Here is a 56,504-nt window from a genome sequence, read left to right as displayed (position 1 = left end):
TCGCGCAGCCACTCGTACTCGTTGTCGTTGTAGCGCTGAGCTTCGTCACAGAAGAGCAGCACCGTGCCGCTTCCCGCTCGAGCCGCCGCCTCGCGAATCCGCAGGGCTAGGCGCATGCGCTTGGACGGATTGGAACCTGCGTTCGGGTCCGGGTCGCCAACAGCCTCGAGCAAGTTCGAAAAGAACGGGCCTTCGGCATGCCGCGGCTTGTGTTCACATTGTGCGTGGTAGCTCGTCATCTTCGGATGGTTGCGCGCCAGCAGTAATCGCACGTACTCGATGGCCCGTGTCTTGCCGATGCGGGAAGGCCCATAGATCAGTGCTCCGATGACCCGGTAGCGTAGACATCGAGCAACCAGTTCATAGAAGGCTTCGATCGCAGGCGTGGCGATACGATAGTTGCCGGTAACCAGCGGGTGAAGTGACGGATCGACCGGACGCGGCATCTGAGGTGCCATGGCATACCTCGCAATGTGAACGACAGGGTTAGAAAACTTGGCCGGTCCCGATCGTGAGTTGGCGCGGCTGCGCCGGCGCGTGAGGCGCGATCGGGACACCGTCAGCCGCCGCCGCGGCCGGTGCAGATACCGTAGACGAGAAGGCGCTTCGCGTGGATGGAGCCGCCTCGGCCGGCGTACGCGTTGTCGGTGCACTAACAAGCAGCCGCACGGTCCGCGCGTATTCCGTCGCTGCTTTCCGACTCGTCTTTGCCTGCGCGAGCTTGGTCTGCACATAAGCTTCTATCGGATTCGAGTCGCCCGGTTGGCTTCGACGCCGATCCCGCAGCTTTCTGACCTCCTGGCGCAGCTTCAGGTTGTGCGGAACCACCCCCCAGGCGCCTTGCGCGTCCAGGACGCCGAGTTCCGTGCCATCCGTGAGAAAAGCTCGCACGCATCGCAGATCGTCAGCATTCAGGTAGACGAGTATCTGCTTGCCGACCAGCCGCGTGCTGCTTGCCAGCACACGGCTCGTGTAGCGCACACCGTACAGGTTAATATGCGGACGTACGCCTTGCTCAAGATAAGCGCGGACACGACAACGGCGGGCCACTTTGCGGCGCGCTTCGGCAATCCACCGCCGACGCCACACCGGCCTTTTCGGCAAATTCTTAGCCCGGTGTCACTTGCGCTCACACAAGTCAGCTGCAATCAGGGGTTCCGCCCACGCGCAAATCGCCCATACTGTGAGTGGGCCGCCAACCCTCGGCGGCCGCGTGCGCGGCCAGGCCATGACCCCGACGACGCGAAGGAGCACAGATCGGCATGCCTACCTATGAAGAAGGACGCCTGGCGGCCATCGCAGTCAGGCTGGCGCTGTCCTCGGGACTTCCCCCTGCGAACGCGAAAGCCGCACTGGATCTGGCGAGCAGAATGATCGGCGACCAGTTGACAGCGGCGCCTGCTCAAAACAAGGAGCCTTGCGTATCGTCTGTGGCCCGCGACCCTCTCGGCGACGCCCCGAATCGGGAAGTATCCACCAGTTCAAACCGGTTGGAGCGAAAGCCGAGCCGGTTGGCGGCCTTGTAGAAGCGCTGGCGCATCAGGTCCGCCCAAATCCCTCCACCCCGCATGCGCGTCGCGAAGCTGGCATCGTAGTCCTTGCCGCCGCGCATCTCGCGTACTTGGTTCATTACGCGCTCGGCACGATCCGGGAAATGCGCCTGCAGCTATTCTTCAAACAGCGGGCGCACTTCCCGGGACAATCGCACCGATGTAGTTCGTGTAGACCGCGCTGGCTTCGTGCGTGGCCCCCAGTACCCGCTCCAGATCCGGCCCCGAAATCCGTGCAGCACTGAAAAGGGCCGGCCATGCACTGCTTCGAGCCGCACGCGCTCAAGTGCAGGCGCGGCAGATCCCATGCGAGCCCCAGCGCGCTTGACGAACGGTTGCCACGGGCGACATATCAACGGTTGTTGAGCAAGCTGCTCAAGAGGAAGGCGGCGAGTTACTGGGAATTGGCACACACGGCCGTCGCGGTACGCTTCAATTGCTGCTTTGCAGCGTCGCCAAAGGACTGGTCCGACATTCCAATCTTCTTCCGCTACTGTTTACAATTATTAAACGGTGGTCGTCGCGCGTGCAGTGTGCCACATGCTTGCCGCTACGATTTCCCTGATTGATTTCTCTTTCTTGAATCTAGCCGCGAACCACGCGTGCGTGAGGCGATCACCGGACTTGATGGAGAGAGTGGCATGGCTAGGCATCTATATCGCGAATTCCCGGCGGACGAACAAAAGGCGGTTGCGACCGTGTGCACGCAAGTCGGGCTTGCACCTCAGGATTTCGAAATTACGGACGAGGTGAATGATTTCGCCGCCAGCCCGAGCGGCACCGCGGCACGTCAAGTCACTGTGAGACGCATGGCGACCGGCTCTCAGAGTGTCTATGAAGATAGCGAGTCTTCGCCCTGGATCGTGGAATTCGAGAGCGATCTTGAATGCGGCCTGTTCGGCCGAGTGTCGGCATAACGGCGCCGTGAGGCGAAGACAGGTAGAAGCTCCGGTTGGCGCGGCATGCCTGAATCTCACGTCACCAGCGGTGCCGCCGTACCAACCATGGGCAAACGGCCAGAACAGCGCAAGCGCACATGCTCACACGGATAACGGATGCTGCCGGGCACGGGCTGCGGCAGGCCGTCCCGCACTGCCCTGCGGCTGCCGCAACTCGCCGGAGGAGATTCATCGGGGCAAGGCTCTCAATGGCCCGCATCTGCGCCTCATGCCGGACAAACAACGAGCCGGCGAACCCCAGGGCATTGACCGAAATGCCTTCAACGCATTTCCTGGATCTAGTAGCCCTGCGGACATGACCAACAGGTTGTACGGCGCCGACTGGCGCAGTCCGCCATCGACATCGACCGCCCGCAGGCCAACCGCATCGAGCAGTGCGCGGTAGCGCTTGCACGCCGTGCACGCCATCTCGTGCACGGGCGCCGCAAACAGATCCAGTGGCGCCAACGCAAGCGCAAATGCCATGCCGGGGACGGCGCCCGGCGATCCGCGCCGACTCCAGCAAGGGGCCGATCGGAGCGCCGGGCCACTCTCGGCGAACAACACAGTAGCGCGATTTGCAGATGTTTGTGGACCTGGCTCGCTCCCGCGGCTGCTCCGCGGCAAGCTTCAGCCCTTGCTCAGGATCGTCATTGCCTTGTTCGCATCGTCGAGCGAGTCCACCGACACGTACGCGACAAACTGCGCCCCAATGACGGAGGCAGAGAATCCGCGTAGATTGATTTCGCCTTTCGCAAGCTTGCGGGTCAGCTCCGCCACAATGCCGGGCCGGTCCCCGCCCATGATACGCACCGAATGCAGGCTGTGCGTGACATTGAAGCCGACCTGGGCAGCTGCACGGATTTCCCTGTCATTCTGCAGCGGTGTCACGAACACGACACCCTTGCCGGGGTCCTCCGGCGTGCGGCGCGCAATCGCGAATTGCAGGTCCGCGCCGGCATCGCGCAAGGTCTCCAGTACCTCCGCAAGGCCGCCGGGCCGGTCGGGGATGGTTGCCGCCCACACGTCCACGCGTTCCACGAGAAGATCGTTGGTCATTGCTCATTCTCCAAAGGCCCCCCACTACGAATCTAGCGCATGGCGGCTGGCAGGCAAGCTCTGGGCTCGGTGGACGGCGGCAGGCCGATTTCCTAGCAACTCGCCGTGCCCGAACTTAATATGGACTAGTCATTTCAGGCAGCTATCGCAGGATAGTGGTACCGACACTACCTGGATGGATGCCATGGAAAGTGAAGGGGAATCGTCATGTCTGAAGGCAAATCGCCACGCCATGCTGCACAGCAGGAATCGGCCGATGTGTCCGAGGCCGAAATCGCGGTCCATTGGCCCGAGGAGGACTATGTCCTGCCGGCCGGCCAGTTCATTGCGCAGGCCAATCTGACCGACCCAGGCGTTTTCGAACGCTTCTCCCTCGATCGTTTCCCCGAGTGCTTCAAGGAGTTCGCAGACCTGCTGGACTGGTACAAATACTGGGAAACGACCGTGGATACCAGCACCCCGCCTTTCTGGCGCTGGTTCGTCGGCGGCAGAATCAACGCCTGCCACAACTGCGTGGATCGCCACCTCGCCGCGTACAGGAACAAGACCGCGATTCATTTCGTGCCCGAGCCGGAGCATGAGGCGGTGCATCACCTCACCTACCAGGAACTCTTTGTTCGCGTCAATGAGCTGGCCGCCCTGCTGCGCGAGTTCTGCGGCCTGAAGGCCGGCGATCGCGTCACGCTGCATATGCCCATGGTGGCCGAACTACCCATCACCATGCTCGCATGCGCGCGCATCGGCGTGATTCATTCGCAGGTATTCAGCGGCTTCAGCGGCAAGGCCTGCGCCGAGCGCATCGCGGACTCCGAGAGCCGGCTGCTGATCACCATGGACGCGTATCATCGCGGCGGTGAATTGCTCGATCACAAGGAAAAGGCCGACATCGCCGTGGCAGAGGCCGCCAGCGCCGGTCAGCAGGTCGAGAAGGTCCTGATCTGGCAGCGCTACCCGGGCAAGTATTCCAGTGCTGCCATACTAGTGGAGGGCCGCGATATCATTCTCAATGACGTGCTCGCCGGGTTCCGCGGCAGGCGTGTCGAGCCCGAGCCGATGGCGGCGGAGGCACCGCTGTTCCTGATGTACACGAGCGGCACCACGGGCCGGCCCAAGGGCTGCCAGCATTCCACCGGTGGCTATCTGTCCTACGTGGCGTGGACCTCGAAGTACATCCAGGATATCCACCCCGAGGATGTCTACTGGTGCATGGCCGATATTGGCTGGATCACTGGGCATTCCTACATCGTCTATGGCCCGCTCGCGCTCGCCGCCTCGTCTGTCGTCTACGAGGGCGTGCCGACCTGGCCCGACGCCGGCCGGCCCTGGCGGATTGCGGAAAGCCTTGGCGTCAACATCTTCCACACCTCGCCCACCGCAATCCGCGCGCTGCGGCGCAACGGTCCAGACGAGCCGGCGAAGTACAACTATCATTTCAAGCACATGACCACGGTGGGCGAGCCGATCGAGCCCGAAGTCTGGAAGTGGTACCACCGTGAAGTCGGCAAGGGCGAAGCGGTCATCGTGGACACCTGGTGGCAAACCGAGAATGGCGGCTTCCTCTGCAGCACGCTGCCGGGCATCCACCCGATGAAGCCAGGCAGCACGGGCCCGGGGATTCCGGGCATTCATCCGGTGATCTTTGACGAGGAAGGCAAGGAGGTCCCGGCCGGCTCGGGCAAGGCGGGCAATATCTGCATCCGCAATCCCTGGCCGGGCATATTCCAGACCGTCTGGAAGGATCCGGACCGCTACGTGCGCCAGTACTATGCGCGCTATTGCAAGAATCCCGACAGCAAGGACTGGCGCGACTGGCCTTATATGGCGGGCGATGGCGCAATGCAAGCGGCGGACGGCTACTTTCGCATCCTTGGCCGCATCGACGACGTGATCAACGTTTCCGGCCATCGCCTCGGCACCAAGGAGATCGAATCGGCGGCACTGCTGGTGTCCGAGGTCGCCGAGGCGGCGGTGGTGCCGGTGGCCGACGAGGTCAAGGGCAAGGTGCCTGATCTCTATGTGTCGCTCAAGCCTGGACTGTCGCCATCCACGAAGATCGCGAACAAGGTCTCGGCCGCCGTGGTATGCCAGATCGGCGCGATTGCGCGTCCGCATCGGGTCGTGATTGTTCCCGACATGCCCAAGACACGCTCGGGCAAGATCATGCGCCGCGTGCTGGCGGCGATCTCCAACCAGCAGGAGCCTGGCGACGTGTCCACGCTTGCCAATCCGGAGGTCGTCGAGAGGATCAGGGCGCTGGCGACATAGGACGGCTGCGGCGGTCAATGTCAGACGGCATTGTCAGGCTACGGGCTCGCGGCGCAAACCGAGGCCCCAATTTTTCTTATCGTATGCGTGGCTCGCTTGCTGAGGCAAGGCCGTTCCCAAATGGCTGGACAAAGGCCGCAGCAACGCAAGTTTCGAATTATTGATCGGGCGGTGGCGTAGGATCGGTGAAGGTCCGCTCGACGAAGTAGCGCAATTGGCCCAGATCGGTTTTCACGTATGCCGCTGTGGTCTGCACCGAGGCATGGCCGAGCAGCGCCTGTGCGGCGGGCAGCGGTACTTGGTGGTCGACCACCAGCGTGCGGGCGTAGGCGTGGCGCAGCCAGTGCGGGGAGGCGGCGCGCAGCAGCAACGCCTGCGCCGGCTCGCGCGCCTGCAGGCCATCGGCCACGGCGGCAAAGATCGCCTTGACCTCCCGATACAGGCCCGCCCGCTGGAGGGCCTCGCCCTTGTTCCCGTGGATCACTGGCAGCACCTCGTGCGTCGGCGACTTGGCCGGTAGGCCGCGGGCTAGTCGATAGGCACGGAGCACGGCCACGCACGGGGTGGGCGGCGGGATGGCCCGCGTCTTGCGCCCCTTGCCGCAGACATAGAGCGCCCAGCGCCCGGGCGCTTCCGCGTCCAGCCGGGGTAGCCCGCTCTCGGCCGACCAAGCCAGTTCCGCCAGGCGCACCCCGGCGTAGCGGTACAGTGCCCAGATCGCGCACCGTCGCCGCGCGCCCAGCGGGTTGGGCGTATCGGCCTCGGGCGCATCGAGCCACGCATCGCACGCGGCCAGCAGCGCCGGCGGAATCAGCCGTGTCGGCGCGAAGCCGGCCCGCGCGCGGCTGCCGGAGGACAGGCCGGCAGCCGGATTGGCGTGCAGGTAGCCGGTGTCGTACGAGTAGCGGTAGAGGCTTGCCACCACCGCCAGCGCGCGCGTGCGGGTGGCCTCCGACAGTGGCAGGGAGCCTGAATCCGCGCCGTGGCTACCATGCTGTAAGACGTGCCGGTAGGCGAGCAACTGTTGGCGTGTCAGATCGGACAAGGGCCCGAGCTGGCGCGCGTTGCACCAGCGCATCAGGCCGCACAGTTCGGCGCCAAGGCGCGCAGCGTGTGCGGCGAGCGCCCGGCGCGGTCGCGCAGGAACAGCGCCAACGCCTGCGCGTCGTCGGCGGCGCCCAGCCTGTTGTTGGCGGCCTGGGGCTGGGCAAAGCGTCCGGCGCGCGCGAGCCAAGCCAGTTCGGCGGAGCCGCGGGTGTCCAGCCACGAAGCCGGTGCGGCCGGCTCCGTCGCATCCGCAGCCTCCCGCACAGCGGGTATCTTCGGTGAGGAGGCGACGGACCGGAAACGGCGCCGGTGCGTGTGCAGCAGCCGGGTCAGCACCGGGCTGGGCGCCTGGTCCGCCGGCACCGTGCGCAGGCGCCCGCGCTCCCAGTACTCGATCGCCCCATCGTGCGCCAGCAGCAGCTTGAGCACCGCCGGCTGAGCGGCCTTGGCGTCGGCGAGCGACCCATAGCGGCGCTGGAGTTCCGCAAGCTCATGGAAGACCATCTGGTGGTGGTCGCGCGGCAAGACAGCCCACCGGCCGTATACCGCAGCAAAAGTGCCACCAATTCGCAAGCAAAAGTGCCACCTCGGCCCGGGAGCGTTAAAAACCTTGGGATTCGGCTTCAGCCATCCGTCCTTACCGGTCGAGGAACCCGGCCAATTCAGCGGGCATCTCCTCACCTGGGTGTTGCATTCGCCCCAGTAGGTGATGGTCTCCTCTCGAATGATGACTTTCATCTCGGAGCTCGGCAGCCGATAAGTGGCTCAATGTAGACACCCATCCCCGATACCCCAAGGTTTTTAACGCTCCCCCGACGATATGGAGGGCGAGCCGGTGACACAATCACTTCGCTCTAGGTCAGCGGCATCACAGTCGGTGCACGACCGGCAGCACGGTTTCGCGAAGCGCCACCACATTCAGCATTAAATACATCCAAATAGAACAACAAATTTAGTTATTAACACTGCCAATGTATCGATATGATGGCTCTTGAAGCCACGTTTGATACGCTGGGAACATTTAACAACTATTTCATCTTGATCATCGTTATTGGGGATCGGTATGCGAGTCGTAGTACTGGGCAGCGGTGTCGTTGGCGTAACGAGCGCGTACTATCTCGCGCGTGCAGGCCACGAAGTGACGGTCATTGACCGCGAGCAAGGTCCGGCGCTCGAGACCAGCTTTGCCAATGCCGGGCAGATTTCACCCGGTTACGCAGCGCCATGGGCAGCGCCCGGTGTGCCACTGAAAGCGGTCAAGTGGATGTTCCAGAAGCACGCGCCGCTCGCCATCCGGCCTGATGATGCGGACAAGCAGTTCCAGCTTCAATGGATGTGGCAGATGCTGCAGAACTGCACGGCCGAGCGATATGCCATCAACAAGAATCGCATGGTTCGGCTTGCCGAGTACAGTCGCGACTGCCTGAAGGCGCTACGCTCGGATACCGGTATTCAATATGAAGGCCGCACAGGTGGCACGCTCCAGGTATTTCGCACACAGCAGCAGCTAGACGGGGCAGCCAAAGACATTGCGGTGCTAAAGGAGGCCAACGTTCCATATGAGCTTCTGACACAGTCCGAACTCGCGCGCGCTGAACCAGCGCTTGCTATCACGGCATACAAGCTGACGGGCGGACTGCGCTTGCCCGGCGACGAAACCGGTGATTGCCAGTTGTTCACCACGCGCCTCGCCGCCCTCGCAGCAGAGGCCGGCGTAACCTTCCGCTACGACACTCCAGTTGACGCCCTGGTAGTCGAAGGTGGCAAGGTTGTCGGGGTACAGCACGGCACCAGGCTCGTCCATGCTGATGCGTTTGTTGTGGCTTTTGGCTCGTACTCGACCCATTTTCTTTCTGGAATCGTTCGAATCCCGGTATATCCGCTCAAGGGTTACTCGATTACAGCCCCCATCATTGACGAGAGTCGCGCTCCGGTTTCAACCGTGCTTGACGAGACCTACAAGATTGCAATCACGCGTTTCGACAAACGCATTCGTGTCGGCGGCATGGCCGAGATTGTGGGATTCGACAAACGGCTGAGGGAGGCGCGAAGGGAAACCCTGGAAATGTGTGTCAATGATCTGTTCCCGGGCGGCGGAGACACCACCAAGGCTTTATTCTGGACCGGCCTTCGCCCGATGACACCGGACGGCACACCCATTGTCGGAAGCACTGCCTTGCCCAATCTTTATCTGAACACCGGCCACGGTACGCTTGGCTGGACGATGTCCTGCGGTTCGGCCCAGCTTCTCGCGGATCTTGTCTCTGGTAGAAAACCGGCTATTCGCTACGACGACCTAAACGTCTTTAGGTACACCGATGAACCGGTCGCACCGACCAACTTCGAGTTCAATTAATCGACGCATCAAGTCATCAGCATCCGCTGCCCGGTACCGCCGGTTCAAGTCCATGTTTGCCGCGCCATGGCGCGCCGGAACCCTAGACCAAACTAAAAGTGGGTCTTCCGCACTTTGTGTGACGAGGGCGCACTGGCGTGGAGGATGTTGTAGCGTGGAACGGCCGTCGTCTCCACCGCCCACCTTCTTGTTGACGAACGTGGGCGAGCCCGCCAGCCTCGTGCCGGCCGCACGAGCTCACCCGCCTGCGATGGCGATCGGACTAGCGTGTCCAGCAGGACAAGGCAGGCCGGTCGTTCAGTTTGGCTTCAATACCCGCAGCCGCAGAAGCTCGATGTTCGCACAGCCATACGTCTGGCGCTTGAGGAACTTGAGCCGGTTGACGTGACCCTCGGTCTGGCCATTGCTGTTGCAGAGCGTTAATTCCGCCAATGGCGGTCACAATTTCCGCCAATATCGAGATCTGACCGCTTTTACCTACCCCTTGCGCTGACGCTTGCTAATCGCACGGATCACCGCAGTGAGGTTGCGGCAGATGCATAGCGTGCATGGCGGGAGCGTATTCAGTCTATGTCCAGGGACTTGGCAGACAGCCGTGTGCGGGTCCAGCCAATCCCGCTTCCAGCGAGGCGAGAAAACGTCGACGGGATTCAGAACTAGGCAGTCGAAGCAGTATGGGAGCTGATCTCGGTCTGAAACCCATGCCATCGGTGTTTGAAGTGCCTCCAGCCTTGGGATACCAATATGAGTCAGCCGCGCAAGGCGGCACAGTGCCTGCTCGTCCATCGGGGGGAATAGAAGCCAGCCTGTATTGGTCAACGCTGGAAACGCACCAAGGTCGCCAATCTGCCACAACTGGTCAACACTGATCTGATACCTTGCGGCCAGCCGACCGAGCCAACCGCCAAACGCTTCGTCATCGAATGGCCGCGGAGCAACAGGCCAAGGCCTGACGCCCTCAGGAGAGCAGGGTTCGCGCTGCATTCTCTATGTGACCAAGGTCGATGGCCTCCTGCCCATCCCGGATCGCGAGTTCTGCCGAAACAGTCAGGACGCGCGACACTTCCCCGGTTAGCCCTCCACTTGCAGTCAGAATGGCATGTACCATCTCTCGCCGTGCGAGATTCGACGGACGTCGAAGCGGTAAAATCATCTCGAAGGCTGCAAGAAGAGAACGAAATGCCTCCGTCTCCTGCCATCTCGGCACCTCGAGACGGGCGAATCGACTAACCATCTGGGGATCCGTTTGGAGCGCTAGGACGGCGTCTTGAGTGCCAACGAGGACAACTGCGATTTTCAAGTCATTGGCGAGGAACTTCAGCAGATTCAGGGATGCACGCTGCTCCCGATAGTTGCCTGCCAACAAGTGATGAACCTCGTCAACGATCAGCATGCGCGCCGAAACTTTTCGAAGCAGTGCGCGACTCAGGTTCTCAAGTGCAGATAGCCTTGCCGCCGCGTTGAAGGGCGCGCCCAGTTCGAAGAGCAATGAAGAATAGAACCGCGGCTGCTCGGGTGTCGGTGGCATCTGCATGGCAACGATTCTTCGCATCTTGACGCCCTTCTCTTCGTCATACTCGGGCGGATGACGACGCTGGAATTTCGAGACAATCTGCGTCTTACCAATGTTGGAATCTCCGTGCAGCAACAGACACGGCATACGCTCCCGCTGAGGCGTTGCAGGAGACGCTCTAGAATCTCCAGCGCCTGCGCAGCACGCGGGTAGTCTATCCAATGGCTACGTGCCAAGCCTCTAATTCTGACCCCATCGTCGCACTGAGCCAGTTCTCTCGCGGCCGGTAGCAGATGTGTTAGCAGCGCGCGCATCGCAATTACAGCGGCTCGACATTGAACACTGAGGGCGGCTTGTTGTAGTCCACCGCCGGCTCGGACCCCTTGACCAATGCGTTTGCGAGCACCAAGTTTGTGCACCTCGCCACGAACCTGGGTGCCAGTTCCTTCAACGCTTCGCCTTGACGGCTTGCCCCCATTGTTTGCAATTTTGCGCGGGAGACAATCCGACGCTGTTCGTCAATCGCCTCAAATACCTTCGCTTCTGTGACATATTCTTTACCTTGGCATCGTAAGCGCCGTAACGCGCTGCGTTGCTCCCACAATGACAACCGGCCACGGCGCAAGTCCGAAAATGTCGCTTCAACGTAGTGCTTTCCGTCGACACTGACAAAGATTCTGGAGAGATCCTCAGGGTGGTACCTTGCAATAACTTTCTGCTTTGTCGCCCGCCAGGCTGCGAATATTGGGTGCCAGTATCGAAGGTAGAACAGCTTCAGCCCATACGACTGCACGGTCCGATAGGCCATCGGCAGGAACTGGATTAGGAAGGGCAAGGGTTCAGGCGCCGCATTGGGAAGTAGGCGTGGAGGCGTCTTCCTACCCGCCGTTGCCCACTCCGAAAACGGAGTGGCGCCCTGCAGCCCGCGGTGAGCGTTGTGGTGATAGCGTTCAGCAATCTCGAGAACTAGCCACCGCTCAAATTCCCGGATCGTCAAGGAGGCTTCCTTCTCCGGCGGTCGGGCCTTGCGCCCCTTGGGTGACGATCCCGTCGATCCTGGCAGACTATGGACACGTTCCATGATGGTCCTCATCAAACGTTCGATATGTCCCCCGAAGTACGGTCTTCCCGCGGGTCGGTACATCAACTCAACACCATACTCCCGACACCCCGCTCGCAATGCCCTGCTTTTGAATTCGGCCGCATTATCGAGGTGAAGTAGCTGTGGAATGCCGTGCATCGGCCAATCGACGCTAACATCGAGGCTGGCGAGCCAGCCATCCTTTGGCAAGACAACGCGGGTCAATAGCAACGCGACCGTTGCCGCATTGGGGCGGTCCATCCCGACATATACGCCGACGACGCATCTTGTCGAAACGTCGAGGGCTATGCTTAGCCATGGCCGGCCAATGGGGCGTCGGCTCGCATCATCCACCAGCATCAAATCGGCTAGCGTGTGATCAATCTGCACAATATCCATCGGACAACGCGCCACCAGATGACCTGGTGGAATCTCAGAACCCGGCAGCGTCGCGAGCCGAAGGGCTTCTTCTTTCCGATGGGCCGCCCAGCGTCGCGAAATGGTAGATCTGCTTGGCGGACGAACACCTGATCCTGCGCAGCGCTTCCGGATTTCGACGTCAAGCTCGAAAAGCGGATGAGCGAGATGACGCTGCCGCGGCAGCCATTCGGTCAGGACCTCACTCACGATTTCCTCGACAGTCGCTGCTAGACGCGGCTTTCCCACTTTGGGACCTCTGTCATAAGGTATCAACGCGCTCGCTACAGGATCTGCGAGGAAGCGTCGGCGCAAGTGATAGACCGTCGCCCAATGGATTCCAAGCAATTTGCCAGCGTTCTCAGCTTGCTTACGCGTGAGGGGAGCCCTCCCAAGCGGACGTAAGACCCTCGCAATCGCCAGTTCGCGCTTCGTTGCAATCCTCATGGCCGTGTTCAAGACCGTGGTCTTACACACATTAGGCGATTTACTGAATGCTCGACTCGCGCTGGCGGAGTTAGTGGACGCGGCGCCCCAAAGCGCGTTGCCTACGAACAACAGTGGTACACGTCACAACGCAGCAAAAATCGCTTATGGATCAATCAGTTAGATCGATGAACATTGGCGGATTTAGTGGTCACCGTTTGCCGAATTAATGGTCGGCAACAGGTGCTGATACCGCGCAGCTGACGGCGCCGGCAGCAGCCCCCGCAGCCGTCAGCTGTGGCGCTGGTCGACGATGCGCCGCGCTTTCCCGACCGAGCGTTCGATGCCGCCGGCGGCCAGGACTTCGATCGTGGCGGTGACGCCGATATAGGCCTTGATGTCTTGCGCCAGCGCCTCGCGCGCGGCCTGTGCACCGGAGGGATCGCTGCCATGGGCCCGCTCCACGCGCACGGTCAGCGCGTCCAGCGGGCCCTCTCGCGTCAGCACGCACTGGTAGTGCGGCGCCAGTTCGGCGCGCTTCAGGATCAGCTCCTCGATCTGCGACGGGAACACGTTGACACCACGCACGATCATCATGTCGTCTGTCCGGCCGGTGACCTTTTCCATGCGGCGGAACGCGGGCCGCGCGGTGCCGGCTAGCAGCCGGGTCAGGTCGCGGGTACGGTAGCGCACCACGGGCATGGCCTCCTTGGTCAGCGAGGTGAATACCAGCTCGCCGAACTCGCCCTCGGTCAGGACTTCGCCGGTGTCGGGATCGATGATCTCCGGGTAGAAGTGGTCTTCCCAGACGGTTGGGCCGTCCTTGGTCTCGGCGCATTCATTGGCCACACCCGGCCCCATCACCTCGGACAGGCCAAAGATGTCCACCGCCGAGATGCCAATGCGCTGCTCGATCGCCATGCGCATTTCCGGGGTCCATGGCTCGGCGCCGAAGATGCCCACGCGCAGCGATGTGCCGGCCGGGTCGATGCCCTGGCGCTCGAACTCGTCGGCGATCGCCAGCATATAGCTCGGCGTGACCATGATGACCTCGGGCCTGAAGTCCGTGATCAGCTGCACCTGCCGCTCCGTTTGCCCCGGCTATGACCTTGGCTCCAGCCTGTCCTTCTTCGCGGTCTTCAACGTGGCCGCGGCAATCGGCGGCGTGATGATCGGACGGATCGCCGATTACTTCGGACCGCGCAAGACCATCGCTGTCAGCTTCCTGGTCGGAGCTGTGTCGATCTTCGCGCTCTCGCAAAAGAATGTGTTGCTGGTCAACTATGTACTGGTCGCGCTCGCCGGCTTCGGCAGCATTGCCGTGGCGCTGGTGCTGCTGGGCTATATCGCGAACTACTATGCACCGCATGCCCGCGCTTCCGCGACCGGCTGGGCGGTTGGCGTCGGCCGCTTCGGTGCCATGACAGGTCCGGTGCTGGGCGGCTACATGGCAGGGCTGAACGTGAATCCGGTGTGGAACTTCGTCATGTTTTCGGCAGCCGCGGTATTGGCGGCGCTGGCGGTGTACATCGCGCCGACACCCGAGCATGTGAAGCACGCCCGAGGAACGAAGTAACGCCCCGGAAGCTGGCCGTCATCGCTTGCGCACGCGACGGTGCCGGCCGCCTCTATCAACAGGAAAGCAGCATGAGTCTTGGCTTTGGCTATCTGGCACGCATTGGCCACCTTTATCCGTCCGGCGGCCTGTGCGACTTCGAAGTGCAAAGGATGGCGCCACCCGGCGTGCAGTTCGTGACTACGCGCATGCCGTTCGTGCGCACCTCGCTGGAAAGCGACAAGGCCGTTGTCGCCGATGTGGAGTCCCACGCCACGCTGCTTGCCACCGCCGGGGTCAGCCTGATCGCCATGAATTGCACGGCAGCAAGCATGGCAGTGGGGGCGCAAGTCATCAACCAGCGCATCGTTGACGCAACGGGCATCCGCTCGGTCACCACCACCGACGCCATTCTCGCCGCCTTGCATGCGGTTGGCGCGGGCCGTGTCGCACTGATGACACCCTATCCGCGCGAGGTGGTCGAGATGGAAATCGCGTTCCTCGCCCGACACGGTGTCGAAGTTGTCTGCGAAATCGCGGACCCTTGTTCCACGCCGATTCAGCAGGGTTCGTTTCCTGCCTCGCACTGGGCGGACCTGGCGCGGCAACTCGATACCGACAACGCCGATGCAGTATTGATCAGCTGCGCCGGCATACAGGTGAGCGACGTCATCGAAGAGATCGAGCGTGCCGGCAAACCCGTCATCACCAGCAACCAGGCCCTGCATTGGCACTGCTTGCGCACGCTGGGCCTGGCGGACCGCCCCACAGGATTCGGCAGCCTGCTGGCGGGCAATTTCGACAAGGGCACATACCTCCCTTGACGAGGTGAGCCAGCGCTTCTCAGTCGCGCTGGCCGGATGGTCGCGCAGCATCCAGCAGTGCCCTGGCCTGCTGCCACTCAGCGGTGTCGAACCCTTCCGTGAAGGACTCATGCAGGCCGGCCAGCATCTGCCGCGCTGCTTCCGCCTTGTCCTGGTCTTGCCACAGCCGAGCCAGACCCAGCGCCGCGCGCAGCTCTGGCGACTTCGCGCCTTGCTGGCGCGCGATGGTGATGGACCGGTGAAAGCACGCTGCGGCCGCTTTGCGGTCAGCGGCCCCGTCCGGGCGATGGAGAAGCAGTTCCGCCTGGAGCCGATGCAACTCCGCTTCAAAGGAACGTTCCCCCGTGTTGCCGACCGTGGCCAGCGCGTCAGCCAGCACGTCCAGTCCCGCCTGCGCCTGGCCGGCGTTCTGGTAGGTTTGGGCCAGCAGGGCCAGGAAATAAGGCCGCCCCAGCTCGGCGCCCGTGGCCTGGTAGGCGGCCAGACCCTGGCGAATCTGGGCAATGCCCTCCTCACTGCTCCCCTGCTCGGCCAGCGCCCAACCCCGCAAGATGGTTCCCCATGCGAACCAGAACGGAAATCCTTGCTCGGTCGAGAGCGTGATGGTGGCGTCGGCGCACTCCCGGGCCAGTTGTGCCTCATGCCGCAGCTGATGCAATTCGGCGGCAAAGGCCAGGCCGAGTGCGAGGCTGAAAGGATGAGAAAGCCTGCGGGCCAGCGCCAGCGCCTCTTGGGCAGCCTTGCTGGCCTCAGCCGGAAAGCCCTGCAGCCATAAGACCCATCCCAGAAGGCAGAGGCCACGGACCCCATGGTCCATCTCATAGAGTGCGTCATGGGCCTGACGTCGTTCAGGGTCATAGTACGCAAGCCCGCGCTCCAGGTGCGCCCGGGCCTGGTGGAGCTTGCCGAGAAAGAGCGAGGATCCTCCCAGCGCGATATGAGCGTGTTCGAGCAGCACCGGGTCTTGCATGTTCTCAGCCAACCCGAGCAGCGCCTCCCCTAATTCATACGCCGTGTGATGCTGCGCCCGAAGTGAAAAGAAAGTGCGCAATCCCAACTTCACCTGGAACAGCTGCGGGGTTTCACCACCGTGTTCGCACAAGGTCAGGGCTCGGGCATAGTTGGCCTCCACCTCCGACGAGGCATAACCTCTCGCAGCAATCAAGGCGGGACCCAGGGTAACGCGCAAGGCAAGCTCCTGGCGCGCGCGTTCGGGCGCGTCGGGCAGGCGCTTGAGCAGCTCCAGCGCCGTACTCAGGTGACGGATGGCATCAAGATGTGCCGAACGCTCAATGGCCTGGCGCCCGGCGCAATGCAGGTACTCCACCGCCTTGGGGATGTTGCCGCCGAGACTGTAGTGATGTGCCAGTTCGCTGCAGTGGTCTTTCAACTGATGCCGGAAGAGGACCTCGATGGCCCGGCCTGTGCGCTCATGCAACGCGCCGCGCTGTTCCGAGAGCAAGGAATGGCCTGCGACTTCCTGGGTAAGGGCGTGCTTGAACGCATACTCGACTTCCGGGAATGCCGGCCGCCCGTAGATAAACTCTCCGGCCTGCAGGCCGGCCAGCAGTGGATAGAGGCACTCCTCCGACTGCCCGGTGACCTGCCGGATCAGGCTCAAGGGAAATTCCTTGCCGATCACGGCCAGGGTTTGCAGCAGCTCCTTCTGCGCGAGTGGCAGCCGGTCCATGCGCGCCGCGAGCACGCCCTGTACCGTGGTTGGAATATGCAGCGCGGCAGGGGTCTTTTCGATACGGTAATGGCCGGGTTCACCGAGCAGCGCCTTTTCCTCGGCCAGGGTCTGGACGACCTCCTCCATGAAAAAGGGATTGCCCTCGGTTTTTTCGAGGATAAGATGCCTGAGCGGCGCGAGGCTGGGGTCATTTCCCAGCAAGTCGCCGAGCAAGCCTTGCGCCTCGGCTGGGCCGAGGGGGTCGAGCCGCAATGCCGTGCCATTGTCCTTGTGCCCCCACGCGCACTGATACTCGGGGCGGTAGTTCACGAGCAGCAGAATCCGGGCTTGCGCCATTCGCTCGATGAAGTAAGCGAGGAAGGCTTCGGTCTCGCTGTCCAGCCACTGAAGGTCCTCGAACAGCAACTCGACGGGCTGATTAAGGCTCTCTCGCACCAGAAGGCGCGTGATGGCCTCGAACGTGCGCTCGCGCCGGAGGCTGGCACCCATGTCCGCCAGTGCCGAGCCGAGCTCGCCGATGCCCAGCAGATACAGCAGGTAAGGCATGATGTCTTCGAGGCTGCGCTCCAGCGTGACGATCTTGCCCGCGACCTTCTCGTGGCAGCGCCGCTTGTCGTCCTGGGCAGTGAACTGGAAATAATTTCTCATGAGTTCGATGAGCGGCAAATACGCAAAGGCTTTGCCGTGCGACACCGAGAAGGTTTCCAGCACCAGGCCGCCGCTCTGCGAGCGCGCCTTGAACTCGTGGAACAGCCGCGACTTGCCGACCCCGGCCTCCCCCACCACCGCGACGATCTGCCCGTGTCCGGCGGTGGACTGGTCCAGCGCCAGGTGCAGCGCCTCCAGTTCGGCTTCACGGCCCACGAAGCGGGCCAGGCCACGGTGCGCTGCCACTTGCAAGCGCGTGCGCAATGCCCCGAGACCAAGCACTTCATAGACCGCGAGCGGCTCGGGGATGCCTTTGACCTGGGCGTCTCCCAGCGCCTTGAACTCGAAGTACCCCTGCGCGAGCTTGTGGGCGGATTCGCTCACGAGAATGGACGCGGGCGCGGCCATCGTCTCCATCCGCGCAGCAATGTGGATCGTGTGCCCCACCGGGTCATAGTCGGTGTGCAGGTCGTCCTTGCGGATCGAGCGCACGACTACCTCGCCCGTGTGGACGCCCACCCGGATCTGCAGCGAGATGCCCTGCTCCAGCCGCAGCTTGTCACTGTGCCGGTGCATTGCCTCCTGCATGCGCAGCGCCGCGTACAGCGCGCGCTGGGTATGGTCCTCATGGGCGATGGGCGCGCCGAACAGCGCGAGGATGCCGTCGCCCAACGACTTGGCCACGTAGCCCTCGTAGTAATGCACGGCCTCCATCATCAGCTCGATGACGGGGGTAATCAGGCGGTCTGCCTCTTCCGGGTCCCGGTCGTGGATCAGGGCGGTCGAGCCCGCCATGTCGGCAAACAGCACGGTGATGGTCTTGCGTTCGCCGGCGGTCTCTCCGCGGGCTTCCAACGCCGCCTGCTCGGCCCGGATGCGCTCGGCCAGGTGCGGTGGAGTGTAATGAACGGGGGCGGCGGACGAGGCTTGCGGTATTTCGCTGACGGGCTCGCCGCAAGCGTTGCAGAAGCGCGCCGCCGGGCTCAGTTCGTGGCCACAGCTCGCGCACAGGCGCGCCAGCCGGTTGCCGCATTGCTCACAAAAATTGGCGCCAATGGCATTCTCAAACCCGCAAATTGTGCAGCGCGCCATGGGAGCCTCCCCGGACTTCCTCGGGTAAATTAAACGCCCCATTGCCTTTCATCGCAAGACCGACTCGTCGCTGCATGATCGCCTGGATCGGGCTGAGCGTTGCGCGGCGCACTTGGGGCGCCTCCGCCCTGCCTACTCTCTCAAGGTCTCGATGATCTGTTCGCGCAGCCACTGGTTACCCTCGTCATTGTCGAACCATTCGGGCGTACGGGTTTCGAGCAACCAGAAGAAGGGGAAGGCGACAACCATCAGGCCCAGGGCGCCGATTTTGCCGCCACACCGCTCTTGGCCACTTCGAGCGCGCGCCGGTTCCATTGCCTAGTCGACCAGAGATCAAGGATAAGTCTCGTAGCATCCGGCACGCGACAAGCTCAGCTGGTCATGCCGCCATCTACCGACAATGTTGCACCCGTGACATAGGCTGCCTTGTCCGAGAGCAGCCACAAAACGGCTTCGGCAACTTCCTCCGGCTGACCGATCCGCTGCATCGGAATCATGTCGTCAAGCAGATGCACATCGCCATTGGTCGAGCGCATGTAGTTTGGCGTCTGCGTAGCACCTGGGCATACCGCGTTGATGCGGATACCGTGCCCGGCATACTCCTTTGCGACAGCCCTTGTGAGGCCTACAACCGCATGCTTGCTCGCCACGTAATGGGCGATTCCGTTCATTCCGCGTAGCCCGAAAATCGAAGCGTTGTTGACGATGGCGCCGCCGCCGTGGCGTAGCATCGCTTCGACCTGGTACTTGACACCGTAATAGACACCCTTGAAGTTCAGGTCGATCACCCACTCCGATTCATCTACCGAAGTCTGGTCGATGGGCTTGAAATCGGCATGGCCCCCGGCGTTGTTGAAGGCGAAGTCCAATCGCCCGAAGCGGGATTCGATAAACGCTACGAGCTGTTCATTGTCTTCGCGACGCGATGCGTCGGCAATCCTGATTTCAGCCTGTCCCGCGCTCCTGAGGATCTCGTCGCGCACGGCGGCGAGCTTTTCGTCGGAGCGGCCTGCCAGCACGACATGCGCGCCTTCACGCGCTAGCGCCAGTGCAGCCGCCCGCCCCATGCCTGAGCCGCCGCCGGTCACCAGGCCGATCTTTCCCTTCATCAGCATGTTCGCCTCCTATTGACAAACCAACTGCTGCCAGTCTGCATTGATTCACACATACGACAAGGACCAGGCCGGCGGTTTCATCACGGGTAACGGTCGACGGCCAGGTCCGAGTCTTCGGGGCGACCACAAACTTGCGCCCTCCCCACGCCGCAGGAGGCTTCAATGGGCGAGGAAATCAACCACCATCCGGTTGAATGCCTCGGCATGTTCCCATTGCGCCCAATGCCCGCACCGGTTGAAGATATGCATCCGCGCATCCGGAATACCGGCGAGCAGGCGCAGGCCCACATCCATCGGCACGAAGCGATCGTCCCGGCCCCAGACGACAAGCGTTGGCGCGGCAATCTCGCCCAGACGCGCACCGTAGTCGGTGAACTGCCTGGGATTCTCTGCCAGGCTCTTGACGAAGTTCTCGAGGTGATCACGCCGCGCCAGCATATTGTCCAGGCGGGCCTGCATCAGTTTTTCGGTGAGTGCGCTCGCGTCATGGACGAAGACGCTCATCATCCGCGTCAGGTTTTCGATCGTCGGCTCACGATAGAGGCCGTTCAGCAACTTGATGCCCTCAGTCGGCATCGGCACGAACTGGCTCGGACCGCCCGTGCCTCCGCCCATCAGGACGAGCTTGCCGATGCGCTGCGGATTGGCCAGCGCAAAGGCAACGGCGCTATGGCCGCCCATTGAATTGCCGATGATATGCACCCGCTCGATCGCCAGGGCATCCAGCACGGCCTTGAGCACCCTGCCGTTGAGCTCCGAGCGCGAACCGGTGCTGACCACGGGATCGCTCTTGCTCCACCCCGGGCAATCCACCAGCAGCACGCGGTAGCCTGCAGCCACCAGTGGCTCGACATTACGGCTGAAGTTAGCCCAGCCGCTTGCGCCTGGCCCCGAGCCATGCAGCATGACGACGGTCTCGGCCCCCGACCCGGCATCGTTGTAGTGAATCCGGAAAGTGGTCTCTCCGTCCTGCACGGAGACGAACCGGCTCGTCGAGGCTTCCGTGATAGCCTGTGCTGTCGCATTCATATGATGTTCCTTCCTGTCACTGCCGCGCTTCGGACGCGCGCTTGCTGAGGTCCAGCGCAACATCGACGATCATGTCCTCCTGGCCACCAACCATGCGGCGCCGGCCCAGCTCGACAAGGATGTCGACCGTCTTCAGGCCATACTTCTTTGCCGCCACTTCAGAGTGACGCAGGAAGCTCGAATAGACGCCGGCATAGCCAAGCGCGAGTGTTTCGCGGTCCACGCGCACCGGGCGGTCCTGGAGCGGGCGCACGATGTCGTCGGCCGCGTCCATCAGCGCGTACAGGTCGGTGCCATGGTTCCAGCCGAGGCGTTCTGCCGCGGCGATGAAGACCTCCAGCGGCGCATTGCCCGCCCCTGCCCCCATGCCGGCCAGCGATGCGTCGATGCGATCGCAGCCCTCCTCGACGGCTACGATCGAGTTGGCGACGCCGAGCGACAGGTTGTGGTGCGCATGCATGCCAGTCTGCGTGTCGGCGTTCAGCACGTCCTTAAGCGCACGGAAACGCGCGCGCACATCGTTCATCGTCAGCGCGCCGCCGGAGTCGACCACGTAGATGCAGGTCGCGCCGTAGCTTTCCATTTTCTTCGCCTCGACGGCGAGATTCTCCGGCGTGGTCATGTGGCTCATCATCAGGAAGCCGACCGTGTCCATGCCGAGTTCGCGCGCGTACTCGATGTGCTGCTTCGAAATGTCGGCCTCGGTGCAGTGCGTGGCGACGCGGACCACGCGCGCGCCGGCATCGTAAGCGGCCTTCAGGTCGTGCGTGGTGCCGATGCCGGGCAGAAGGAGCGTCGCGATCTTCGCGTGCTCCACCACCTCGGCGACGGCGGTGATCCATTCGAGGTCGCTGTGCGCACCGAAGCCGTAATTGAAGCTCGAGCCCTGCAGGCCGTCTCCATGCGCGACTTCGATGCTGTCGACCCTGGCGCGGTCCAGCGCGCGCGCGATGTCCTGGACGTTCTGGATCGAGTACTGGTGGCGGACCGCATGGCTGCCGTCGCGCAGCGTCACGTCGGAGATATAGAGTTTCTTGCTCGGGGTGCTCATGCGCGGGCTCCTGCGGTGGTCTCTTTGGCGCTCAGCAGCGATTGCGCCATCCGTTCGGCGGTCGCCAGGGCGGCGGAAGTCATAATGTCGAGGTTGCCTGCGTAGGCAGGCAGGTAATGGGCAGCGCCTTCCACCTCGATAAAGGCCGAAGTCTTCAGGCCGCTGAAACTGCCCAGGCCAGCAATGTTCAGCGGCGCGCTGGCCGGGATCTCGTCGAACTGCACCGTCTGCTTGAGGCGGTATCCGGGCACATAGGCATGAACCGCCCGCACCATCTCTTCGATAGACGCCTCGATCTTGTCGCGGTCGGCGAGTTCCGACAGCGTGTACACCGTGTCGCGCATCATCAGCGGCGGCTCGGCGGGATTCAGCACGATGATGGCCTTGCCCCGGGCGGCGCCGCCAACGGTTTCGATCGCCTTCGAGGTGGTCTCGGTGAACTCATCGATGTTGGCGCGCGTGCCCGGACCGGCGGACTTGCTGCTGATCGACGCGACGATCTCCGCGTAGTGGACCTTCGCCACGCGCGACACCGCGGCCACGATGGGGATGGTGGCCTGGCCACCGCAGGTGACCATGTTGACGTTGGACGCCTCCAGATGCGCGTCGAGGTTGACTACCGGCACGCAATACGGGCCGATCGCGGCGGGCGTCAGGTCGATCATGCGCAGGCCGGGCTTGCGCTCGCGCAGCAGCGCGTCGTTCTTCACGTGCGCGCCGGCGGAGGTAGCATCGAACACGAAGTCGATGTCATCGAAGACCGGCAGACGGATCAACCCTTCGGCGCCTTCATGCGTGGTGGCCACGCCCAGGCGGGCGGCACGGGCGAGTCCGTCGGAGGCCGGGTCGATGCCAACCATTGCGGCCATCTCCAGATGCCTGCTGTTGCGCAGGATCTTGATCATCAGGTCGGTGCCGATATTGCCCGAGCCGATGATCGCTGCCTTGAGTTTCTTGGAAGCCATGTCATTCTCTCTTTCATTCTGCGGCGAACGTCGCACGGACGCTGCCAATACCACTGATACGCGCTTCGTAGCACTGGCCGGGTTCAACGGCCACCATCGGCCCGAGCGCACCGGTCAGGACGAGATCGCCGGCGCGCAGGGGATCGTCCAGCGATGCCAGCGTGCGGGCCAGCCACACCGCGGCATTCAGGGGATGCCCCAGGCAATCGGCACCCTTGCCGGCCGAGACGCGCTGCTCGCCCCGGAACATCTCCATCTGCACGCCCTTCAGGTCCAGGCCGGACAGCGGCACCGGCACCGCGCCCAGCACCACGAGGCCGCCGGAAGCGTTGTCAGCGACCGTGTCGACAAAGGAGATGTTCCAGTTCTCGATACGGCTGCCCACCACTTCGATGGCCGGCAGCACGTAGTCGACCGCATTGATCAGGTCAACCACCGTGGCATCACGGGCCGTGATGTCGCGCTTGAGCACCAGCGCCACTTCAGCCTCGACCTTGGGCTGTAGCGTGCGCGCGGCGGGGATGGGATCGTCGTCGCCGTACACCATGTCGGCGAACAGCGTGCCGAAGTCAGGCTGGTCCACGCCGAGCTGACGCTGGACCGCGAGCGAGGTCAGCCCGATCTTGCGGCCGACCACGCGGCGGCCCTGCGCGCGCCAGGCATCGACGTTGGCGCTTTGCACGGCATAAGCCGTGGCGACATCGCCGGCGGCAATCTCCCCGCGCAGCGGTGCCACCGGAGTGCGGCTATCTTCGGCCCGGCGCAGGCGTTCGGCGAGCGCGAGCACGGTTTGTGGGGTGGTCATGTCAGTGTCCTTGCTAATCAGGTTGAGCCTCAGGCGGCCGGCCGTGCGTGCATGACGGCAAAGCCGGCAATCCATTCGGGAATGGCCCGGTAGTAGTCGCGTTCGGCCCGGTACGCCCCGTTGGCCGCCAGCGCGGCAAAGGCCGCGATCCAGGTCCGGATCTCGTGGCCGGACTTGCCGCCATCGCGGGTGATCGCGTGGTTGGTCTTGCCATCCACGGCCATGAGGTTCCCACTCTCCAGCGTGTCCAGGAAAGCGCGGTCCCATTCGGGATTGAGCGCACGCAGGTGGCTCTCGCCAGCGGCAAACGCCTGCGCAGCGGCAAGCGTGCGAGCCTGCCGCGCGGCACGCGACTCCGGGCTGGGATTGCGCCCGGCAATCAGCCGCTCGACGTTCTCCGGCGTGGCCGTGGCAATCTCCGGCACGGGCGGCTCATGCGAGATGCCGCCCGATCCCACCACCAGTACGCGCTTGCCGAGACGCCCGGCAAAGCGGCCGATGGCATCGCCCAGCAACCGGGCGCGCCGGCAGCTCGCCATCGGCGGAGCCACCGAGTTGATGAAGACCGGAACCACCGGATAGCGGTCGAGGCTGCCGGTCAGTATTTCCAGCGCCTGCGCGCAGCCATGGTCGACCTGCATGCGGTACGAGACCGCCACGTCCACGTCAGCATCCAGCGCCGCCTGCGCCAGCGCCAGCGCTGTATTGGACGGGACTGACAACGGACCAGCCAGGCTCTTGAAGTCGCCCACCGCGCTGGCGGCCACGCCGACACAGAACTGCGGCATGAGCTCGTAGAAGAAGCCGTTGTAATGGTCCGGCACGAAGGCGATCACCAGCTCGGGATCGAAGGCTTCGACGCGGGCACGGGCGGCGGCCTGCGCACGCTCGACCTCGGCAAGAATCTCCGGCGCCGGGTCGAAGTAGCCGTGCAGCGGGGTGTGCGAAAGGCATTCAAGGTGAAGTGGCATGCTTAGGCTCCTGCCTCAACGTGACGCTGGCCTAGGTGGAGATCGCGCCGGAGCACGACTGGTGCACCACCGTAGGTCTTCTTGTTGATCCAGGCGGACAACGCCGAATCCATATAGGCAGCGTGCGCGGGAAACCAGTCCGCCAACGCCTTGGCCAGCCGCCTGATGTCCTGCAGCCCGAGTTCGCCGAGCAGCAGCCTGGCGTTGACTTTCTGCACGGCGTCGATGACACGCTCGTGCTCGTCGATATGGCAATCGGCGGCTGGGAAATCCGTCTTCTCCATCCACGCCTTCTCGACCGCGAAATGCGAATGCACATGCGCCTCGAGGTCTTGCAGGCACGCTGCCGCCATGTCCTGCGAGCAGGTGGCCAGTGCGTTCACCACCTCAACGAACTCCTGGTGCGCCGCATCGATCGGCCCATGGCCGAGCAGCATGGCATCCGTCCATGCGAGCTCCAGGCGCTCGTCCGCGGTGGGCGACATGCCGATATCCGATTTGTCTTTCATTGCAATCTCCTGGCAAGCTCGCCAGCGGCACTGAAATGCCGCTGCCTGGAATCGGTGGCACTGGCGCCACCGATCCCGAGCCGAGCTGCCTCAGCCTCTACTCTTTACCCTCGGCCCCAATCAGCACCGCCACCATGACGGCTGGCTGCTCACTGCGGTTGCGCCAGGCGTGCCGCGTGCCGTTCTGGATGACGATATCGCCCGCCTTGAGGTGACGGGTTTCCCCGCCATCCACTTCCAGCCAGAGCTCACCCGAAACGATGATGTCGTAGTCGACCGACAGCGTCTTGTGCATGCCGGAGCCATCCGGCTCGAAGGCTTCGGCCAGCCCCGGCAGGTGGCTCGCATATTCCTCGCCTGCCGCCACGGGATCGAACCGCGGCGACGTCATCACGCTGTCGGGCGGGAACTGCACAACGATCAGGCGCGTTCCGTGCGGGTCGGGCGTGACCGACCTGACCGTCGCGACCGGATCGGTGCCGTCCTGCGGCAGCGAGGGCACGGCCTGCGTGGCCCATGCCAACGTGGTCTGGAAGCCGGGGACCGCGGCATAGTCGTGCGTCGTGGATACGGGGCCATCCGAGACAATCACGGAACGGCCGTCGCTTTCGCCGGTGACGATGCGTCTTACCATTGCTTGCTCCTGAATCCGTTGAAGATCGGTTGCCGGTTCATTGCACGACAACCACATTGACAAACCCGCCGGCGCGCTTTTCGGCAGTGGAGAGGGCTTCGTTGACCTGGTGCAGGCCGAAGCGCTGGTGCTCGAAGACAGTGAGGTCGAGCGTGCCTGCCGCAGCCATGGCGGCGAGTTCCTGGCCTTCGGCCACCGAGAACCAGAGTGATCCGACCAGGCTGACCTGCGCGCACATCAGTTGGTGCAGGTTGACGGGCAACGGGTCCGACATCGCCCCGATTTCCACCATGCGGCCGCCACGCCGCAGACCCGCAATACCGTCCAGCGTGATCTGGTGCGAGGCGCCAGGGCCGATGGCATCGACAAAGGCATCGGCGCCAATGCCGTCCGTCTCGGCGCGAACCCAGTCGGCGAGCGGTTGCGTGCCATAGGAAAGGACGCGGATACGCTGCGGGTCCAGCGCGCGGACGCGTTCCAGCAAGTCGAGGTTGCGCGCTACGCACAGGATCCGGGTAGCGCCCATGGCCCGCGCAATCTGCACGGCGCCGAGCCCGAGCGTGCCGGTAGCGCCGCTGATCAATACCGTGCGGCCTGCTGCAACGCCGGCCTTGCGCAGGCCGGAATACGCCGTACCCAGGTAGCCGAAACGCGCGGCCTGTTCGAAGGTGATCGCCGCGGGCAGCTTGACCAGCCCATCAGCAGGCGCGGTGGCGAATTCACTGAAGCCGCCATACGGATACTGCTGGTACATCCGCTTCGACTCCGGCCCGAAGCCGAAATAGCCTTGGAAGGTGTAAGCCGTGCAATTGATCGGCTCACCGGTCCGGCACGCATGGCAGGAGCCACACGATCGCCCCGGGTTGATATAGACGCGGTCGCCAGGGACCACGCCGGTTACCTGGCTGCCCACTTCCGCCACGACGCCAGCGGTATCCAGGCCGTAGATCGCAGGCAGGTCCGGTACAGTCAGATAGGCGCGTTCGCCGTAGTTGCTCATCACGTTGCGCAGGTTGGGCACCACGCCCGCCGCCTTCACGTCGATCAGCACATCGGTGGGGCGCAGCAAGGCTGGGCGCGCAATCATGTCGAGCTGGAACCGGCCACCCGGTTCATGGACACGCGCCGCCTGGATGGTGGGCTGATGAGGGTCCTTCATTCGTTCATCTCCTCTAAAGCTATCTAATGTTTATCAGTTGAATATCAATTGATATTCAACTGATATGGCCAAAAAAATTTGGCCGGTCAGAAGGCATGCAGCACGCCAATATTGGCCGCTACCTGCGTGCCGCCTGAAGAAGGCCCCGGCGCCAGGCTGATCCAGGCCTTCCCCGCCCCCGATGCTTTCTGATAGACGAGATCCGTGTAGACGCTGGTGCGCTTCGAGAACGAATAAAGCAGGGTCAGTGTTCCCTGCATGGCGCTCTGCCGGTCAAGCGTGTCATTGCCTCGCATGTACTGGTAGGCAGCATTCAGGTGCCAGGCAGGGGAAAAAGCCCAGGTGACATCGCCCTCATAGACCGCTACTCGTGCGCCGGTCGCCGTGTTTTCCGTATTGGTGTACATCAGCGCGGCCACCGCGGGCCCGATCGTGTAGGAGGCGCCTAACCCGAAGTTCCTGATGCCATCGTTGCCGGCATTCAGCTGCGGATATTTGACATACGTGTATGCACCGTTCAGCCGCAGGTTGCCGACGTGGTAATTCACGCCGGCGCTCTGGCCACTGCTGTTCCCGAACGAACCGGGCTGCCCGCCAGGACTGTATTGCGCACCGACCGACAGGCCGCCGAAGTCCGGGCTCTGGTATTTGACCGAGTTCGGCATGGCAAGGCCCGCCACCCGGTCAAAGTCGAAGGAGCCGCCCGGCGTGTTGGGCACGCCCAGGCCGGAGAACGGCCCCTGCCGAAGGCTGATGCAGTTGATGAACGGAAACGCCGAGCCCCAGTGATCGAGCGCCAGCGAATAGAACATGAAGTCGATCTGATTCCCCAACGTGAGCGTCCCGAGCTTGTCGTCACGCAAGCCGACATAGCTTTCGTGCCCGAACAGGTTCCCGATGGACTGGCCGTTCTTCATGGAAAACTGGCCCTGCAGTTTGAACACGGCCTGCAGGCCGCCGCCAAGCTCTTCCGTGCCCCTGAAGCCGAACAGCGTTGGCGCCTGGGTTCCCGGATCCGCAACCAGGTTGCTGCTCCCGCCCTGGTTGGACACATACATCACACCGGTATTGACGATGCCGTATGCCTGCACGCTGCCCTCCGCATGCGCCGCGCTCGCCAGGCCAAGGCTGCAGGCGGCAATCGCCTTCAGTCTCCTCATTGGATGTCTCCCCATTTTTTGATTGGAAGGCAGTGGCCGGCATATCGGGTTAACCCCTAAGGTGCGCCATTCCACCGCTTCTTAGCGTCTAACTCTACACAATCAATCATTTATCGATTCATTGTGTATCGAAGTTTGATTGAACTTCGATTGACAGTCAATCTTCGATTTCGTAATCTTAGATCGCGCCCTTGGCAGACCACCAGGGTTGCAGCCCCCAAGCCCCAACAAGCCCATATCGAGGAGAACCTGAAGATGAGCGACAAGCCCGTCATCCGCCGGCGCAGCAGCGAGACAAAAAACGAGATCAGCAACGCACGCGTCAACGACGCCAAGGTGCAGAGCCAGTACCAGCCGTACAAGGACGCGGCCTGGGGGTTTATCAACCACTGGTACCCGGCCCTGTTCAGCAAGGAACTGCCGGAAGACGGTGTGGAAGGCATCCAGATCTGCGGCATTCCGATCGTGCTGCGCCGCGTGGACGGCAAGATCTTTGCCCTGAAGGACCAGTGCGTTCACCGCGGTGTCCGCCTCTCGGCCAAGCCGATGTGCCTGACCAAGGACACCATCAGCTGCTGGTATCACGGCTTTACCTTCGACCTCGAGAGCGGCAACCTGGCGACCATTGCCGGCAACCCCGATGACAAGCTGATCGGCACCACCGGCCTGACCACCTACCCGGTGCAGGAAGTCGCCGGCATGATCTTTGTCTTCGTGCGCGAGGACGATTACCCGGACGAAGACGTGCCGCCGCTGTCGCACGACCTGCCGTTCCGCTTCCCCGAGAACAGCGAGAAATTCCCACACCCGCTGTGGCCGTCGGCGCCGAGCCTGCTCGACGAGAACGTCGTCGCCCACGGCATGCACCGTACCGGCTATGCCAACTGGCGCATCGCCTGCGAGAACGGCTTTGACAATGCGCACATCCTGGTCCACAAGGACAACGCCATCATCCACGCCAAGGACTGGGTGCTGCCGCTGGGCATCGTGCCGACCGCCGACGACTGCATTGCCGTGGTCGAGGACGACAACGGCCCCAAGGGGCTGGTGCAGTGGCTCTTCACCGAGAAGTGGAAGCCCATCCTCGAAAACGAAAAGGTCGGCCTCAAGGTGGAAAACCTGAACGCGCGTCCTTATCGCACCTCCGTTGTCCTGCCGGGCGTCCTGATGGTGGAGAACTGGCCGGAAGAGCATGTGGTCCAGTACGAGTGGTATGTGCCGATCACCGACGACACCTATGAATACTGGGAAGTCCTGGTCAAGGTCTGCAACACGGAGCAGGAGCGCAAGGACTACCAGTACCGCTTCGACCATCTGTACAAGCCCCTGTGCCTGCACGGTTTCAATGATTGCGACCTCTATGCGCGCGAAGCGATGCAGGACTTCTACGCGGATGGCACCGGCTGGGATAACGAGCAGCTGATGGCAACGGATATTTCCCCGATCACCTGGCGCAAGCTGGCATCGCGCTGGAACCGTGGCATTGCCAAGCCGGGGCGCGGCGTGGATGGCGCCGTCAAGGCGTCGGCCATGCGGCTGAAGAAGGCGTCGGAAGGCAAGCAGGCCACGGCGTACTTCGTCACCAAGATCGAAGAAGACGAGTAATCCAGGCGGCAACCGAGGTATCTGTATGTCTACTGTCAAGAACGTCGCACTGCGTTTTCGCGACGGAACCACCCGATCGGTTGCCGTGCCGCACGGGGAGAGCGTGCTTGACGCCGCTCTCGCCGCCGGCGTGCCGCTGATCCACCAGTGCCGCTCCGGCAGCTGTTCAAGTTGCACGGCGCGGCTGGCCGAAGGCCAGGCGGGCATGCGCGCCGGCGCCAGTTCGACGCTGCTGCGCAGCGAATACGAGGCGGGCGAACGCCTGCTGTGCCTGACCGAGCCCGAAACCGACTGTACCTTCGACCTGAACTACGAGAGCGATGCCGGCGCCGGGCGTGCTGTGAAGGTCAACGCCTTTGTCGAAAGCGTCGAAAAGCTGGCGCCCAATGTCGTGCGTCTCACGCTGGAGTTGGCCGAAGGCGAGTCCTTCGACTTCAAGCCGGGCCAGTTCATCCAGGTCCGCGTTCCCGGCACCGACATCGTGCGCAGCTATTCGCCTGCCAGCACCGCTGCCGAGCTGCCAAAGATCGAGCTGCTGATCCGCCTGCTGCATGACGGCGTCATGTCCGGCTATCTGGAACATCGCGCCGCGCGCGACGACGTGCTGGAGCTTGAGGGTCCTTATGGCAGCTTCTTCCTGCGGGAGAAGGTGCGGGCGCCGCACATCATGGTGGCGGGCGGGACCGGCCTGGCGCCGATCCTGTCCATGATCGATACGATCCGCAACACGTCGGGCCGCAAGCCGCCCGTGATGCTCAGCTTTGGCTGCGCCACGCCCGATACGCTGTTCTGCCTGGATGACATCGCGCTGCGCGAGCAATGGCTGCCCGGCCTGTCGGCGCGAATCTCGGTGGACCGGGGCGCGACGGGAGAGTTGCTGAGCGGCAACCCGGTTGATGCCATCCGGGAAGACGATGCCATGCACGCCGACACCGTCGCCTATCTGTGCGGCCCCCCCGCGATGATCGAGGCGGCCACGCGCCGTCTCGCCCAGATCGGGGTTCGCCCGGAGAACATTTACGCCGAGCAGTTCGCACCGTCGAACTAGCGGATCACCACAGGAATCACGGGAGACAGCCATCTTGGAGCCCACCATTGCCCTTCCCTTTTCGCCAGAGCAGCAAGACTGGTACGAAAAGGCATGCGCCCGGATCGATGCCAGGCGCCTGCAGCAACTTCTGTCCAACCTGACGGACATCCATAGCCCGACCGGCGCTGTGCGCGACATCAACCAGTTCATGGCCGGCCATATGTCCAGCGTGGGCCTGAGCTCGACATACCGCCCGATGAATGCCCGTACGGGCAATGCCGTCGGGGAAAAGCGCGGCAGCGGCGGCGGCGCCGCGCTGATGCTATACGCACCGATCGATACACATCTGGAAGGCGATGCCAGTGACCAGCCATGGACAGGCACCACCGACGACCATGTCGACCTGCAGCCTGCCGCAAGAACGGTGGGAGACTGGGTCTATGGCCTCGGCTCGTCCAACCCGAAGGCCATGGTGGCGACGCTGACGGAGGTCGCGACGGCGCTGATCGAGGCCGACGTGCCACTGGTCGGCGACCTGATCCTGGCGACGGCCGACGGCGGCATGCCCGTCGATATCGCCGACCGGGACCATGCCGGCATGTCAGGGGGCGTCACGCACTTGCTGTCCCGCGGTGTGGCGCCGGACTTCGCCATCATCATGAAGCCGTGGAACTGGGTCTACCACGAAGAGCCAGGGATGGGCTGGTTCAAGCTGCGGGTGAAGGGGACGCTGGGCTATGCGGGGGTTCCGCGCGGCACGCCGGGCTTCCGCAGCTCTGTGGTGCCGGCCGCGCATGTCATCCTGGAACTGGAGCAATGGCTGGTCGACTACGCGGAACGCAATACCTCCGGCGTGGTCAAGCCGCACGGCTGGATCGCTGGCGTGCGCGCCGGCTGGCCGGAGCGGCCGGCGTTTCCTTCGGCGGTCACCGAGATCTTTTTCGATGTCCGCATCAATCCGCGCACCAGCCCGGGCGAGATCAAAGCCCAGTTCGCGCAGTTCGTTGCGGACTTGCGTGCCCGGCATCCGGAACTGGATCTGGACTGGGAGATGTACGGCTCCGTTCCGGGCGGCACCACCTCGCCCTCCAACTGGATCGTCCAATCGGCCAAGCGCGGATGGGAACATATCGAAGCGCGCCCTCACGGCGTCCCTGACCTGCTTGGCGGACAGACCGATGGCGCGGCCCTGCGCCGCTTTGGCATTCCAACCGCACGCATCGGCTGGCCATGGCCGGCGCAGGGTTCGCCCGAAATCGTGGCCGAGGGCCTGGGCGGCATGGGTGCCACCTATGTCCCGGACCTGCTGCCTTGCGCGCGCAAGATCATGTACGCCGTGATCGATACGCTGACGCGCAGACGCGCGGAACTCGGCTTGCGCTGAGGACTCCCGACAAACTTCCCAACCAATTGCTTATGCCGAACGCAGACCTCCACTATTGGGAAGCCGCGGAGCTTGCACGCAAGATCCGCGCGCGCGACATCTCGCCTGTAGAAGTTACCGAAGCCATCCTTGCGCGAATCTCCGACCTCGATCCGGCGCTGCACAGCTACGCCCTGGTCCTTCCGGAACAGGCGCTGGAACAGGCGCGCGACGCCGAACGGGCGCTGATGCACGGCAGCCCACTCGGCCCGCTGCACGGCGTGCCGGTGGCGGTCAAGGACCTCTGCTGGCTGGCCGGATCTCCAACCGCTGCTGGTACCACGATCCACAAGGACTTTATCCCGACGGAAGATGCCACCGTCGTGCGCAAGCTGCGGGATGCCGGCGCCATCGTGCTCGGCAAGCTGCAGCTGACCGAAGGCGCCTTCGCCACCCATCACCCGAGCGTGCCGGAGCCGGTCAATCCCTGGCACCAGAACCACTGGGCCGGCGCCTCTTCCAGTGGCTCCGGTGTCGCCACGGCCGCCGGGCTTTGCTACGCATCGATCGGCACCGACACCGGCGGCTCGATCCGCTTCCCGGCGGCGGCCAACGGCCTGACCGGCATCAAGCCGACGTGGGGCCGGGTCAGCCGCCACGGGGTATTCGAGCTCGGTGCGAGCCTTGATCATGTGGGTCCGATTGCACGCAGCGCAGCCGATGCCGCGCTGATGCTAGGGGCCATTGCCGGCCACGACCCGCTGGATCCGACTTCACTGGCGCCCTCGCACCTTGATTTACCTGCCGAGGGGAGCGACCTGCGCGGTCTGCGCATCGGTGTCGATTTGCGATGGAACAGCGATGGCACGGATGACGTCATCAGCCAGGCCATCGACCGGGCCATCGACGTGCTCAAGGCGCTTGACGGGCAGCTCCGGGAGGTTCGCTTTCCCGCAGTGCGCACCGTGGTCGACGAATGGGAAATCAACTGCGGCGTCGAAGTCGCCGTGGCGCATGCGGGCACGTTCCCGCGCCTGTCGGCGGAATATGGGCCAGCGCTGACCCGATTGATCGAGATCGGTCGCAATACCAGCGGCATGCGCTATCAGCAAGCCTTGCTGAACCGTGCCGCTTTCCGTGGCAAGGTCAACAAGCTGATGCAGGACATCGATTTGCTGGTCGTCCCGGTACAGCCTTTCGCCGCACCGACGCATGAACAGCTGGGTGCGCTGGCGCAAGACCCGGAACTGAACAGCCGGCTGATCCAGTTCACGGCGCCATTCAACTCCACCGGGCACCCGGCGATCACGCTGCCATGTGGATTCACCTCGGACGGCATGCCGATCGCATTCCAGCTGGTGGCGCGCCATGGTGAGGAAGCGCTGCTGTGCCGTGCCGGCATGGCATTCCAGCAAGCCACCGACTGGCACCGCTACCACCCGGACATCGGCGTCAGGCGCTAACGCTGTGTGATGAAATCAGGCCGGCAATGTCGGCCTGATTTCATTCCTGCCCGTCTTCCCGCAACGGTGTGATCGTTGCCGAATCGCGCGCGGCTTCCTCATAGATGCCGGTCAGCAGCGAAAGGAAGCGCGATGCCCGTTCAAATTTCTCCGACACCTCGCTGATTTCTTCCAGCCGCTTCACCAGGATCTCGGCCCTGACCTTGTAATACTCGTCCGTCAGCCTGACGCCCAGATCACTGACGGTGTACGCAAAGGTCTTGCTGTTCTTTTCTCGCTGCTTTTCGATCAGACCGGCCGCCTCCAGCTTACGCAAGCTGTACTGAATATTCGGGATATCGTCGCGGTTCATCAGGCGCGCAATGGTGGCACTATTCTTTGGCCGGTCCTGCATCCTGATGACGTGGAGAATGACGTGCTCCTCGTACTTGATATCCACGTCGGCGGCAATCGTCACCATCCCGGTGGACAGCACGAACCTGGAAAACGATTCATGGAACCGGATCAAGGACCACTCGAACTCGGTGGCCTTCTGCTCCAGGTCGGTTTTTGCGAGATGCCACCCGCGTTGAAATTTCGGTTCCATGAGTTGACTGCGCCTATTGATTTCAGAGCCGCCTGGCGGAGGCGGCAGAAGAGCAAGGCTGGATTATCCCACAACGCTGAGGCGCACTTGGAAGCAAACAGGTTGCCGGCCAGCGGATTGTGCCGACCGCCCTTCATTGCACTTGGAAGAGTTTGATAGAGAACACCCAGGTGAATTGATGCTGAACACCAGGCACTGGTCATCCTCAATGCTTGCTTCGCCTGGCTCACCGAGGCGGGCTACCTGTCGGCAAGCCGCTCGTCCTCGCCCGCCGCCGGCGCAACCCAACCCGCCCGCGCAGTGCTCCTGCGCAGCGGTGAAACAGCAAAGGGCATGTAGGTTGTCACAGAGGACTTTGGCACCGAAGTCCTGCCCTCCAGAGCCTGGCCGACCCACTTCCCACGCCGCTCGAGCGCCTGCATCTGCCACCAGCGCTGTCCGGCGCCTCCGGCACCAACCGCGCGCCGCCTGTCGGCGCCCGAATCGCCGCGGGCGATGATCTGGCCGCCGTGACGGTGTGGCTGGCACGCTATGCCGACAGCACGGCGACGCTGGCCACCTATCGCCGCGAGGTCGAGCGGCTGATCCTGTGGGCCGTGCTCCAACTGGGCAAGCCCTTGTCCTCGCTGACCCATGAGGACATGCTCGCCTACGAGCGCTTCCTCGCCGATCCGCAACCGGCCGCGCGCTGGGTGCTGGCCGGCAACAAAAAGCTCGCGCGCAATCCAGCGCTGGTGGCTCGAGGTGACCGGCAAAGGCAACAAGACCCGACTGGTGCCGGCGACCGACGAGTTGATTGCCGAACTGGCGCGCTACCGCCGCGCCCACGAGTTGCCGCCTACCCCGCAGTTCGGGGAGACGCGTCCACAGGTGCTGCCGGTGATTGGAAAAACGGGCAGCGAGAAACCGCTGTCACGCGGGGCACTGCACCTGATTCTGAAGGAAGTATTCGGCGTGGCGGCCGCGCGCCTGCGGGCGCGCGGCCCCGAGTGGGAGGCGCAGGCCGCCGTCCTGGCTAGCGCCTCGGCGCACCGGCTGCGCCACACCGCCGGCTCGCACATGACCGACCAGCGGGTTGACCTGCGTTTTGTGCGCGACAACTTTGGCCATGCCTCGATCGCTACCACGAGCGCGTACCTGCACAGCGAAGAGGATGCGCGGCACGCGGCCACGCAGGAGCGGCATCGTATCGGCTGGAGCAACAAGGCTTCAGGATCCTCGCGCTGGACCTCTCCCTCCATCGCCCTTGTCCCGGCACCCGGCTTAACCCAGCGCACGCACCGAACTGCTGATGGCACGCGCGCTCTGCAGCAACGGCGGCGCCAGCCGGGCCTGCGCCTCTTCCAACGACCACCGGCTGGTGGGCGCGACCACATGGATGGCGCCAAGCGGCCGTCCGTTGCCGGCGATCACCGGCGCGGCAAGCGTCATGTCGCCGTGAAACAGTTCCTCGCAATTGATCGCATAGCCGCGCTGTCGCGCTTCACGCAGCGTCGCCACGATTTCCGCGACATCCGTGCGTGTATGCGGCGTGTGCGCGACGCGTTCCGAGCGCTCGAGCAGCGTCAGCGCCTCGCCTTCCGGCAAAGCGCTCAGGTAGGCGCGGCCGGAGCCGGTGCAGTACATGGGGATGCGGCTGCCGATCGGCATGTGTACCGGCACGAACTGGGCGCTGACAAAGCGCGCGACATAGACCATGTCCGCTTGGTCCGGCTCCGTCAGGCAGGTGGTTTCCGTCGTCAGCTTGGTCAGTTCCGACAGGAATGGATTGGCCACGTCGATCAGCGGATCGGCGGCCAGGTAATTGAATCCGATCCGCATCACCCGCGGCGTCAACTGATAGCGCCGTGTCTTGGGATGTTTGCGCAGGTAGCCGAGGTGCTCCAGCGTGAAGACCATGCGCTGCGCGGAACTCTTGTTGATGCCAGCCGCCTCGGCAACCTCGCCGATGGTCATGCTGCGCCGAACGGCGCTGAAGGCGGCCAGCACGGCCAGCCCTTTTTCCAGCGACTGGTTGAACAGCAGGCTGGCCGCTTCTTCGACCGGGGGATGAGAGTCTGGCATCACTAGGGAACTCAGGAGTGAGGTCATAAGAATCGCATATCGATTCGCCTGAAGCAACTAGTGGTTTTTATCTATTACGAATTGATCGATGCAGATCGAATATTGGCATGCAGGTTGCGTAAACCGCAAAACGCGCACCTTGGCGCGCCCCCCTGACCCCCAAGCTAGGAGTGTTCCCATGTCTAGCGCCACCATTTCCCGCCGCGCTGCACTGGTTCTGTGCGTGGCCGGCACCCTTTCGACCGCTTCGTTCGCCTGGGCCCAGGGAGGCGCACCAACCTACAACGTGGGCGCGACAGCCACAGGCGTGCCGTTTACGTTCCTCGATGTGAAGACCAACAGCATCCAGGGCATGATGGTCGACACGGTGACCGCCGTGGGCAAGGCTGGCGGCTTCAACGTCAATGTGCAGCAAACCGCGTTCGCGGCACTGATTCCTTCGCTGACCTCCAGCAAGATCGACATCATCTCGGCGGCGATGCTCAAGACGCCCGCGCGGCAGCAAGTGGTGGATTTCAGCGATCCGGTCTACTCCTACGGCGAGGGGCTTATCGTCAAGAGCGAGGACAACAAGGCCTACACCACGCTGGACGAGCTCAAGGGCGAGACCGTCGGCGCGCAGGTCGGCACGGTGTTCCTCGATATGCTCAACAAGAAGGGCATCTTCAAGGAAGTGCGCAGCTACGACTCGATCGCGGACATGACGCGCGACCTTTCGCTTGGCCGCATCAAGGCAGGCCTGGGCGACCAGCCGCTGATCGCCTACCAGTTGCGCCAGCACGTGTTTCCGGGCGTCAAGCTCGTCACGAGCTACAAGCCGGTCAATGTGGGCGACGTCTGCCTGGTGGTCCGCAAGGGTGACAACGAAACGCTGGCAAAGGTCAACAAGGCCATCGCGCAGATCAAGGCCGACGGCACGCTGGCGAAGATCATCCAGAAATGGGGACTGTAACAGCCATGGACGGCGCAACGTTCCTAAACCACGCACGCGAGTTCCTGCCCATCCTGCTTCAGGGTGCGGTGGTCACGGTACAGGTGACCGTGCTGTCATTCCTGCTCAGCAGTGTCATCGGGCTGGGGCTGGCGCTGATGAAGCTGTCTCCCGTCAGCGTGCTTTCCAACGGGGCGGCGGCGGCGATCAATGTGATCCGCGGCCTGCCGATCATCGTCCAGCTTTTCTACATCTACTTCGTGCTGCCGGATGCGGGGATCCACCTCACCGCCTTCCAGGCGGGCGTGATCGGGCTCGGCATCGCCTACTCCGCCTATCAGGCCGAGAACTTCCGCGGCGGCATCGAGGCCGTCGATCCCGGCCAGCGCGAGGCGGCGCAGGCCATGGGCATGCGCGGACCGCTCATCATGCGCCGCGTGATCCTGCCGCAGGCCTTCCGCATCGCGCTGCCGCCCTATGGCAACACGCTGGTGATGATGCTCAAGGACTCGTCGCTCGTTTCCACCATTACCGTTGCGGAGATGACGCGCGCGGGCCAGTTGATCGCCTCGTCGACGTTCCAGAACATGACGGTCTACACGCTGGTGGCCCTGCTCTATCTGCTGATGAGCCTGCCGCTCGTCTATGGCCTGCGCCGCCTGGAGCAGCGCTTCGGAGCCGGAAGGAAGAAACCATGATCGACATCCAGAACCTGCAGAAGCACTTCGGCGATCACCACGTGCTGCGAGGCGTGGGCCTGCATGTCAGCAAAGGCGAGGTGGTCTGCCTGATCGGCCCATCCGGCTCAGGCAAATCCACCGTCCTGCGCTGTATCAACGGGTTGGAATCCTATGACGGCGGCGAGATCCGCGCGTTCGGGGAGCGCGTGGACCGCAACAGCAAGGACATCCATCGGCTACGCAGCCGCATGGGCATGGTATTCCAGCGCTTCAACCTGTTCCCGCATCGCACGGTGCTCGAGAACGTGATGGAAGGTCCGGTCTACGTGAGAGGCGAGAGCCGCGACAAAGCGCGCGCCGATGCGATGAGCCTGCTCGACAAGGTCGGGCTGGCGGCAAAGGCACAGGCGCACCCGGCACAACTCTCCGGCGGCCAGCAGCAGCGCGTGGCGATCGCCCGCGCACTGGCGATGAAGCCCGAGGCCATGTTGTTCGATGAGCCGACCTCGGCCCTCGACCCCGAACTGGTCGGCGACGTGCTCGAGGTCATGCGCGGCCTCGCGCGCGAAGGCATGACCATGATCGTGGTCACGCATGAGATGGGCTTTGCGCGGGAAGTGGCCGACCGTGTCTGCTTCCTGCACAGCGGCACCATCGTCGAAGAAGGCCCCGCGGCGCAGGTACTGGGCGCGCCCCGCCAGCCGCGCACGCAGGACTTCCTGCGCCGCGTGCTGCACAAGCCGGCCGAGGCGACGGGAGATCTCGCCCTATGATCCCCACCAAGTCCGCGCCGGGCCAGCTAGCCTGCCCCGCCCCGCTGCCGCCGTCGCTGTGGGCCGCCACCGCCCCGCCCGCCCCCGCCACGCCCCCATTGCGGGACTCGAGGACGGTCAACGTGCTGGTGATCGGCGGCGGCTACACCGGCCTGTCGACGGCGTTGCACCTCGCCGAGGCCGGCGCCCAGGTGTGCGTGGTCGAAGCCAATGAGCCTGGCTGGGGCGCATCGGGGCGCAACGGCGGGCAAGTCAATCCCACCCTGAAGCACGATCCGGACGAACTGGTCCGGATGCTTGGCGGCGAGCGCGCCGAACCCCTTATCGACGCCGTTTCGCGCTCCGCCGACCTGGTGTTCGACCTGATCGCCCGCCACGGCATTGACTGCCAGCCGGTGCGCAGCGGCTGGCTGCAGCTCTCCTATTCGCCCGGGGCCGTGCCGGCCATGCACGCTCGAGCGCGCCAGTGGGAACGTCGTGGCGCCCCCGTCGAGATGCTTGACCAGGCGGAAGTGGCGCGGCGCGTCGGGACGCAGGCGTTCGCAGGCGGCTGGCTCGATGGCCGCGCAGGTGGCATCCAGCCGCTGGCTTACGCGCGCGGACTGGTCCGGGCGGCGCAGCAAGCGGGAGCCGCCATCCATGGCAGCAGCGGCGTCACGGCGCTGGCGCGGCAAGGTGCCAAGTGGGTGGCGAACATTGCGACGGGCGCGACAGTCACTGCCGACCGCGTGGTGATTGCCACCAACGGCTATACCGGTTCGCTCTGGCCCGGCCTGCAGCAGACGCTGCTCAGCGCCAACAGTTTTATCGTGGCCACACGCCCGCTCAAAGGCGAGAATGCCCGGGCCATCCTGGCACGCGGCGAGACGGCGTCGACCTCGCAACGCCTGCTGCTTTACTTCCGCAAGGACCAGGCCGGACGGCTGCTGATGGGAGGCCGCGGTTTTTTCGCCGATCCGCGCCACCCACAGGAGTTTGCCCATCTGGAGCGCTCGCTGGCGCTGCTGTTCCCGCAGCTAGGGCCGCTGGAATTTGAGTACCGCTGGGCGGGCCGCATCGCCGTCACCCGCGACTTCATGCCGCATATCCACGAACCGGCCCCAGGTGTGACGATTGCGGTGGGCTGCAACGGTCGGGGCATCGCACTGTGCACGAGCTTCGGAAAGTATCTGGCTGCCAGGCTGACGTCAAATGGTGAGCCATTTCCCTACCCGCTTTCGCCTCTGGCACCGATTCCGCTGCATGGCCTGCAGCGCTTCTATATTGCCGCGGGGGTCGCGTGGTACAGCTTGCTCGACAAGTTTGGCTGACAAGGCGACGTGTCCGCCCTGCCCCGGGCCGGCCGCTGTATCGCGCTCGAACTGCGGAAACGTGGGAGCGTACGGGAAGGCCATACGCTCAGCTCGGTGGGAAGGCGCTTGATCTTCGGCCGCCGTAGACCAAACCAAAAAAATGTCACAACTTCGTGGGTAAAACTGTCACTTCACGCTGCCCCACGACGCCGATAGAGAAAAACCCAGTAAAATCAATGCCCTATGGCACGCGAAGTAAAATTTTCACCGGCAAAGCCCTGCTGGGTGTCAATAAGGGACGCGCTACCCGACGGAAGCGTCGGACGAGGAATGGAGCGGTTCCCTGTTGAGAACGTACCAAAGCCTCTCAGTTTGGCCGCATGCCCCATTCGCAAATTCCAGATTCTTCCGCCAATGCCGATAGGGCCGAGCTGCTGCCGTTGGTGTGATGAGATTCGATCGGCCGAAACTGGCCAGAAGCCGCCCGTGGCCGTTACGTTTCACTTGGTCGGCTATGCTGAAGCAATGAGATGACTTACCTAATGTCTCTCTTGTAGCGACACATCTGGACGAAGGAGAATGATGATGTTAAAGCTGAAGCTCGCAGTAGTTAGCGCTCTTGCCACAATTGCCACGTTGGGCTCGGGGCCGTCCATGGCGCAAACGCCAGCGCCCAAGAAATTCACTGCGAACACGCTTCAGGAAATCCCCCTTGGAGAACTTCCGCCCGGGAAGTGGAATATGACGGCGACCATGCTGGTGATTGAACCCGGTGGCGAGATTCCTTTTCATGTGCATAAGGGTCCAGGGCTCCGCTACGTATTGGAGGGGGCCATTACCATCATCTGGAAGGAGGGCAAGACGCGGACTTTCGAGGCCGGCTCCACGTATTTCGAAGGAAGGGGCGAGAACCATCCGGCCGGCACTATTTCTGCAAAGAACACCGGTAAGGTGCCATGCCGGGTAGTGATTGTCGAGCTCGTTCCCCAGGAGTAAGTCGCGCGCGAGAAGCAGCGCGGGCCGGCTAATGTGAGAGTTGAACGGCCGGTTCGGAGCAAACCGACTGGCTGAATACAGGGTTGGCAAGAGCCGACCGGCTCGCAACTGGCGGAGGTCGCTTCCGTTCCGCGGCAATCGAGTCCGACGAGGCGGTGAAGTAGAACCATGCGCAGGGCACCATGCCTATCAGAAATAGCGCGCCCTAGACCGTGGAGTCATAGCCAAGAGCCCGCGCACCAAACATAGCTCCAAATGCTGCTACCAAGCAGATCCAGGTGCGACGCAGATTCTTTGTTTCAGGGCTATTTGACATAACTTTTCGAATCATTTGCGAGGAAAAGCTCGCCTCCGGCAAGAAGCGCTAGGCGCTACTCCTTGATCAGCTGTCCCCAGTCGTCATCGCTCTCCGCGACGACGATATTGACATGGCAAAAGATCTCCTGGCCCTCGACCGGCTGGATGTAGCGGAAGAGCCGGGACTTCACCTTACCGGAGAATTGGTTGTGTTCATCGGGTAGGTGTAGGGACACGAAGTCGCCCACGTTGGGGATCAGATTCTCCGGCCCCTCCATGTCGATGGCCGGGCCAGTATCGAGCGGCCTGGCGGCCCCATTTGGTTGGTACTGGTAGTCAACGGAGTACTTCAAGGCTCTCTCCTCGGGCACGCCGCCCATTTGCAATACGTATAATGCGTCTCTTAAGTGTAGCGGCAAAGATCGCGGGAAGCCTGGAAAATGCCCAACGCGCGCTTGCTAAGACTTAGCAGTTGCTACAAACCGCAAGGCGACAAAGGCAACGTGCCCTGCGGCGGGCATAGCGGGTCCGTGGTGTTGAGGAACGTTAATTCCGCGAATGGCGCCCACTAATTCTGCATCGAGCGCTGGTGGCTGGCGGTGACCGGCAAGGGCAACAAGACCCGGCTTGGTGCCCGCGACCGACGAGCTGATCGCCGAGCTGGCGCGCTGCCGCCTACCCCACAACCCGGCGCGACGCGCCCGCTGGTGCTGCCGGTCATCGGCCGCGAGACGGGTCGCGACAAGGCCCTGTCACGCGGGGCGCTGCGATCCCGCCCGTGCATGCGCCGATGATCGGGAACTAAACGCCCCCAGTCCGCGCCGAACGGTTCCTTTAGTTTTCGGCGCCATACAACCTTCGGCTGCAACACCGCCACGGCTCACTGAAAAATGACACACGACATGCACGCTCAGGCCTTCCACTTGGAAAAAGCACTTACAAAGGCTTGAGCAACACAGTATCTGCGGAGGCAGGGGACCCAGCGTCTTTGCGCGGATTCCACTGCCGTGAAAGATGCCTGATGTCCGCCTGCGCGGGCAAGACAGCGGCGCCGAAATGTCTGTGGCGAAAATGCCTTGGCCCCCATTTGGGGGGCGTTAATCAGGCCGGAATGGCACATAGTAGCCATAATGCATGCCGGCCAGCCTTTGCACATTCGCTTGGTCGCCGATACCCGCCCTCTCGCCGGCGGGCGGCGCACCTCTTGCAAGCCCTGCCGGTGCATATCCGGAGAGCGCTTTGACATCATTGCTTCGCGATCCCACGGCTGCGACGCTGCTTTTGCCACCCGATCGCCGTAATCCGCCGGCGCAGGACTCGTGGTTCGTGCCGGGCGGGCGCATTCGCAAAGACGAGCCCATTGCGGCGGCGCTGCGGCGCCTGTTGCAGGAGGAACTGGGTCTGACGGAGGAGGGCGGCGCTGGTTGGGCCATGTCCGGTATCGAGGCCCACGTGCCCACGAGTCGAGCGGGGCATGATCACGACGTGACGCTTTCGGCTCGCGCCGGCCCGGCTCCACGCGGTGAGCACGGGACTAGAGTGCATGCTGCTTGTCGGGTTTGCTGATCTCGACTAGCCTGCTATCGATGTCGATTCCTCGCTGCGCTGCGATACCCATTTGATGCCAGAACGCTCGACCACCCGATATGGCAAGGCGCTGCAGCGCCTGCGCCAGGTCTTTTCCCCGTTGAATCTGGGGGCGGCGGCGTGGCTGATTGCAACATGGGCGTTCGCGGCGTTTCAGCTCGTGAGCGAGCGGGACCGCTTGCTGCACGACGCCGCGGAGCGTACCCAGGCGGAGGCCCGGGCGTTCGGCGCGTACTCGAAATCCAGCATCCTGCGGCTGTCCGAGTTCCTCCTAGACCTGCGGGCCAGTTGGCTGGTCAGCCAGCCGGGGTTCATCGACATGGTGCGTGAGCGGGAGAACCTGGTGGTGGACCTGTCGTTCCAGGTATCGGTGATCGACAAGCATGGCCTGCTCATCTACTCGTCCATCGCCCCGCCCGCGCCCGGCGAGAAGGTCGACCTGAGCGGGCGCGAGCATTTCCGGGTCCATCAGAACGCGGGCGGGCGCGACATGCTGTTCATCAGCGACCCGGTGAAGGGCAAGGTCTCGCGCAAATGGTCGATCCAGTTCACGCGCCCCATCCTGCGCGCGGGCAGCTTCGACGGGGTCATCGTGGTTTCGGTCAGTCCGGAGCAGTTCGCCAGCTTTGCGCAGACGTTCACTAACCGCGATGGCGAAGTGGCGTCGGTCATCAAGACTTCCGGCCAGGTCATTGCGCGCGTGCCGGCCCTGGAGGGCGCGCTGGCCAGGGCGGTCAGCAACAGGCCGTACCTCGCCAGCGAGTCGCCCCAGTCTGGTAGTTATCGGGCGGTGTCGGGCTCCGAAGGCGTGGAGCGGGTCTTCGGCTATTACCGTGTGCCGGAGTTCGGGCTCAATTTCGTGGTGGGCGAGGCGGTCGGCCTGGTGCTGGCGCCCTACGAGGTCTATCGCCGCGTTGCCTTGGCCGGTGCCATTGCTTCCACGCTGCTGCTTGGCCTGTTGTACTACAGCCTGCGCCGCTCCATGGCGGAGCGACGGCGCCATATGGAGGAGATGCGGCTGGCTTCGCTTGTCTATTCGTCCAGCAGCGAGGCCATGGTGGTAACGTCGCTCGATGGCACCATCATCGACGTGAATCCGGCCTTTGCCGCCGCCACCGGCTATACAGTCGAGGAGATCAAGGGCCGCCCGGGCTACAGCGTCAGCGGGGCAGGCAATGCGGCAGGGCTGGTCGAACGCCTACGGGCCACCGTGGCAGCCAAGGGCAGATGGAGCGGCGAATTCTCGATCCGGCGCAAGGACGGCAGCGAGTTTCCCGCCTACCTGACCGTGGATACCTACCTGGCCCACGCGTATGGCGAGCGCCGCCGCGTTGCGCTGATCCATGACATGACCGAGAAGCGCGAGGCGGAAGAGGTCATCCGGCACCAGGCGAATTTCGATGCGCTGACGGATCTGCCCAACCGCCGCCTGTTCTTCGACCGGCTGGAGCAGGAGATCGAGCGCTCGCGCGGCATGCAGGATGCGCTGGCGCTGCTGTTCATCGACCTGGATCGCTTCAAGGAGGTGAACGATACCCTCGGCCACGATCAGGGTGACCAGTTGCTGCTGGAGGCGGCGCGGCGCATTGCGGCATCGGTGCGCGCGTCGGATACCGTGGCGCGGCTGGCCGGCGACGAGTTCACCGTGATCCTGCCCGCGGTGGGCGATGCCGGCGTTGCCGGGGGCATTGCCCAGGCGATCCTGGAGCTGATTGCCGCGCCTTACCGCCTGGCCGGCGAGCTGGTGGTGGTGTCGGCCAGCATCGGCGTGGCGACCTACCCCAAGGACGCCGACAACGCCGAGGCCCTGCTGGTGTGCGCCGACCAGGCGATGTTTGCCGCCAAGGAGGAGGGCCGCAATCGCTGGAAGGTCTTCACCCAGGCGCTGCTGCAGGCGGAGAGGGAGCGCCTGCGCATCACGCAGGACCTGCGCACGGCGCTGGCGTCCGGGCAGTTCGCGCTGCACTACCAGCCCATTGTCAATCTGCGCACGGGCAAGGTCTGCAAGGCCGAGGCCCTGATCCGCTGGGACCATCCGGTGCGCGGGCCGATCCGCCCGGCCGATTTCATTGCCGTTGCGGAGGAATCCGGCCTCATCATCGACATAGGCCGCTGGGTGCTGACGGAAGCGCTGGACCAGCTTGCGCGCTGGCAGGTGCTGCTGGGCAAGGGCTTCCAGATTTCGGTCAACAAATCACCAGTGGAGTTCTGCGCGCCTGCGAGCGGGCCCGAGTCCTGGTCCAGCATGATCGAGCGCAGGAACGTGCCGGTGGGCAGCCTCGTCATCGAGATCACCGAAGGCTCGCTGATGGCGCAGAACGCCGATGTCATGGACCAGCTCTCCCGCTTCCAGGCGGCCGGCATCGAGATCGCGCTCGACGACTTCGGCACCGGCTACTCGTCCTTGTCGTACCTGCGGCGCCTGGACATTGACTACATCAAGATCGACCAGTCCTTCATCCGCTCGCTGACGCGGGGCCCGGACGACGTGGCCTTGTGCCACGCCATCATCAGCATGGCGCATGCACTGCGCATCCGCGTGATTGCCGAGGGCGTCGAGACCGAGTCGCAGCGCGACATCCTGCTGGCTGCCGGCTGTGACTACGGGCAAGGCCACTTCTTCTGTCCGCCGGTGGAGGCCCGCGCGTTCGAGGCCTTCGTGAGCGCCGTGACTTGAGGCGAGCGGCGTCCTTCGGTGCCCGCGGCTTTGCCCAGCACGCCGATATTGATGAGACCAGCCCCAGCTGCTCCAGTACACCGCGGCCGCGCTTGCCCGCCACGCCAAAGCCGTGCTCGTCGTCCACCCCGATCCTGGGGGGCATGGTGTTCGTTGTCCTGCTGCCGGCAATCCTGGTCATTGTGGGATCCTTTTAAGCGGCCCGACAATGTCGGGCTATAGGGCCGCGCGATGTTGACAGGATGCTCCACAACGGTTCTACCACGACGCCGCGGATCCCGACCCGACGCTGAAACGGCACGCTCAGATCAGCATGTTATTCTTTTAGGCACGCATGAATGACAGCCACCACTGACGCCAATAAAATCAAACTCGACGCGGCAAATTTTTTTTTGGAAAATCCCCTGCAACGGATCCCCATCATGTGAATCTTTAACTCGTCGAGCGCAGGCAATTTGATGAGAACGTTATCTTACGTTTCACAACTTAGTACATCAAATCTTGCGAATTTGGAGATAGAACCTGTGCGTCGTCACATTAGGACATTCTCGCCAAGGCGGGATTCTGGCAGCTCTTCTCAGTAGGAAGTGGCATCCGGCGCGCTGTGCGCGTCCGCTAACCTCACAAACTCCGTCCGCTGGGAAGGTGGACGGCGGCATGCTTACTCCGCAGCGACTGTCGAATTGGGGGGCAACCAATAAGTCAGTGACATCGTCGCCTCCCTTGCTCACCCATCGACGGGCAGCCTCCGCACCCTGGCGCAGGCACAGTGGAGCAAGAATGCTTTGCCCGCACCGCGCCCGACCCGGGCGAACACACCGACGAAATCCTGCGTGGCCTCGGCTATGACGAGGCCGATGTCGCGGGACTGCGCAAAGCCAACGTGGCTGCGTGAACGCTGCCGGAGCACCACGCCTGTCCCAGCATATGAATTTCGCTACAATCTTGCCAGCGCAGCTTTGTGCACGGCATCGGCGACGACAGGCCCTGTCGCGCTGCCGAGCGCGTTTCTCTTGACGCAGACAGGCGATGGACATCAAGCACCTACAACTGTTATCCGACATCGTCGAGGCGGGCAGTCTCAGCAAGGTCTGCGCGTCCCGGGGCATCGCCCAGTCCGCCCTAAGCAAGCACATCGCCTCGCTGGAGAGCGAATTCGGCGCCAAGCTGTTCTACCGCACCGGGCGGGGCGTGGTGCTGACGGAATTCGGGCAATCCATCATGCCGCGGGTGAAATCGTTGCTTGGCGAGTTCGAGCAGCTCAGGAACGATATCAGGGACCGCGCCGACGTGCCCAGCGGGCCGGTCAGGCTGGCGCTGCAGGCGTCCATCACGCAGCATATCGTCGGCCCGCTGTTCCAGCGGGTGCGGGCGGACTTTCCGAAGATCGACCTGCGGTTGATGGAGGGATTCGCCGGCAATATCGAAGAGGCGCTGGCGAGCGGCCGCACGGATGTGGGCGTGTTCTCACGGTATGGCGACCGCATCCACAAGACGGACGAACCGCTCGCCACCGACGAGCTCTACCTGATCGCCCCCGCCGGCGACCCGAACGTCGCGAAGCCGAGCTGCCGGTTCGCCGATGCTGCCGCCCTGCCGCTAGTACTGCCCGGCGCTCCGGACGGCTTTCACATGATGCTGCTGGACGAGGCGAAAAAGGCGGGCGTGCCCCTGAACACCCAGATCGAGGTCGACTCGCTCACTGCAATGCGCGAGATCGTCGCCAATGGCGCCGCCTACACGATCCTGACCCGGCAAGCCGTAGAAGTCGACATGCAGCTCGGGCGGATCGGCGTCAGCCGCATCGTCGATCCCGTACTGACGCGCACGCTGGTGCTGGCCACCAGCACCCAGCGGCCCCTGACCTACGCCAGCAGGACGGTCATCGACCTGATCCGGAAGCTGACCCAGGCCAAGGCCGCCGCCGCACCGCAGGCAGCGACGGCGGCCGGCACCTCTTCCGCTGGCACCCGCCGTCGCGGCGCCCGGTCATGAGGCGCTAGTGCCCTGGGCGCTCCCGTGCCTGCGCAACAGATCGAGCGCCACGTCGACGATCATGTCTTCCTGCCCGCCCACCATGCGACGCTTGCCGAGCTCGACGAGGATGTCGACGGCCTTGATGCCGTACTTTGCCGCGGCGGCCTCGGAATGCCGGAGGAAACTCGAGTAGACGCCGGCATAGCCCAGCGCCAGCGTTTCCCGGTCGACGCGCACGGGGCGGTCCTGCAGCGGTCGAACGAGGTCATCGGCCGCATCCATCAGCTTGAACAGGTCGCAGCCGTGGTGCCAGCCCAGTCGGTCGGCTGCGGCAATGAAGACTTCCAGCGGGGCGTTGCCTGCCCCCGCGCCCATGCCGGCCAGACTGGCGTCGACCCGGTCGCAGCCAGCCTCCACCGCCACGATCGAGTTCGCCACGCCGAGCGAAAGATTGTGGTGCGCATGGATGCCGACCTCGGTCTGCGCGTCCAGGACGTCCCTGAACGCGCGGATGCGATGGCGGACATCCTCCATCCCCAGCGCCCCGCCGGAGTCGACCACATAGACGCAGGTCGCCCCGTAGCGCTCCATCAGCTTTGCCTGTTCGGCCAGCTTCGCCGGCGTGGTCATGTGGCTCATCATCAGAAAGCCCACGGCATCCATGCCCAGCTCGCGCGCCGTCTCGATGTGCTGCTTCGCGACGTCCGCCTCCGTGCAGTGCGTGGCCACCCGGACCACGCGGGCCCCGGCAGCGTAGGCTTCCTTCAGGTCGTGGACGGTGCCGATGCCGGGCAGCAGCAGTGTGGCGATCCTTGCCTGCTTCACGACCTCGGCAACGGCCTCGATCCATTCGAGGTCCGTGTGCGCGCCGAAGCCGTAGTTGAAGCTCGACCCTTGCAGGCCGTCGCCATGCGCCACTTCGATGGAGTCGACGCCCGCCTCGTCCAGCGTCCTGGCGATGGTCCGGACCTGCTCGACGCTGTACTGGTGACGGATTGCGTGGCTGCCATCGCGCAGCGTGACATCGGACACGTAGATTTTCTTGCTCACTTTCGGCTCCTTCAGATGGCGGCGACAACTTCGACCATGCGCCCGGCGATGCGCTCGGCCGTCGACAGGGCCGCGCTGGTCATGATGTCCAGGTTCCCGGCGTACGCCGGCAGGTAGTGCGCCGCCCCTTCGACTTCCAGCAGCACCGTCGTCTTCAGACCGCTCACGCGTCCGATCCCCGGCACGTTCAGGTCGTGCACGCGGTCGAACTGGACGTCCTGCTTGAGCCGGTAGCCCGGCACGTAGCGCTGCACGGCCGCCACCATTTCCTCCACCGACGCGGCCACCCTGGCCTCGCCCGTCTCTTCGCTCAGGCAGTAGACCGTATCGCGCATCATTAGGGGCGGCTCGGCCGGGTTGAGGACGATGATCGCCTTGCCGCGTTCGGCGCCGCCTACCGTCTGGATTGCCCGGGAGGTGGTCTCGGTGAACTCGTCGATATTCGCACGCGTGCCCGGACCCGCCGAACGGCTGGAGATACTGGCGACGATCTCCGCGTAACGGACCTTCGCCACACGTGACACCGCCGCCACGATGGGAATGGTGGCCTGCCCGCCGCAGGTGACCATGTTGACGTTCGGTGCATCCAGGCAGCTATCGCCGTTGACCACCGGCACGCAGTACGGGCCGATGGCGGCCGGCGTCAGGTCCACCATCCGCACGTCGGGCTTGCGTTCCCGGAGGAAACGGTCATTGGCGACGTGGGCGGCGGCGCTGGTGGCGTCGAAGATGAGTTGGACGTCGGCAAACGCGGGCAGCCGCGCCAGTCCCTCCACGCCCTCATGGGTCGTCGCCACGCCCAGCCGGGCCGCGCGTGCCAGCCCTTCCGATTGTGGGTCGATGCCGACCATAGCCGCCAGCTCCACGTGGCGGCCATGTCGCAGGATCTTGATCATCAGGTCGGTGCCGATGTTGCCGCTGCCGATGATGGCAGCCTTGACCTTTCTCGTTGACATGCAATGCTCCCGTTCAGTTTGCGGCGAAGGCCGTCCGGACAACGCCCAGGCCCGCGATGGTCGTGTCGATGACGTCGCCCGGCGCGACGGTGGCCATGGGGCCGAGGGCGCCGGTCATGATGACGTCGCCCGCACGCAGGGGCCGGCAGACTTCGGCCATCTTGCGGGCCAGCCACAGCGCGGCGTTCAGCGGATGGCCGAGGCAGGCCGCGCCCACGCCGAGGGAGACGACCTCACCCTTGCGCTCCATCAGCATCCCGCAGGTGCGGAGGTCCACCTCCGACAGCTTGCGGGGCCGGGTGCCGAGGGCATACAGGCCGGACGAGGCGTTATCGGCGACCGTGTCCAGCAGGCGGATATCCCAGTCCTTGATGCGGCTGCCGACGATCTCGACGGCCGGCAATACATAGGCGATGGCCGAGATGAGCTGCGACAGCGTCGCTTGCCCGTCGCCCAGATCGCGCTCCAGCACCACCGCCACTTCGGCCTCGATTTTCGGCTGCAGCACGCGCCCGGGCGCCACCTCCTCGTCAGGGGTGAGTTCCATGTCGGCGAACAGCATGCCGAAGTCCGGCGAATCGACGCCAAGCTGCTGCTGCACGGACTTCGAGGTCAGGCCGATCTTGCGGCCCGTCAGGCGGCGCCCGGTCTCGAGGTAGTGCTGCGTGTTGATGTCTTGGACGGCATAGGCGCCCGCCACGCCCATCGCGGCCAGTTCTTCCCGCAGCGGGAGGATCGGCTGCCCGTCGCGGGCGGCATGGCGAAGCGACGTTGCCAGTCGTTGCAGGACGGCGGTATCCATGGTCATGTGCGGCACCTCAGAGCGGCGGGTTCAGGTTGTCGGCGCTCGCGAAGACGAGCTTCCAGGGCTTCATGACGAGGTTCCGGAACAGCGACGCCTTGGCAAACGGGTCGTTGGCAGCGAGCTTCGACGCCTCGCTCTCGTTGGCGACCTCGTAGACGAACAGCGCGCCGCTGCCGTCGGCGAACGGGCCGGCGACCACCAGCCGCCCTTGTTGCAACAGGTCCTGCAGGTAGGCCCGATGGGCAGGCCGGAACTGGGCGAGCCGCTCGGGCTCATTGGCGTACTCGACGAAGGCTGCGAATTTCATGGCAATGCTCTGTGACTCAGTGATGGAGGAAGCCGGTGGAGATCCATGGCACGGCGGCGACCACCACCGTCCCGACGATCAGGGAAACCATATAGCGCCAGACGTGCCGCACACCCTCGCTCGGCCTGATGCGGCTGATGGCGCAGGCGGCGTAGTAGCCGACCCCGAATGGCGGCGCGAAGAGGCCGATGCCCATGGCGAGCACGACGATCATCGAGTAGTGCACGTCGTGGATGCCCAGTTGCCGCGCGATGGGAAACAGCAGCGGGCCGAACAGGACGATGGCGGGGATGCCTTCCAGCACGCTGCCGAGCAGGACAAAGGCCACGATGGAGACCGCGATGAAGGCCGCGGCCCCGCCCGGCAGCTTCGCCATGGCTGCGGCCAGGTCGCCGGAAAAGCCGGACTGGGTGAGCGACCACGCCATGCCGGTGGCGGTGCCGATGATCAACAGGATGGCGCCTGACAGCGCCGCCGTGTCCACCAGCGCTGGCCAGATCTGCCGAACGTCGAACTTCCGGTACACCAGCAGCCCCACCACGACGGCATAGACGATGCCGATGGTGGACACCTCCGTCGCCGTCGCCACGCCCTCTACCACCGCGGCGCGTATGACGAAGGGAAGCGCCAGCGCGGGCAGCGCCACCAGCAGGCTCTTGCCGACCATCGTCCGGCTTGCACGCGGATTGCATGGTGCGCCGGCCTTGCGCGCCCGCCACCACACCACCAACCCGAGCATCAGGGCCAGGACAACGCCTGGCAGCAGGCCGGCCGTGAACAGGTCGGCGATGGAGATGCCGGTGACAGAGCCGATGGTGATCAATACGAGGCTCGGCGGAACGGTTTCGGTCTGCGCGCCGGTGGCCGCCAGCAGTGCGACCATGTCGCCGTCGTCGGCACCGCGCTTCTTCATCTCCGGGAAGAGCGCCGGGGCGACCGCCGCCATATCCGCCGCCTTGGCGCCCGAGATGCCCGACACCAGGTACATCGCGCCGATCAGCACATAGGACAGGCCGCCGCGGATATGTCCGAGCAAGTTGGCCAGGAACTGCACCATTGCCCGCGCCATCGACGTCATCTCGATCAGCACGCCGAGGAAGACGAACAGCGGCACCGCCAGCAGGATCAGGTGCGACATGCCTTCGTCCATCCGTCCGATCACGACGATGGTTGGCGTCGACGTGGTCAATGAGAGATAGCCGAAGGTGGCCAGCCCGAACGAGAACGCGATGGGCACGCCGGCAAAGACCAGCAGGCCAACGATGCCGACGAAGAACACCACCAGGTTAGCATTGCCCAGCCCTTGCAGCACAGGCTGCAGTCCGACGAGGGCACCCACCACCGCGCCGCATGCGACGAGCGCCACCAGCGCCGCGCGCCGGCTGGCCGTGGACAGCAGCCGCACCACGCTCATCAGCAGGATCAGCGCGATCCCGACCGGCAGCGCGGCGGCACGCCAGGCGTTGGAGATGTCCAGCGCCGGCATGGTGACGAATGCCTCCTCGCTGGCGAACTCGTACGCCGCACCAGCCACCAGCGCGAGCCACGTCAGGGCGGCAACCGTCGCCACGAGCTCGAACACGCCGCGCCATTGCGGCCCCGCCTTGTCGACGAGCGCCGTCATGCGCATGTGGCTGCCGCGCCGGAACGCCACCGCCGAGCCGAGCATGATGAGCCAGATGAACAGCAGGGACGCGAGCTCGTCGACCCACACCAGCGGCGTGCGCAGGACGTAGCGGCTCAGTACGCCGCTGAACAGCACGCCGACCTCGGCGACCACGAGCAAGGCGGCCGGCACCTCCGACACCGCGCCCAGCACCTTGTCCGCCAGCCGCAGCACCCGCGCCGGCTTGCTCCCCGGAATCTCGCCCACCGGACCATCCATGCCCCGGGGAGCGACTTCAACCATTTGGGTAGACATGAAGCACCTCCCTTACTTCTGCGGCAATCCAAGGACGTTCGCCTGGATCTCGGGATCGACGAAGCGCTCCAGGCGCTCTGGATACACGGTGACGGTGATCTCGCACGAGCCCGTCCCGACGGTCAGCCCCAGCAGGTGGCCGCCAGCGCCGTTGAACGTGCCGTCGGTGACCGTGCCGTGGGCGTGGATGGACGGCTTGCCTTCTTTCCACGCGATAGAGCCGGTCATGTTGGCCATCTCGACGTTGCGGTACGTCTTCGGGTCGAACTGCTTGCGGTTGAAATCGTAGAAGCCGAACGTCGCCTCCGACATGAAGCCGATGCCGACAAAGCTCGCGCTGGGAATCTTCTCGTCCCGCGCCAGTTGCTCCAGGGTCTGCAGCACGTTGTCGCCGTGCCGGAGCACCATCAGGTAGCCGGTGGGGGTCTTCATGTACTTGCCCTTCAGTTCCGCTGCCGCCGCGCCGTGCGTCCCCACGACAGCAAGGGTAAGGCCCAGCGTCAACAGCGATACCGCGCGCTTTATGAACGTCATGATGTCTCCTGGAATTTGAATGTGAGCGCACCCGTGGCGGTGGCGCACAGCCACCGGCCATCGGTCGAGAGAATTGGAAAAAAGGGACGATGCGGCTATGCGAGCTTGCCCGCGTACTTCTCCAGCAGCGCCCAGCTCTCGGTCGGGAACTTCTGCTGCCAGCCCTTGTAGAAGCCGGCCTTGCTGAGGTAGTCGCGGAAGGCCTTCACGTCGGGCTGGTTGAAGGCCATGCCGCGGCCCTTCAGCTCGTCGCGCAGGCGGGTGTTCAGCGCCTCCACCGCCTGGCGTTGCTTCAAGGCATGGGCGTCGAACGTGGTGGCAGCGAGCTGCCGCAGGTCCTCGGGCAGCGCGTTCCACGTGCGCAGGTTGGCCACGAGCCAGAAGCCGTCCCACACGTGCGAGGTGAGCGAGCAGTATTTCTGGACCTCGTACAGCTTCTGCGTCTGCAGGATGGTCAGCGGGTTCTCCTGCCCGTCGACGACTTTTGTCTGCAGCGCCGTGTACGTCTCCGCCATGTTGATGCCGGCGGGCGCGGCGCCGAAGGCCTTGAACATCGAGGTGAGCGCGGGACTGAGCGGCACACGGATCTTGAAGCCGTTGAGGTCTTGCGGCGTATTGATCTGCCGGTTGCTGCTGGTGACCTGGCGGAAACCGTGGTCCCAGATCTTCGGCAGGGGCATCAGGTTGACCTTCGCGAAGGCGCCGCGGATATGCGCGCCCAGCTCGCCGTCCATGGCCTTCCACACCTGGTCGTAGCCTGGGAAGGCGAAGCCAATCCCGCTGATGGAGGCCACCGGCACCAGCGTGCCCCAGATCAGGCCCGCCGTGCTGACGAAGTCGATGGCGCCGGATCGGACCTGCGAGATCATGTCAGTGTCGTTGCCCAACTGGCTGCTGGGGAACACGCGGATGTTAAGGCGCCCGTTCGAGGCGCTGGCGATCTCGGCTGCCGCGGCTGTGAGGTTGACAGTGGTCGGATGGGTGGCGTCGAGCGCAATGCCGAGCTTGTAGTTGTAGGCCTGCCCCGCCGCACGCGCCGGCGTGCCGATCATCAGGCCGGAGGCAGCGGACGCCGCCGCCATGGCAATACCTTGTTTGAGCGCCAGACGGCGCCCGCTGTTGAACCCGCTCATGACTTGTCTCCTGTGGCCTGGTTTTGTAGTGTCGGGCGCTATGGCGGCGGTGGCCTGACCGGCCACCCTGCCACTTATGCCGCCCTGGCTTCCCGGCTGCTGAGGTACTTCGAGAAGCTTCTTGCGCCGTCCCAGTCCTGGATCAGCGTCAGCCGGCGCTTCAAGAACAGCCCGTCGGCCACGCGTTCGGCGAACGCCTCGAAGGTCTCAGTCGGATCTTCGATCTCGAAAACGAAGTAGACCTTCGCCTCCTCGTTCGACAGCCACGGACCCGCCAGCAAGTTAAGGTCACCCGGCAGGTTGTGCGGGCGCACGCCCTTGCGCAGGTTCCCGAGGAAATCCACGACGCCCTGCATGGTCTTCGGGGACATGTCGCGCAGCCAGACTTCGTTGAAAAACTTCGGCATCTTCTTTCTCCCTGGTATGCTCAGGCCGACACACGGTCGGTGTAGGCCTTCATCTGGTCCCAGCCCGACAGCAGCGTGAGCTTGCGACGGGCGAAGAGTCCGCTAACCACGCGCTCGGCGTAGGCGTCGAACATGGTCGAGGGGTCGTCGATCTCGAAAATGAACATTACCTTCGCTTCCTCGGCGGACAGCCAGGGGCCAGCGACCATACGCAGGTCGGGCGGCAGGTTGTCGGGCTTCGTGCCGACACTCAGGTTGCCGAAGAAGGTCACAGCCTCTTCGATCACCTCGGGCTTGATGTCGCCAAGCCAGACTTCGTTGAGAAACAGGGGCATTGATGTCTCCAGGTCAATGTTCGGGCCGCAGGTGGTGCGGCGCGATGACCGAAGCATATGAAAAGGCCGCCCCGCGTCATATCCTTAAAAGGAGATATCAGACTTTCCTTGGGGAGGGCTGATACCCAAACCAGGGCACGGCTGGCGACGGGCGTCTACGTGCCCTCGATGGTTGCAGGCGAAGAGCTTGGCGATTAATGCATTTTGAGTTCGGCGTAACGGCTTCGCCTGGATACGTGGGGCGCCCCACTGATGGGCGAGCGCAACCACGGCGCCCGCTAGAAAAAAGCGCGGCTGCTCAAATGGGGCCGCACCGCATTTCGAGCAACGCAGACAGTGCCCGGCGCTCCGGCCAGTGAGCGCCGCACGGACCATCAGAGCTCACTTCAAGTGCTGACCGCCGTCGATGGCAATGTTCGCACCCGTTAGGAACGCGGCCTCTGGCGAACAGAGGCAGGCGATCAATGCCGCCACCTCCTCCGGCTGATCCAGGCTCCCGTCGGGATATTTTGAGATCATCTTGCTAGCAGTCGCCACCTTGGTAGGATGAAGCCTTGTGAGACCTGTTTGCCTCCACACCGCTCTTGGCCACTTCGAGCGCGCGCCGGTTCCATTGCCTAGTCGACATGTCATGCCATAAACAGAGATCAAGGATAAGTCTCGTAGCATCCGGCACGCGACAAGCTCAGCTAGTCATGCCGCCATCTACCGACAATGTTGCACCCGTGACATAGGCTGCCTTGTCCGAGAGCAGCCACAAAACGGCTTCGGCAACTTCCTCCGGCTGACCGATCCGCTGCATCGGAATCATGTCGCCAAGCAGATGCACATCGCCATTGGTCGAGCGCATGTAGTTTGGCGTCTGCGTAGCACCTGGGCATACCGCGTTGATGCGGATACCGTGGCCGGCATACTCCTTTGCCAGTCGAGGACCGTATCCGAGCATGACGCCCATCCTGATCGACGCCCTACTCTTCCCGCCAGGCATGCTGTTCCCTGGCCGCATCCTCGTCGATCTTGGCCGCATGGAACGCCGCCTGTTCAAGCCAAGGTGCATGCGCCTTGGGAACGACCAGCATCGTCAAACCCAGTCCGGCCAGCACACGCAGGGCGTGCTCGAGATTGACGCCCTTGCCGTTCTTTAGCTTGGACAGCATGCCGATGGAGACCCCGCAATGCCTCGCCGCCTGGTCAATAGGGATCCCGTCCCTTGCGCGGGTGGCGCGAATGCGGTCGCCCAGTTGACCGTGGTGCGGTCCGGCGAGTGCGCGGTCCGGTCGTGCAGATGGCGAGGAACACTGCCTGTCGTCAATCCCCCGCGTACGCCGTAAGAATGGTGGCGGAGAAGTGATGTTTAAACGATAACCAAGATTTCGCTGGATTATTAAACGTCTGCTAGCCAGATTAAACAACTTGAGCGCTTCTTGACGACTCGCTCGGTCAGGGACAATCAGGGTGCAGTCTCGAACAAGCTCCGAAAGGAGTTCCCTGTTCTGGAAAATGTGGAGATCGTGGCAGATCTGGTCGGTGTTCTGAAAACCGCCTTCAAGAATTTCGATGGCAGATCCCCAACAAATGAGCTGCCTTAACGGCGCGCAAACCATCGGCGATATGCGGCTGAGCCCGCGTAAGGCGGGTCCCACGTAGTACCCGAACTTTCCATCGAAACACCGCACTGGGAGCGAGTGCTGTGGGCTGGAGGGATCGGCAAGAACACAGTTCGAGAATGGCTGGACCAACCCCAGCCCCCCAATCGCCCGGGCGGATTATGGATCCGGCAATTGTGTTCTTAGAAAATCACGATGGCCATAAGTTGACGCGCTCAGCGTTTCCGCACCCCAATCGAGGAGCCCTTCCGAGCCCTGACGCTCAT

Annotated in this window: 54 protein-coding genes and 5 pseudogenes (1 of these 59 running past the window's edge); 21 read left to right on the top strand and 38 right to left on the bottom strand. The window is 63.7% G+C overall.

The window, feature by feature from the left end; genetic code table 11:
- The 3 genes from RM96_RS20195 to RM96_RS40080 all read right to left on the bottom strand — a co-directional run.
- The coding region annotated (locus RM96_RS20195) for an ATP-binding protein (protein WP_238587337.1) crosses the window boundary (this coding region is incomplete at its 3' end): on the bottom strand, positions 1-458 show 458 of its 937 nt. 479 nt of the annotated region lie to the left of the window's left edge.
- A gap of 28 nt (positions 459-486) precedes the next feature.
- Positions 487-963, bottom strand: coding sequence for a hypothetical protein (locus tag RM96_RS20190; RefSeq protein WP_193752489.1), 477 nt, complete (start codon positions 961-963; stop codon positions 487-489).
- A 439-nt stretch (positions 964-1,402) separates the two neighbouring features.
- The gene (locus tag RM96_RS40080; RefSeq protein ID WP_039013170.1) at positions 1,403-1,630 is read right to left on the bottom strand and encodes a hypothetical protein; all 228 of its coding nucleotides are present in this window, start codon (positions 1,628-1,630) and stop codon (positions 1,403-1,405) included.
- A 263-nt stretch (positions 1,631-1,893) separates the two neighbouring features.
- On the opposite strand from RM96_RS40080, the pseudogene RM96_RS40885 reads away from it, so the two are divergent.
- A pseudogene (locus RM96_RS40885) lies at positions 1,894-2,115 on the top strand (universal stress protein); the annotation flags it as partial.
- A 76-nt stretch (positions 2,116-2,191) separates the two neighbouring features.
- Positions 2,192-2,467 carry a hypothetical protein gene (locus tag RM96_RS20180; RefSeq protein ID WP_039013169.1) on the top strand — a complete coding sequence of 92 codons (276 nt, stop codon included), beginning with the start codon at positions 2,192-2,194 and terminating at the stop codon, positions 2,465-2,467.
- 61 nt (positions 2,468-2,528) lie between these two features.
- Here the strand turns inward: RM96_RS20180 and RM96_RS37310 are convergent, their stop codons facing one another.
- Positions 2,529-2,903, bottom strand: coding sequence for a hypothetical protein (locus tag RM96_RS37310; protein WP_238587339.1), 375 nt, complete (start codon positions 2,901-2,903; stop codon positions 2,529-2,531).
- Positions 2,904-3,118: 215 nt separating this feature from the next.
- Positions 3,119-3,547: an ACT domain-containing protein gene (locus RM96_RS20175; RefSeq protein WP_039013168.1), complete on the bottom strand. Its 429-nt coding sequence runs from the start codon at positions 3,545-3,547 to the stop codon at positions 3,119-3,121.
- Between the two features lie 207 nt (positions 3,548-3,754).
- Between RM96_RS20175 and acs the strand changes: the two genes are divergently transcribed.
- Complete coding sequence (acs, locus tag RM96_RS20170) at positions 3,755-5,812, top strand: acetate--CoA ligase (protein WP_039013167.1); 2,058 nt, start codon at positions 3,755-3,757, stop codon at positions 5,810-5,812.
- Between the two features lie 157 nt (positions 5,813-5,969).
- Here the strand turns inward: acs and RM96_RS40075 are convergent, their stop codons facing one another.
- Positions 5,970-6,857 carry a tyrosine-type recombinase/integrase gene (locus RM96_RS40075; RefSeq protein WP_238587336.1) on the bottom strand — a complete coding sequence of 296 codons (888 nt, stop codon included), beginning with the start codon at positions 6,855-6,857 and terminating at the stop codon, positions 5,970-5,972.
- Positions 6,858-6,889: 32 nt separating this feature from the next.
- A complete protein-coding gene (locus tag RM96_RS40070; RefSeq protein ID WP_238587335.1) occupies positions 6,890-7,597 on the bottom strand; it encodes a hypothetical protein in 708 nt (235 codons plus the stop codon).
- Positions 7,598-7,922: 325 nt separating this feature from the next.
- Between RM96_RS40070 and RM96_RS20160 the strand changes: the two genes are divergently transcribed.
- Positions 7,923-9,215: a D-amino acid dehydrogenase gene (locus tag RM96_RS20160; protein WP_039013166.1), complete on the top strand. Its 1,293-nt coding sequence runs from the start codon at positions 7,923-7,925 to the stop codon at positions 9,213-9,215.
- Between the two features lie 477 nt (positions 9,216-9,692).
- Here RM96_RS20160 and RM96_RS37305 read toward each other — a convergent pair whose 3' ends face one another.
- From RM96_RS37305 to RM96_RS20145, 4 genes and pseudogenes are all read right to left on the bottom strand, one after another.
- The gene (locus RM96_RS37305; RefSeq protein WP_082016619.1) at positions 9,693-10,199 is read right to left on the bottom strand and encodes a TniQ family protein; all 507 of its coding nucleotides are present in this window, start codon (positions 10,197-10,199) and stop codon (positions 9,693-9,695) included.
- Positions 10,174-10,863: a TniB family NTP-binding protein gene (locus RM96_RS20155; protein ID WP_238587334.1), complete on the bottom strand. Its 690-nt coding sequence runs from the start codon at positions 10,861-10,863 to the stop codon at positions 10,174-10,176. Before RM96_RS20155 ends, RM96_RS37305 begins: the two co-directional genes overlap by 26 nt.
- A gap of 184 nt (positions 10,864-11,047) precedes the next feature.
- On the bottom strand, positions 11,048-12,436 hold the full coding sequence (locus RM96_RS20150; RefSeq protein WP_238587333.1) for a Mu transposase C-terminal domain-containing protein: 1,389 nt from the start codon (positions 12,434-12,436) through the stop codon (positions 11,048-11,050).
- 507 nt (positions 12,437-12,943) lie between these two features.
- Positions 12,944-13,750 (bottom strand): annotated as a pseudogene (locus tag RM96_RS20145) (AMP-binding protein); the annotation flags it as partial.
- Here RM96_RS20145 and RM96_RS20140 point away from each other — a divergent pair.
- The gene (locus RM96_RS20140) at positions 13,695-14,228 is read left to right on the top strand and encodes an MFS transporter (RefSeq protein WP_338011422.1); all 534 of its coding nucleotides are present in this window, start codon (positions 13,695-13,697) and stop codon (positions 14,226-14,228) included. The pseudogene RM96_RS20145 and the gene RM96_RS20140 overlap by 56 nt on opposite strands.
- Positions 14,229-14,299: 71 nt before the next feature.
- A complete protein-coding gene (locus RM96_RS20135) occupies positions 14,300-15,031 on the top strand; it encodes a maleate cis-trans isomerase family protein (RefSeq protein ID WP_039013163.1) in 732 nt (243 codons plus the stop codon).
- Between the two features lie 19 nt (positions 15,032-15,050).
- Here the strand turns inward: RM96_RS20135 and RM96_RS20130 are convergent, their stop codons facing one another.
- The 12 genes from RM96_RS20130 to RM96_RS20075 form a co-directional block, all read right to left on the bottom strand.
- Complete coding sequence (locus tag RM96_RS20130; protein ID WP_039013162.1) at positions 15,051-18,464, bottom strand: adenylate/guanylate cyclase domain-containing protein; 3,414 nt, start codon at positions 18,462-18,464, stop codon at positions 15,051-15,053.
- A gap of 132 nt (positions 18,465-18,596) precedes the next feature.
- Positions 18,597-18,779, bottom strand: a complete 183-nt coding sequence (locus RM96_RS20125; protein ID WP_039013161.1) for a hypothetical protein — start codon at positions 18,777-18,779, stop codon at positions 18,597-18,599.
- Positions 18,780-18,835: 56 nt separating this feature from the next.
- Positions 18,836-19,579 (bottom strand): SDR family NAD(P)-dependent oxidoreductase, encoded by a 744-nt coding sequence (locus RM96_RS20120; RefSeq protein WP_039013160.1) that lies wholly within the window; start codon positions 19,577-19,579, stop codon positions 18,836-18,838.
- 159 nt (positions 19,580-19,738) lie between these two features.
- Positions 19,739-20,608 carry an alpha/beta fold hydrolase gene (locus RM96_RS20115; RefSeq protein ID WP_039013158.1) on the bottom strand — a complete coding sequence of 290 codons (870 nt, stop codon included), beginning with the start codon at positions 20,606-20,608 and terminating at the stop codon, positions 19,739-19,741.
- Between the two features lie 16 nt (positions 20,609-20,624).
- Positions 20,625-21,659, bottom strand: coding sequence for a 4-hydroxy-2-oxovalerate aldolase (gene dmpG, locus RM96_RS20110; RefSeq protein WP_039013157.1), 1,035 nt, complete (start codon positions 21,657-21,659; stop codon positions 20,625-20,627).
- A complete protein-coding gene (locus tag RM96_RS20105) occupies positions 21,656-22,624 on the bottom strand; it encodes an acetaldehyde dehydrogenase (acetylating) (RefSeq protein ID WP_039013156.1) in 969 nt (322 codons plus the stop codon). Before RM96_RS20105 ends, dmpG (RM96_RS20110) begins: the two co-directional genes overlap by 4 nt.
- Positions 22,625-22,637: 13 nt before the next feature.
- Complete coding sequence (gene mhpD, locus RM96_RS20100) at positions 22,638-23,429, bottom strand: 2-keto-4-pentenoate hydratase (RefSeq protein WP_039013154.1); 792 nt, start codon at positions 23,427-23,429, stop codon at positions 22,638-22,640.
- A 29-nt stretch (positions 23,430-23,458) separates the two neighbouring features.
- Entirely contained in the window at positions 23,459-24,400 is a 942-nt protein-coding gene (locus tag RM96_RS20095; protein WP_039013153.1) for a 3-carboxyethylcatechol 2,3-dioxygenase, read from the bottom strand.
- Positions 24,401-24,402: 2 nt separating this feature from the next.
- Positions 24,403-24,909, bottom strand: coding sequence for a bacteriohemerythrin (locus RM96_RS20090; RefSeq protein ID WP_082016618.1), 507 nt, complete (start codon positions 24,907-24,909; stop codon positions 24,403-24,405).
- A gap of 97 nt (positions 24,910-25,006) precedes the next feature.
- Complete coding sequence (locus tag RM96_RS20085) at positions 25,007-25,543, bottom strand: cupin domain-containing protein (protein ID WP_039013152.1); 537 nt, start codon at positions 25,541-25,543, stop codon at positions 25,007-25,009.
- A gap of 37 nt (positions 25,544-25,580) precedes the next feature.
- Positions 25,581-26,702, bottom strand: a complete 1,122-nt coding sequence (locus tag RM96_RS20080; protein WP_193752488.1) for an alcohol dehydrogenase catalytic domain-containing protein — start codon at positions 26,700-26,702, stop codon at positions 25,581-25,583.
- A gap of 86 nt (positions 26,703-26,788) precedes the next feature.
- Positions 26,789-27,862, bottom strand: coding sequence for a porin (locus tag RM96_RS20075; RefSeq protein ID WP_039013151.1), 1,074 nt, complete (start codon positions 27,860-27,862; stop codon positions 26,789-26,791).
- Between the two features lie 255 nt (positions 27,863-28,117).
- Between RM96_RS20075 and RM96_RS20070 the strand changes: the two genes are divergently transcribed.
- Genes RM96_RS20070 through RM96_RS20055 form a run of 4 tightly spaced genes read left to right on the top strand, consistent with a single transcriptional unit; the run spans position 28,118 to position 33,323 of the window.
- Positions 28,118-29,467, top strand: coding sequence for a Rieske 2Fe-2S domain-containing protein (locus RM96_RS20070; protein ID WP_039013150.1), 1,350 nt, complete (start codon positions 28,118-28,120; stop codon positions 29,465-29,467).
- 25 nt (positions 29,468-29,492) lie between these two features.
- A complete protein-coding gene (locus tag RM96_RS20065; RefSeq protein WP_039013149.1) occupies positions 29,493-30,515 on the top strand; it encodes a ring-hydroxylating dioxygenase ferredoxin reductase family protein in 1,023 nt (340 codons plus the stop codon).
- A 34-nt stretch (positions 30,516-30,549) separates the two neighbouring features.
- Entirely contained in the window at positions 30,550-31,881 is a 1,332-nt protein-coding gene (locus RM96_RS20060; RefSeq protein ID WP_039013147.1) for an acetylornithine deacetylase, read from the top strand.
- Positions 31,882-31,913: 32 nt separating this feature from the next.
- Positions 31,914-33,323, top strand: coding sequence for an amidase (locus tag RM96_RS20055; RefSeq protein WP_039013146.1), 1,410 nt, complete (start codon positions 31,914-31,916; stop codon positions 33,321-33,323).
- Positions 33,324-33,363: 40 nt separating this feature from the next.
- On the opposite strand, the gene RM96_RS20050 is transcribed toward RM96_RS20055, so the two are convergent.
- Positions 33,364-33,909 carry a winged helix DNA-binding protein gene (locus RM96_RS20050; RefSeq protein WP_039013144.1) on the bottom strand — a complete coding sequence of 182 codons (546 nt, stop codon included), beginning with the start codon at positions 33,907-33,909 and terminating at the stop codon, positions 33,364-33,366.
- 422 nt (positions 33,910-34,331) lie between these two features.
- Between RM96_RS20050 and RM96_RS37295 the strand changes: the two are divergent.
- Positions 34,332-35,118 (top strand): annotated as a pseudogene (locus RM96_RS37295) (tyrosine-type recombinase/integrase); the annotation flags it as partial.
- A gap of 54 nt (positions 35,119-35,172) precedes the next feature.
- Here the strand turns inward: RM96_RS37295 and RM96_RS20035 are convergent.
- Positions 35,173-35,973 (bottom strand): IclR family transcriptional regulator, encoded by an 801-nt coding sequence (locus tag RM96_RS20035; RefSeq protein ID WP_039013139.1) that lies wholly within the window; start codon positions 35,971-35,973, stop codon positions 35,173-35,175.
- A gap of 178 nt (positions 35,974-36,151) precedes the next feature.
- Here RM96_RS20035 and RM96_RS20030 point away from each other — a divergent pair, with 178 nt between their 5' ends.
- From RM96_RS20030 to RM96_RS20010, 5 genes are all read left to right on the top strand, one after another.
- Complete coding sequence (locus RM96_RS20030) at positions 36,152-36,925, top strand: ABC transporter substrate-binding protein (RefSeq protein WP_039013138.1); 774 nt, start codon at positions 36,152-36,154, stop codon at positions 36,923-36,925.
- A 5-nt stretch (positions 36,926-36,930) separates the two neighbouring features.
- Entirely contained in the window at positions 36,931-37,602 is a 672-nt protein-coding gene (locus tag RM96_RS20025; protein WP_039013137.1) for an amino acid ABC transporter permease, read from the top strand.
- Positions 37,599-38,357: an amino acid ABC transporter ATP-binding protein gene (locus RM96_RS20020; RefSeq protein WP_039013136.1), complete on the top strand. Its 759-nt coding sequence runs from the start codon at positions 37,599-37,601 to the stop codon at positions 38,355-38,357. Before RM96_RS20025 ends, RM96_RS20020 begins: the two co-directional genes overlap by 4 nt.
- Positions 38,354-39,667 (top strand): NAD(P)/FAD-dependent oxidoreductase, encoded by a 1,314-nt coding sequence (locus RM96_RS20015; protein ID WP_039013135.1) that lies wholly within the window; start codon positions 38,354-38,356, stop codon positions 39,665-39,667. The genes RM96_RS20020 and RM96_RS20015 overlap by 4 nt, the downstream gene beginning before the upstream one ends.
- Positions 39,668-40,234: 567 nt before the next feature.
- A complete protein-coding gene (locus RM96_RS20010; protein ID WP_193752487.1) occupies positions 40,235-40,645 on the top strand; it encodes a cupin domain-containing protein in 411 nt (136 codons plus the stop codon).
- Between the two features lie 371 nt (positions 40,646-41,016).
- Here the strand turns inward: RM96_RS20010 and RM96_RS20005 are convergent, their stop codons facing one another.
- A complete protein-coding gene (locus tag RM96_RS20005) occupies positions 41,017-41,295 on the bottom strand; it encodes a hypothetical protein (protein WP_039013133.1) in 279 nt (92 codons plus the stop codon).
- Positions 41,296-41,520: 225 nt separating this feature from the next.
- Between RM96_RS20005 and RM96_RS40880 the strand changes: the two are divergent.
- From RM96_RS40880 to RM96_RS19995, 5 genes and pseudogenes are all read left to right on the top strand, one after another.
- Positions 41,521-41,709 (top strand): annotated as a pseudogene (locus RM96_RS40880) (tyrosine-type recombinase/integrase); the annotation flags it as partial.
- 367 nt (positions 41,710-42,076) lie between these two features.
- The gene (locus RM96_RS40570; RefSeq protein WP_082016616.1) at positions 42,077-42,508 is read left to right on the top strand and encodes an NUDIX domain-containing protein; all 432 of its coding nucleotides are present in this window, start codon (positions 42,077-42,079) and stop codon (positions 42,506-42,508) included.
- A 55-nt stretch (positions 42,509-42,563) separates the two neighbouring features.
- Complete coding sequence (locus tag RM96_RS20000; RefSeq protein WP_039013132.1) at positions 42,564-45,206, top strand: bifunctional diguanylate cyclase/phosphodiesterase; 2,643 nt, start codon at positions 42,564-42,566, stop codon at positions 45,204-45,206.
- 769 nt (positions 45,207-45,975) lie between these two features.
- A complete protein-coding gene (locus RM96_RS40565) occupies positions 45,976-46,101 on the top strand; it encodes a hypothetical protein (protein ID WP_274520208.1) in 126 nt (41 codons plus the stop codon).
- Between the two features lie 134 nt (positions 46,102-46,235).
- Positions 46,236-47,201 carry a LysR family transcriptional regulator gene (locus tag RM96_RS19995; RefSeq protein ID WP_039013131.1) on the top strand — a complete coding sequence of 322 codons (966 nt, stop codon included), beginning with the start codon at positions 46,236-46,238 and terminating at the stop codon, positions 47,199-47,201.
- On the opposite strand, the gene dmpG (RM96_RS19990) is transcribed toward RM96_RS19995, so the two are convergent.
- The 12 genes and pseudogenes from dmpG (RM96_RS19990) to RM96_RS19940 all read right to left on the bottom strand — a co-directional run bounded on the left by dmpG (RM96_RS19990) (position 47,196) and on the right by RM96_RS19940 (position 55,788).
- Entirely contained in the window at positions 47,196-48,233 is a 1,038-nt protein-coding gene (gene dmpG, locus RM96_RS19990; protein ID WP_039013130.1) for a 4-hydroxy-2-oxovalerate aldolase, read from the bottom strand. The two genes, RM96_RS19995 and dmpG (RM96_RS19990), sit on opposite strands and share 6 nt — an antisense overlap.
- An 11-nt stretch (positions 48,234-48,244) precedes the next feature.
- The gene (locus RM96_RS19985) at positions 48,245-49,189 is read right to left on the bottom strand and encodes an acetaldehyde dehydrogenase (acetylating) (protein WP_039013128.1); all 945 of its coding nucleotides are present in this window, start codon (positions 49,187-49,189) and stop codon (positions 48,245-48,247) included.
- 13 nt (positions 49,190-49,202) lie between these two features.
- A complete protein-coding gene (gene mhpD / locus RM96_RS19980) occupies positions 49,203-49,997 on the bottom strand; it encodes a 2-keto-4-pentenoate hydratase (protein WP_039013127.1) in 795 nt (264 codons plus the stop codon).
- Between the two features lie 10 nt (positions 49,998-50,007).
- Entirely contained in the window at positions 50,008-50,301 is a 294-nt protein-coding gene (locus RM96_RS19975) for a YciI family protein (RefSeq protein WP_039013126.1), read from the bottom strand.
- Between the two features lie 16 nt (positions 50,302-50,317).
- Positions 50,318-52,222 carry a TRAP transporter large permease gene (locus tag RM96_RS19970; RefSeq protein WP_152624163.1) on the bottom strand — a complete coding sequence of 635 codons (1,905 nt, stop codon included), beginning with the start codon at positions 52,220-52,222 and terminating at the stop codon, positions 50,318-50,320.
- 12 nt (positions 52,223-52,234) lie between these two features.
- A complete protein-coding gene (locus RM96_RS19965) occupies positions 52,235-52,756 on the bottom strand; it encodes a PPC domain-containing DNA-binding protein (RefSeq protein ID WP_039013125.1) in 522 nt (173 codons plus the stop codon).
- Positions 52,757-52,851: 95 nt separating this feature from the next.
- Complete coding sequence (locus RM96_RS19960) at positions 52,852-53,889, bottom strand: TRAP transporter substrate-binding protein (RefSeq protein WP_039013124.1); 1,038 nt, start codon at positions 53,887-53,889, stop codon at positions 52,852-52,854.
- Positions 53,890-53,963: 74 nt separating this feature from the next.
- A complete protein-coding gene (locus RM96_RS19955; protein WP_039013123.1) occupies positions 53,964-54,296 on the bottom strand; it encodes a hypothetical protein in 333 nt (110 codons plus the stop codon).
- Between the two features lie 20 nt (positions 54,297-54,316).
- Entirely contained in the window at positions 54,317-54,631 is a 315-nt protein-coding gene (locus tag RM96_RS19950; protein ID WP_039013122.1) for a hypothetical protein, read from the bottom strand.
- Between the two features lie 381 nt (positions 54,632-55,012).
- Positions 55,013-55,232: pseudogene (locus RM96_RS40060) on the bottom strand (SDR family oxidoreductase); the annotation flags it as partial.
- Positions 55,233-55,316: 84 nt separating this feature from the next.
- On the bottom strand, positions 55,317-55,577 hold the full coding sequence (locus RM96_RS38735; RefSeq protein WP_238587332.1) for an SDR family NAD(P)-dependent oxidoreductase: 261 nt from the start codon (positions 55,575-55,577) through the stop codon (positions 55,317-55,319).
- Positions 55,578-55,599: 22 nt separating this feature from the next.
- Positions 55,600-55,788, bottom strand: coding sequence for a hypothetical protein (locus tag RM96_RS19940; RefSeq protein WP_039013120.1), 189 nt, complete (start codon positions 55,786-55,788; stop codon positions 55,600-55,602).
- Between the last annotated feature and the right edge of the window lie 716 nt (positions 55,789-56,504).

Source organism: Cupriavidus sp. IDO (genome assembly GCF_000812465.1).
GTDB lineage: Bacteria > Pseudomonadota > Gammaproteobacteria > Burkholderiales > Burkholderiaceae > Cupriavidus.
This window is presented reverse-complemented; position numbering and strand designations above follow the sequence as displayed.

Bases quoted from the DNA above. Each gene is read 5' to 3' on its own strand.
- RM96_RS40080 (WP_039013170.1), bottom strand. From the start codon at position 1,630: ATGAACCAAGTACGCGAGATGCGCGGCGGCAAGGACTACGATGCCAGC.
- RM96_RS20180 (WP_039013169.1), top strand. From the start codon at position 2,192: ATGGCTAGGCATCTATATCGCGAATTCCCGGCGGACGAACAAAAGGCG.
- RM96_RS20175 (WP_039013168.1), bottom strand. From the start codon at position 3,547: ATGACCAACGATCTTCTCGTGGAACGCGTGGACGTGTGGGCGGCAACC.
- acs (WP_039013167.1), top strand. From the start codon at position 3,755: ATGTCTGAAGGCAAATCGCCACGCCATGCTGCACAGCAGGAATCGGCC.
- RM96_RS40070 (WP_238587335.1), bottom strand. From the start codon at position 7,597: ATGAAAGTCATCATTCGAGAGGAGACCATCACCTACTGGGGCGAATGC.
- RM96_RS20160 (WP_039013166.1), top strand. From the start codon at position 7,923: ATGCGAGTCGTAGTACTGGGCAGCGGTGTCGTTGGCGTAACGAGCGCG.
- RM96_RS37305 (WP_082016619.1), bottom strand. From the start codon at position 10,199: ATGCAGCGCGAACCCTGCTCTCCTGAGGGCGTCAGGCCTTGGCCTGTT.
- RM96_RS20140 (WP_338011422.1), top strand. From the start codon at position 13,695: ATGATGACCTCGGGCCTGAAGTCCGTGATCAGCTGCACCTGCCGCTCC.
- RM96_RS20135 (WP_039013163.1), top strand. From the start codon at position 14,300: ATGAGTCTTGGCTTTGGCTATCTGGCACGCATTGGCCACCTTTATCCG.
- RM96_RS20130 (WP_039013162.1), bottom strand. From the start codon at position 18,464: ATGGCGCGCTGCACAATTTGCGGGTTTGAGAATGCCATTGGCGCCAAT.
- RM96_RS20125 (WP_039013161.1), bottom strand. From the start codon at position 18,779: ATGGAACCGGCGCGCGCTCGAAGTGGCCAAGAGCGGTGTGGCGGCAAA.
- RM96_RS20120 (WP_039013160.1), bottom strand. From the start codon at position 19,579: ATGCTGATGAAGGGAAAGATCGGCCTGGTGACCGGCGGCGGCTCAGGC.
- RM96_RS20115 (WP_039013158.1), bottom strand. From the start codon at position 20,608: ATGAATGCGACAGCACAGGCTATCACGGAAGCCTCGACGAGCCGGTTC.
- dmpG (WP_039013157.1), bottom strand. From the start codon at position 21,659: ATGAGCACCCCGAGCAAGAAACTCTATATCTCCGACGTGACGCTGCGC.
- RM96_RS20105 (WP_039013156.1), bottom strand. From the start codon at position 22,624: ATGGCTTCCAAGAAACTCAAGGCAGCGATCATCGGCTCGGGCAATATC.
- mhpD (WP_039013154.1), bottom strand. From the start codon at position 23,429: ATGACCACCCCACAAACCGTGCTCGCGCTCGCCGAACGCCTGCGCCGG.
- RM96_RS20095 (WP_039013153.1), bottom strand. From the start codon at position 24,400: ATGCCACTTCACCTTGAATGCCTTTCGCACACCCCGCTGCACGGCTAC.
- RM96_RS20090 (WP_082016618.1), bottom strand. From the start codon at position 24,909: ATGAAAGACAAATCGGATATCGGCATGTCGCCCACCGCGGACGAGCGC.
- RM96_RS20085 (WP_039013152.1), bottom strand. From the start codon at position 25,543: ATGGTAAGACGCATCGTCACCGGCGAAAGCGACGGCCGTTCCGTGATT.
- RM96_RS20080 (WP_193752488.1), bottom strand. From the start codon at position 26,702: ATGAAGGACCCTCATCAGCCCACCATCCAGGCGGCGCGTGTCCATGAA.
- RM96_RS20075 (WP_039013151.1), bottom strand. From the start codon at position 27,862: ATGAGGAGACTGAAGGCGATTGCCGCCTGCAGCCTTGGCCTGGCGAGC.
- RM96_RS20070 (WP_039013150.1), top strand. From the start codon at position 28,118: ATGAGCGACAAGCCCGTCATCCGCCGGCGCAGCAGCGAGACAAAAAAC.
- RM96_RS20065 (WP_039013149.1), top strand. From the start codon at position 29,493: ATGTCTACTGTCAAGAACGTCGCACTGCGTTTTCGCGACGGAACCACC.
- RM96_RS20055 (WP_039013146.1), top strand. From the start codon at position 31,914: ATGCCGAACGCAGACCTCCACTATTGGGAAGCCGCGGAGCTTGCACGC.
- RM96_RS20050 (WP_039013144.1), bottom strand. From the start codon at position 33,909: ATGGAACCGAAATTTCAACGCGGGTGGCATCTCGCAAAAACCGACCTG.
- RM96_RS20035 (WP_039013139.1), bottom strand. From the start codon at position 35,973: ATGCCAGACTCTCATCCCCCGGTCGAAGAAGCGGCCAGCCTGCTGTTC.
- RM96_RS20030 (WP_039013138.1), top strand. From the start codon at position 36,152: ATGTCTAGCGCCACCATTTCCCGCCGCGCTGCACTGGTTCTGTGCGTG.
- RM96_RS20025 (WP_039013137.1), top strand. From the start codon at position 36,931: ATGGACGGCGCAACGTTCCTAAACCACGCACGCGAGTTCCTGCCCATC.
- RM96_RS20020 (WP_039013136.1), top strand. From the start codon at position 37,599: ATGATCGACATCCAGAACCTGCAGAAGCACTTCGGCGATCACCACGTG.
- RM96_RS20015 (WP_039013135.1), top strand. From the start codon at position 38,354: ATGATCCCCACCAAGTCCGCGCCGGGCCAGCTAGCCTGCCCCGCCCCG.
- RM96_RS20010 (WP_193752487.1), top strand. From the start codon at position 40,235: ATGTTAAAGCTGAAGCTCGCAGTAGTTAGCGCTCTTGCCACAATTGCC.
- RM96_RS40570 (WP_082016616.1), top strand. From the start codon at position 42,077: ATGCCGGCCAGCCTTTGCACATTCGCTTGGTCGCCGATACCCGCCCTC.
- RM96_RS20000 (WP_039013132.1), top strand. From the start codon at position 42,564: ATGCCAGAACGCTCGACCACCCGATATGGCAAGGCGCTGCAGCGCCTG.
- RM96_RS19995 (WP_039013131.1), top strand. From the start codon at position 46,236: ATGGACATCAAGCACCTACAACTGTTATCCGACATCGTCGAGGCGGGC.
- RM96_RS19985 (WP_039013128.1), bottom strand. From the start codon at position 49,189: ATGTCAACGAGAAAGGTCAAGGCTGCCATCATCGGCAGCGGCAACATC.
- mhpD (WP_039013127.1), bottom strand. From the start codon at position 49,997: ATGACCATGGATACCGCCGTCCTGCAACGACTGGCAACGTCGCTTCGC.
- RM96_RS19975 (WP_039013126.1), bottom strand. From the start codon at position 50,301: ATGAAATTCGCAGCCTTCGTCGAGTACGCCAATGAGCCCGAGCGGCTC.
- RM96_RS19970 (WP_152624163.1), bottom strand. From the start codon at position 52,222: ATGTCTACCCAAATGGTTGAAGTCGCTCCCCGGGGCATGGATGGTCCG.
- RM96_RS19965 (WP_039013125.1), bottom strand. From the start codon at position 52,756: ATGACGTTCATAAAGCGCGCGGTATCGCTGTTGACGCTGGGCCTTACC.
- RM96_RS19960 (WP_039013124.1), bottom strand. From the start codon at position 53,889: ATGAGCGGGTTCAACAGCGGGCGCCGTCTGGCGCTCAAACAAGGTATT.
- RM96_RS19955 (WP_039013123.1), bottom strand. From the start codon at position 54,296: ATGCCGAAGTTTTTCAACGAAGTCTGGCTGCGCGACATGTCCCCGAAG.
- RM96_RS19950 (WP_039013122.1), bottom strand. From the start codon at position 54,631: ATGCCCCTGTTTCTCAACGAAGTCTGGCTTGGCGACATCAAGCCCGAG.
- RM96_RS38735 (WP_238587332.1), bottom strand. From the start codon at position 55,577: ATGCTCGGATACGGTCCTCGACTGGCAAAGGAGTATGCCGGCCACGGT.
- RM96_RS19940 (WP_039013120.1), bottom strand. From the start codon at position 55,788: ATGCTGTCCAAGCTAAAGAACGGCAAGGGCGTCAATCTCGAGCACGCC.